We start from the raw sequence: 57,671 nt of genomic DNA on the forward strand, positions 1-57,671 counted from the left end.
TTATTTGGTATAAATCACGAACCACAACTTCCTGACCTGATTCTTCGAGACTTTCCAGAACGGTTTGTTTGAAAAAATGATTTAAACTGGCTGAATTGGGATGCGCATAAATAATTAAATTTTTCATGTTTTTAGTTTTAATGATTAAACATGACAAAAGTATCGCACGCATTTGAGGAGCAATTGTAAGAAAACGAAAAGCTTCTAAAACAAAAAAATCCCGTTATTAAAGTATAACGGGATTCTGGTAGTTTGTTGAGCGATTAAAAAGCCGTAGCAACCGTTACGGATTTCCATTTTTCCAAATCTGCTTTTACGAGTTCCATTTTGGCGTTGGCCATATCATAAGCATCCTGACCCAAAAACAAATGCAAAGGCGCGTTTTTGTCCTCACTGATTTTTATCAAAGCATCAATTGCTTTTTCAGGATCTCCGGGTTGATTTCCGTTAATTTCATTTTGATGTGCCAATACAGATTCACGTGCTTCTTTATAGGCTTCAATAGGATTTTTAGGCAATCCCATGGAGCTTTCAGATAAAAAACTGGTTCTGAAATAACCCGGATATACCAGAGTCACATTCACCCCAAAAGACTTTGCTTCAGCCTGCAATCCTTCTGTTAAACCCGCAACTGCAAATTTCGTTGAACAGTAAATACCCTAGCCCGGAAAACCTCCATGATATCCTCCGATAGAAGAAATATTAAAAAAATGACCCGATTTAGCTTCGCGAAAATGCGGCATTGTCTGACGGATTACATTTAGTAAACCAAATACATTTACATCAAAATTACGTCTTGATTCTTCGTCCGAAAGTTCTTCTAATGTTCCAATCTGTCCGTAACCTGCATTGTTTACCACAACGTCAATGGTTTTAAAATGTTCCATTGTCTGCTGTACTGCTTTCTGAACACTGCTTTCAGTTACAATATCCATTTCAATTGGTAAAAATTGATCCGAAGTAACGCCAACTTCACTAATCAAAGCGTTTATATCTCTTGAAGTAGCTGCTACTTTATAACCATTGGTTACTAATTTTTTTACTAAAGTTAACCCCAAACCTTTTGAAGCACCTGTTACAAACCATACTTTTTTAGTTTCCATATTTATATTGTTTTAATTACAGTACAAAATTAGGTTACAAGTAAAGGGTTACGCTAACGCAATTCAAACGATAAATTACAAAAATCAAACAGCTCTAAATTGCGTGGGTGTTATCTGAATATTCTTTTTAAAGAAATTATTAAAGTGTGTAGGCTCTTCAAATCCTAAACTATAAGCAATTTCAGAAACATTCCAGTCTGTGTGTTTCAGAAGGATTTTCGCTTCCTGCAAAAGACGTTCTGCAATAATTTCTGAAGTTGTTTTTTGAGTCGTTTCTTTTAAAGCTCTGTTGAGATGATTGACATGAACAGTTAACTGATTGGCAAAATCAGCAGCAGATCTAAGGGTAAACCGCTGTCTGGAATTTTCTATAGGAAATTGTCTTTCTAACAATTCCAGGAATAAAGATGAGATTCTGCCGGAAGCATTAGAATGCTGATTTACAGAAAGATTTGCAGGCTGCATTTTCATCGCGCTATGAATCAATTCGAAAACCAGAGTGCGCAATACATCATATTTATAAGCGTAATCCGAATTAATTTCTTCGATCATCTGCTTGTAAATCAGTTTGATCTTCTCTGTTTGTTCGTTGTCTATTGAAAAAACAAAAGTGCCGTTGGGTTTAAAAACAGGATAGTCTTTTAAATTTCCAAACTGATGGAAAAATGCTTCTGTAAAGACACAGAAAAAACCCGTTTGCTGTTCTTCTAACTGTTCCCAATTATAGGGAATCTGCGGATTGGCAAAAAATAGAACCTGCTTTTCAATTTCGACAACTTTATCTGCATAATGTACTCTGTTCTTGCCAATGATTAGGCTGATTTTAAAAAAATCTCTTCGGCTGTACGGAATAGGTTTTGCGCTGCAACCCATAAAATCATCTAAAACAAATACATTAAAATGCCCAATTTCTTTTTTGAGATTATCCGGCATGAAATTGAGTTTGTTCCGATAAAAATCTTCTATAGTTTCTGTCTTTTCCATTTCGCAAAATTACGAAATTCAAACAATCTATTTCATTTTCGGATTACAAATATCATCCTGAAACTTTAAAAATTTCGTAGGCGAAATATTCATATAATATTTAAAGTCGTGAATAAGCTGGCTTTGGTCGTAATACCCGCATTGCTCCACAATAGTAAGCCAGTCTGTTTTGGATTCGACTGTTACATTCTTTTGAATTTGTTCAACAGCTTTCAAAAAGCGTTCGTATCGATTCACTTCTTTTACGGTATAACCAAAAAACTTTTTTTGATGCAGCTGAACGTTTCTTTCAGTTTGATTGGTCTGGGCCGCAATAGCCTTTATCGGATTTAAAGTTTCCTTTTTGAATTGAGCCAAAAGTGTGCTAATCGTGTTTTGCTCCTGAAGGTAAGGTTCGCAAAACTTTAATATAAAATCGACACGTTCTTTTGCACCTGTTAGCTGTTTAAGTTCTTCCCATAAATTCGTGAAGCAATTTTCAGGAATTAAAGTATCGGGATCAATTGGCAGTGAATGCGTCAGAAGTGCATTGCCAAAAAATCTATAAAAAGCATCGTCTTTAAAATTAGCCACCAAAATTTCAGAATTGGGTGCCAATGTGTATTCAAAAGCTTGTTTTACAGGACCTAAAACAATACATTTTTCTACCTCCAGAGCCGAATCCTGCTTCGAATTCATTGCTGCTTTTGCTCCAAAAACAAATACGAGCATCGTCTGGAAACTCGGTAATAATGTTTTGGTTATAGGTAAAGCGGTTTTGTTTTCAGCAAAATAAAAATGCGTAAAAACAGTTTCAAAAGCTGAAGGAACAGCAATCTTATAATTGTTATTATCCTCAGCTTTTTTCATCCTTACACAAATTCAGCTTCAAACAAATTTGCTAAATGTTTTATTATTTTGGCTTTTACTTCGGCTTCATCAACCTTTTCGACGCCTAATTCTACCTGCAATGAAGTAACGGCTTTTCCGCGAATTCCACACGGAATAATATTATCAAAATAGCCTAAATCGACATTTACGTTCAGGGCAAATCCGTGCATGGTAACCCAGCGGGAAGCGCGTACACCTAACGCACATATTTTTCTGGCAAATGGCGTTCCTACACCTAACCAAACACCTGTTTCGCCATCGCTGCGTCCGCATTCTAAACCATATTCTGCCAAAGTCAAAATGATAGCCTCTTCCAGAAAACGCAAATATTTATGAATGTCGCTAAAGAAATTTTCTAAATCCAGAATAGGATACCCCACAATTTGTCCGGGTCCGTGATAGGTAATATCGCCACCACGATTGATTTTATAAAAAGTAGCACCTTTGGCTTCGAGCTGTTTTTCGTTTAGTAACAGATTTTCGAAATCGCCGCTTTTACCTAATGTATAAACATGAGGATGTTCTACAAAAAGCAAATAATTAGGGGTTTCCAACTCTAACTCTTCTCTTCTGTTTTTAACTTTTAGATCGACAATATCCTTAAAAAGTTCTTCCTGATATTCCCAGGTTTCTTTATAGTTTTTTCGGCCTAAATCCTGAAGTTGAATTTTTTTATTCATTTTTATTATTTTTCAAACTCGACTTCGAAGTTGAGTTTGTCTGGATTCTCCATATAATCCGTGAAAGGGTATTGAATGGTAATGGTCTTTCTGTCCTCGCTAAACATTGCATTTGGATTAGAAACCTTTTTGATTTTTTTGGGGAAATGATATTTTAAGACATAGGTAGAAGATGCGAAAATCATTTTAGACATATCGGCTGCAGAATCCGGCACTTTTTCGGTCAGTTTTTGAGTGTCGATGATGGCTTTTCGGGTGAATTTCTTTCCGTCGTAAGTATAATTCAGTTTGCTGTTATTGTTTCCTAAACCACCACTAAGTGGCATCGTTGCAGCGGCTGAACCTTTTTCTAATTTTTGCATAGCGCTCATGGTTTGCAGAATATCCTGCAATTCATTTACATTTTTAAAATCGGTAGAAAGCGTCATTAAAAACTGTTTTTGCTCGGCATTCATTTTAGTATTTACCACAAAATTCTCTAACTTTTTAAGTTCCGCCTGAGCTTCGGGAGATAATTTTGCAATACTGTCTTTTTTCTCTTCGAATAATTGTTTGAAAGTAAAAGTGGTGTCGATATTCTTTTTTGCATCGGCTCCCATTTGGTCTCCCAACTGATTTCCGGCCATAGCCATTAGGGAAGAACCATCCATATCGACAGAGAATTTTCCGGTCCCGTTATCATTTATATGAATATTTTCGGTAAAGGTGCAGCTTGTAAGTGTTGCTGTTAAAAATAAAAAAGTAAGTATTTTATAGAATTTCATCGCTGTAAATTTTTACACAAATATACGAAGACTATTTCTAATTGCTTAATCGTTGATTTGTTTAATCGGGTTAATTTTATTTTTAAAAACTATTCTAAAACCACTTCTAAGCTACTGCTTTCAGGATCCTGCATAACATCTGAAAGCAGAAATTCTAGGTTTATTGATTTTTTATCCGAACTGATGTGCGCTTTTTCGTTTGAAACGGATTTTATTTTTCGAGGAAAATGATATTGCAGCACATAGGTTTGCGTGAGTTTTAAAGAGGCATATTTTGAATTTAATTCTTGGAATTTGTCTTTGGTTTGCTGTAGTATTTCAGGATTTGAAATCAAAACATTCCTTTTAAAAATTGTGCCGTCAAAAGCATATTCTATTTTGTAATAATGCTCTTCTGCCGTTAAGGCGTAGTTGTATTTAATATCATCAGCGTAATTCTCGGTTTTATACAAATCCGGAATCTCGGAAACTGTATTGAATTTTAAAGTGAATGTGCTTCTAAATTCTTTTTCGAAGGAGCTTTTTTTAAGATGTACTTTTACATTGGCATATTTTTGAAATAACTCCTTTTCTGCCGGAAGGTATTTGACGAAATTTTCGTTGTATTGGGTGATATAATCGTTAAAAACATAAGTTGTATCCTGAAAACTTTCTTCTTTCGAATAGCTTTCTCCTGCCAATTGCATATAACTGTTTTCGTCCCGAAGTTCTACAACTTCGATAGTTCCGGATCCGTCTGGGTTGATGTGAATGGTTTCTGTGATTTGGCAGCTTGTAATTAAAATCAGGAGTAAAAAGGCTTTTAGGTGATTCATTTTTTTTTGAGAGGTTCTGAGTGGCTAAGATACTGAGGTTTTTATTTAATATGACTATCGTTTCTTATACCACTCATGGATAATGGCCCACAGATAAAACTGATTTTAACGGATTAACGCTGATTGTGATCTACAAAGAGCTATGAAGAATCCGTTATTATCTGTTCAATCCGTTTTATTTGTGGGCTATTTTTTTAATATCCTTTTTTATCATCGCGTAAGGAGGCTCGAACGATTGTTACGAACGTCCCAACTAAAAGTTCTTATGAAAATAAAAACCTCTAAAATAGCCCCGATAGAAATGAAAATCCTTTTGTCTCGCTTCTTTAGAGAGGCAAAAGATTGTAATGAATAGCGGGACAAAACGTGCTTGAAAACCCGAAAATTGCTGCTACAAAAAATCTAAAAACTGGATTCTGAAATCTTGTATTCTTTTCTTATCTTTGCACACTTAAAAAAGAGCACAAAATGGCATTATCAGAACAAGAAATCATTAGAAGAGAGAAACTTCAAAACTTACGCAACTTAGGAATCAATCCTTATCCGGCTAATCTTTTTCCTGTAAATCATACTTCGAAACAGGTGAAGGAATCTTTTGAAGAGGGTAAGAAGGTGATTGTTGCCGGACGTTTGATGAGTGTTCGTGACCAGGGAAAAGCTTGTTTTGCTGAGCTGCAGGATAGCGAAGGGCGTTTGCAATTGTACGTGAACCGCGATGTTTTATGCGAAGGTGATGATAAAACTTTGTACAATACGGTTTTTAAAAAACTGACTGATTTAGGTGATTTTATTGGTATTGAAGGGGAATTGTTTACTACGAAAGTGGGTGCGCAATGTATTCGTGTTGACGGATTTACTTTTTTGAGTAAAACGTTGCGTCCGTTGCCTTTACCAAAGATTGATGAGGACGGAAAGGTACATGATGCTTTTAATGATCCTGAATTGCGTTACAGAATGCGTTATGTAGATTTAACTGTAAATCAACACGTTAAAGACACTTTTATCAAACGTACTAAGTTGTTTAGCGCGATGCGTGGTTATTTTAACGATGCTGGTTACCTTGAGGTTGAAACTCCTGTTTTACAGCCAATTCCGGGTGGTGCTGCGGCGCGTCCGTTTACAACACATCATAATTCGCTTGATATTCCGCTTTACATGCGTATTGCAAACGAATTGTACTTAAAAAGATTAATTGTTGGTGGATTTGAAGGTGTTTATGAGTTCTCGAAAAACTTCCGTAACGAAGGAATGGACAGAACGCATAATCCTGAATTTACTGCGATGGAAATATATGTAGCCTACAAAGACTACAACTGGATGATGGAATTTGCCGAAGGTTTGCTGGAGCATTGTGCGATTGCCGTAAACGGAACTAGCGAAGTGACTTTTGGTGAGCACCAAATTAACTTTAAAGCGCCTTACGCTCGTGTTACAATGACCGATTCTATCAAACATTTTACTGGTTTTGATATTTCCGGAAAAAGCGAAGACGAATTGTTTGAAGCTGCCAGAGGAATGGGAATCGACGTTGATAAAACAATGGGGAAAGGAAAATTGATTGATGAGATTTTTGGTGCGAAATGCGAAGGAAATTATATTCAGCCAACTTTCATCACGGATTACCCTAAAGAAATGTCGCCTCTTTGTAAAGAACACCGCGATAATCCTGAGCTTACTGAGCGTTTTGAATTGATGGTTTGTGGTAAAGAAATTGCAAATGCTTATTCTGAATTAAATGATCCAATTGATCAGCGTGAGCGTTTTGAAGACCAAATGCGTCTGTCTGAAAAAGGTGATGATGAAGCAAATGGAATCATCGATGAGGATTTCTTAAGAGCTTTAGAGTACGGAATGCCGCCAACGTCCGGAATGGGAATTGGTATGGATCGTTTGATTATGTATTTGACTAACAATGCTTCTATTCAGGAAGTTTTATTGTTTCCGCAAATGCGTCCAGAGAAGAAACAAGCGCAGATAGAACTTTCTGATGAAGAGAAATTTATCGTGGATTTACTGAAAGGGAATGAAAATAAAATGGATCTTCAGCAATTGAAAATTACTGCGAATTTAAGCGGTAAAAAATGGGATGCGTCTATGAAAAATTTATCTAAACACGGCTTGACTAAGGTTGTGGTTGAGGGTGAGTTTAAGATGGTGGAAATGGTGGAATAGATTCCTTTAAAAACATATTAAAATTTAAAAAGGAGCTTTTATTAAAGCTCCTTTTTCTTATATAAAAATTTTCCTTAATTTTGAAAACATGGAAAGAGCAAAACTTATTGTTAAAAATTTCGGACCTCTAAAAGATATTGAAATCGAAGTTAGAGAAATGGTTACTTTTATTGGTGCTCAGGCTTCTGGAAAGAGTACTTTAGCTAAGTTAATTTCGATATTAGAAGATGAAGAATTTAGAAAAGATGATTCTATTTCTTTTGAAGAAGAATTAAAAAAATATAATATTTATTCTTTTTTAAATCATAACAGTTATATAAATTATTGCAGAGAAGCAAAGGGAATATTTTATGAGTTTAAACTTCAAAATAATATCTCAAAAAAGGTAGATTATAGAGAAAACTTAATTAAAAACCTTTCAGGCATTGTTACTAAAGAAAAAGGAGAAATATTAGACTCACTTCTCGAAACAGATCTTGACAACATAAGATTTAAAAATGTAAAAGAAAGCAAGTTATTTGTAAAAGAATTAAAACAAGTTATCGATAGCGCTTTTTCAGAAAAAGATAAAACTAAGATTTATGACTTTTTTATTAAAAAGTATGATCAAGTAATTTCAAAATATGGATCGTATCTAAAATTTGACTCTATTTATATACCGACAGAAAGAAATATTCTGCATATAATTTCTACGAACACTTTGGGTCTTATTAATAATAATATTCAAATTCCAAAACATCTCTTAAATAGTGGGCAAGATTATGAGAAGGCAATTAATACAATAAAAGAATTACCATTAAGCATAATTGATAAAAAAATAAAATATAAAAGAGAGGGAAAAACATCTTACATATATCATAATAAAACTGATAAAGTTGATTTATTAGAATCAGCTTCAGGTTTACAGTCAGTTATTCCAATCTTACTTTTAGTAGAATATTCAAAATCATTAAAAGAAAAATACAATTTCAATTTTGTAGTTGAAGAACCTGAGTTAAATTTATATCCTAAAGCACAACATGAATTAATAAAATATTTGGTTAAAAATTGTTTATTTGATCGAAAAAATCTAATTCTCACAACGCATAGTCCTTTTGTTTTAGCATCTATCAATAACTTATTACTAGCTTATGATAAAGGGCAAAAACTTCCTAAAGAAGTAAATAAAATTATAAAGAAAGAATCCTGGTTAAACCCGAAGAACTTTATTGCTTATGAGTTGAAAAATGGTAAAGCAAAAAAGATCATGAATGATAAGTTAGGGCAGATTTCAGAAAACATGATTGATTCCGTTTCTGATAGCTTCGCAGATGAATTTAATAAATTATTAGATTTATGATAAATCAACTTCGAGAAGCATTTCCTCAAATCGAAGAAAATTGTCTAACTATCATTGTTGATAAACATGTATTTGTGTTTGAAGATCCAAAATTAAAAAAAGGAGTTTTTGTAGATGCTACTGAAAAATATCATTTTCATATTCAAAACAATACAAAATCACCATACCACTTCATTCAAAATGATGATTGTGTTATGAAAAGTATAAAAGGCGGACAATGTGATTACGTTATTTTTAATGATAAGTGTGTATATTTTACTGAAATAAAAGCTACAAATGAAAACTTATCAGTTAGAAGAACAAAAGGTATAAAACAGTTAGAAAATACTATCAAATTCTATTTAAAGAAAATTGATTCAATTAATCTTGAAAATAAAAATGCTATAATTTGTTTTGACAATCATAAGAGAATTGCACCGCAAGCAAGTGTTTCATCAAAGAGAAAAGAGTTTAAAATGAAATATCAAATAGATCTTCACGAAGGAAATTATATCTCATTTGATTAATAACAAAAATTAAATATGAGCACTCTCGAAATTTATCAATTAGATGAACTCGAAATAGATATCATCAAAAAAAGTGAAGAAGATATAAAATACGGAAGAGTTATTTCTCAAGAAGACTTAGACAAAGAAGACTTAGAATGGCTCTCTCAAATATAATTTCAAACCCGACAGGTTTTAAAAACCTGTCGGGTTTTCTATTTTGTATAAATTCTAAAAAGAATACTTCTCCAATTTCTTAGCATAAATATCTAAAATAACTGGTGACTCTTTAGGAATTTCTCCTTTCCATTTTTCCTGAACAGATGGATTTGATGGATATTTTCCGTTTTTCATTTTTAAAGAATGTAAGGCATTGCCACTTTTAAAAATTAAATCTTTAAAGTTTTCAGACGATTTTGTTCCAATAAAAATTGGAAAATCAGTTACCGTAAAAGAATTCATTACACTTCCATCGTTGTTCAGAATGTAACCGGAACAGCCTCCGCTTCCGCAGAAATAAGAATTAGAGAACCCTACAAAATATTCGTTTTTCTTATCATCATTCAAATCATAAGCTTCGTAATAAAAGTATCGATCGTCTTTTGTCATGGCAGGAAGATCTTTCTTCAGTAAAACATTTAATTGTTTCTGGATGAGTTCGATTACTTTATCGTCTTTTGGAGGAGCATCGCTTACATCTGCTGTTCCGGCAACCGTTTTCGATAAGGTATCTTCGGCAATTGTTTTGATGATATTTGACTTTGTTTTTTCTTTATTTTGGCAGGAACTTATTGCTATAAGTACTATTGCTATTAAAATTTTATTTTTCATAATGTCTCTTTTAAAATTATTTAAACCAGTAAAGCTGCTTTATTCTCAATATCATTTTTATCCAATAAATCTTTGATATTATGGAATGTTACCAAAGCAATCTGCGTCAGTGCTTCATTGGTAAAAAACGCCTGATGCGCCGTTACCAAAACATTTGGAAAACTCATTAATCTTTGAATCGCGTCGTCCTGAATAATATCTGCTGATAAATCCCTGAAGAATAATTTTTCTTCCTGCTCGTAAACGTCGATTCCGAGATAACCTATTTTTCCTTCTTTCAATCCTTCGATAACACAGGCTGTTTCTATCAACCCTCCTCTACTCGTATTAATGATCATAACGTGATCTTTCATCAAATCAATTGATTTTTCGTTGATAATGTGCTTGGTTTGCTCGTTTAAAGGACAATGAAGCGAAATAATATCACTTGTTTTAAAAATTTCTTCTATAGACACAAAATGCACTCCATCTTTCTCCATTTCAGGATTTACGACAATATCATAAGCCAAAACTTTGCATCCAAAACCTAAAGCAATTTTAGCAAAAGCTTTCCCTATATTTCCTGTTCCGATGATGCCAATTGTTTTACCGAACAAGTCAAAACCTAATAAGCCGTTTAGGGCAAAATTTTGTTCACGAACTCTGTTGTAGGCTTTATGGGTTTTTCTGTTTAAAGTTAAAATCATCGCCATTGCATGTTCTGCAACAGCCTGAGGAGAATAAGCAGGGACACGACAAACTTTCAAATTGTATTTTTTAGCCGCTTCTAAATCGACATTATTGAAACCTGCGCAACGTAAAGCGATTATTTTTACTCCTTTTTCGGCTAATTGTTTAATGACTGATTCGTTGACAATATCATTGACAAAAACACAAACTATTTCTGCTTTTTCGATCAGGATAACGGTTTGTGGATTGAGCTGTGTTTCGAAAAAATCCAATTCAAAACCAAATTCATCATTGTATTTATTAAAAAAGGCTTTATCGTAAGGCTGCGTCGAGAAAAAAGCAATTTTGTTTTCGTTTGGTTTCATAATGAATGATTTTGCGTTTTAATTTCTTTATTCTTTAAAATTAAGAAATTAAAACTGAAGAAGCTTATAAAAACACTAGCAGATTCTTATTCAGTCTGTTAAATAAATTATAATTATAAGAAGCTGGTTAAACCAAATGAATCTAATCAGGTCTAATCGATATAAACAATTAAAAAACGTACCTCATGAAAAAATTATTTATTGCGGCTTTACTATTCGTTGGAATAGCAAGTTTCGCACAAGACGGTGATATGGATCAAAAACCTGCTCGTGAACAAAGAGAAAGACTGACTCCGGAACAACGAAATGAAAAACAACTGAAAAAGCTAACTTCTGAGTTGACTTTAGATGCCAAACAACAAGAACAAGTAAAACAACTGCTTGTTGAAAGAAGCGCTAAAGCCGAAAAATTAAGAGACGCCAGAAAAGAGCAAAAAGAAAAAGGAACGAAACTTACAGCGGAGCAAAAAGAAGCTTTTAAAACCCAAATGCTGGCTGAAAAAGAGGCAAATGATGCTAAAATGAAAACTATCTTAACTGCTGACCAATACACCAAATGGAAAGCAATTCAGGAAGAAAATAAAGATAAAGCAAGAGAAAGAATGAAAGATCGCCGTCAGGATAAAATCTAACGGAAATCAACTAAAAAGAGGCCAATTGGCCTCTTTTTTATATTAAAATGTTTTGGAAACTTTATCAATTGCATTGATGGTAAAGTCTAAATCATCGTAAGTCAAAGCATCCGTGATAAACCAGGTTTCGTATGCCGATGGCGCAATATAAATTCCCTCCTGCAACAATCCGTGGAAGAATTTCTTGAAAGTCTCGTTATCTCCTTTTGCAGCCGTTTGAAAATCAACAACCGGATTTTCATCAAAATGCACCGAAATCATCGATCCCACTCTATTGATCGTAAATACTACATTATTGGCTTTTAAAACCCTGTCTATTCCTGCTTCCAGATAAGCTGTTTTTTCTTCTAAGCGAGTAAAAATTTCCGGCTCATTATTCAAAGATTGCAACATTGCCAATCCAGCTGCCATTGCCAACGGATTTCCAGACAACGTTCCTGCCTGATAAACAGGACCAAGTGGTGCCAGATAATTCATAATTTCTTCACGCGCTGCAAATGCTCCAACTGGCAAACCTCCACCAATTACTTTTCCGAAAGTTACGATATCAGCATTTACCTTAAATAATTCCTGAACGCCACCACGAGCCAAACGGAAACCGGTCATTACCTCATCAAAAATCAATAAAATTCCGTTCGCGGTACACAAATCTCTCAAGCCTTGCAAAAATCCGTCTTTCGGAGGAATACATCCCATATTTCCTGCAACTGGCTCGATAATAATAGCTGCGATTTCGTTTTTGTTGGCTTCAATTAAAGCCGCAACATTATCCAGATCATTGTATTTTGCCAGTAAAGTATCTTTTGCAGTTCCTTCAGTAACTCCTGGGCTATTTGGCGAACCAAAAGTCACGGCTCCACTTCCGGCCTGAATCAAAAACGAATCGGAATGTCCGTGGTAACAACCTGCAAATTTGATTATTTTATCTCTTTTGGTAAAGCCACGAGCAAGGCGAATCGCGCTCATACAAGCTTCTGTTCCTGAATTTACAAAACGTATTTTATCAATATTCGGAACCATAGAAACCGCCAAAGCAGCAATTTCAGTTTCCAATTCTGTTGGCATTCCGAACGAAGTTCCCAGTTTTGCTTTTTCAATCACAGCATCAACTACTGGCTGATAGGCGTGACCTAAAACCATTGGTCCCCAAGAATTGATATAATCGATTAATTTATTTCCGTCTTCATCCAATAAATAAGCACCTTTGGCACTTTTTACAAAAATTGGAGTTCCACCTACCGCTTTAAAGGCTCTTACTGGCGAATTTACGCCTCCTGGAATTACTTTTTCTGCTTCAGCAAAAAGCTGACTACTTCTTTTATATAACATTTTTTATTCTAGATTTTAGAGTTCAGATTTTAGATTTATCGACTTAAACCTTGATCCAATACAAACTCATTAAAGTATTTTTGTTCGTTTTGTTTTTCTTCTGAAAGTTCTTCAAATTTTAGATCAGACATTCCTTGTGGAGAATAAAATTTCCATTTTAAAGTTGGGCGATGTTTTATAAACAAATGACTTTCTGCAAATTCATCATGATCATAAACTCCAAAAAACAGTCTAATTGTCAAAATTGCTGTAAAAGTAAATATTAGAATTGAGATATTCTTTTTCATAATTTATTTTCAAACTCAAAACTCACAACCCACAACTCAAAACCTACTTCACAATCAATCGCTGTCCTACCGAAAGCGTATTATCCGAAAGATTATTCTTTTGTTTTAAATCATCTACCAATAAATTAAACTTTTTAGAAATTGAATACAAAGTATCTCCTTTTTGCACTTCATACAAATTTGGGTCATTGCTGTTTGCATTCGTTTTTGGATTTGTGCTTTTTGAAGCTGAAACTGATTTTTCGAAAGGTTTGTAGTCTCTTCCTGTAACCTGACAATCGTATTGATGTAAATTGTAGCGCTCGATATAACTGATTAATTTATCCGGATATTTTGGATCTGTAGCATAACCAGCTGCCCGCAAACCTTTTGCCCAGGCCTTGTAATCATCTTTTTCGTAAGTAAATAAAGTCGCATAACGGTTTTTTCCAACCAAAAACAAAGCATGATCGCGATATGATTCTGCTGCTTCCGGATATTTTCTAAAACATTCCTGAGCCGCATCATCATCATGACGAACACTTTCTCCCAACCAGTCTTTATGACATTTTATTCCGAAGTGATTATTGGCGGAAACTGCCAAATCTCCTTTTCCTGCACCCGATTCTAAGATACCCTGTGCCAAAATAATACTGGCAGGAATACCATATTTTTTCATATTCCCCATTGCAATATCCTTATATTCTGCAACGTAATCATTGATTAAATCGTAAGTGACTACCGTTTTTGAAGTCGATTCTATCACTTCGGTCGTATTGTTTGTAGATGGATATTTTTTGCCAATTGGCTTAGAATACGTTCCTTTTTTAGTCGTGGCAACTCTTGGTTTCTGAACTGCCGCTGCCTTTTTGGTCGTGGCAATTACGGGTTTGCCCGACGAACAACTTACCAAGGTTACGATGATTAAGAGTGCTATTATTTTTTTAAACATTAGTCTTTACTATTGGTAAATTTTTATTTTTCAATTTTATATTCATTCCTTCAATTCCCTGCAATCCGCCAGTGTGAATGAGTAAAATTTTTGAATCTGCAGGAAAATAGCCTTTGTGTATCAAATCTATAACGCCAAAAACCATCTTTCCAGTATAAATGGGGTCTAATGGCACGTTGTTTTCTTCAAAAAACGCATTGATAAATTCAATTAATTCTAAATTTACCTTGCCATAACCGCCAAAATGATACTCTAAAATCAAAGTCCAGCGTTCATTTTGGGCAAAAATACGAATTTCATCTTGTAAAAAGTCACCTTTGAGTGCCGGAAATCCTAAAATTTTCTGATGTGGCAACGCACTATTTATTAATCCAGAAATCGTTCCTCCAGTTCCAACGGCGCAACAAACGTAATCAAAAACCGAATCTTCATCGGTCAAAATTTCTTCGCAGCCTTTTACCGCAAGTTCATTTGTACCACCTTCCGGAATCAAATAGAAGTCACCAAATTTTTGTTTTAAATTTTCTAAAAATGAAATCTCCGTTTTTAAACGATAGTCTTCTCTCGAAACAAATTCCAATTCCATTCCGTTTTCCTGAGCGAATTTCAGGGTTGGATTTTCTTCGATTTTACTTGCAATTTCTTCGCCACGAATAATCCCGATCGTTTTAAAACCCTGTTCTTTTCCTGCAAAAGCTACCGCTGCAATATGATTCGAAAAAGCACCTCCAAAAGTCAATAAAGTCTTTTTATTTTCGGCTTTCGCCTGAAGTAAGTTGTACTTTAGCTTCCTAAATTTATTTCCTGAAACAAACGGATGAATCAAGTCTTCCCGTTTTATCGTCAGCGAAATAGTATTTGGAAAAGGAATATGAAGTTCTTGATTCAAAATTTATTTTTGTTGCAAAGTTACGTATTTCAAAAACTGAAAAAAAGAACGATTTTCCAGATAAGAAAGATTGCTTTCATTGGCATAAGCTTCTCTTTCGAAACTTATATTCCGATACGCCAAATCTGTTTTTTTATATTGAATGAGACGAATTAAATATTCAAAAAAATACCAGACAAAAAAAGGGAGAATCAGCATTTCGAGTTGTTGTCGTAAATGAATTTTTTCGTGGTTCAAAAGTGTTTCATTGACTTTATCAAAACCATATTTTACCAGCACAAAAGGAAAAATTGTCAATCCCCGATATCCTTCCGGAATTAAATATTTAGCAACAATCAGAAACATTAGCTGTAAAATTTATAAATTTGTAAAGACAAAATTGTTCAATTTCATTAAAATAACAATATACTTGTTAATTTGATTTTAAAAAACAAAACAAAAAATGTCTCAAATCCAGGATTATGAATGAGCAAAGTAATGAAAATAAATTAATCGAAGGAGAAGATTTTTACTATACGCCCGAAGGTTATAAATGCTTTACCGAAAAACACCATTTAAAACGTGGCTATTGCTGCAAAAGTGGCTGCCGTCATTGTCCGTATGGATTTGATAAAAACACTGGTAGAATTAGGAAAACTAATTAGATAATTGAATTAAATTCCAAATTTTAAAAATTCCAAAATCCAATCTAAAATCTAAAATCTAAAATCTAAAATTATAAATGGATATCCAATCAAGAAAATTTAGGATTAAAATCCACAAATCTTATCACAGATCGGATATTCGTTATCCTTAGTTCATTTTTTAACAGAATATAATCAGTTGCAGATTTTCATTTCAAACATGAAACCTTAGCAACTCAGAATCTTAGCAACTTAGCACCTTAAAAAAATGACTTTCAAAGAACAAATACAACAAGGAATTCCATCGGTTTTACCTTCAAAAAAACAATACGATTTAGCGATTAATCACGCTCCAAAACGAAAAGAAATTCTTTCGGCAGAAGAGAAAAAACTGGCTCTAAAAAATGCTTTACGCTATTTTGACGCCCAACATCACGCCGAATTACTTCCGGAATTTTCAGAAGAATTAGAAACATACGGTCGTATTTACATGTATCGTCTGCGTCCTGATTACAAAATGTACGCTCGGCCTATCGACGAATATCCTGGAAAATCTGTACAGGCAAAAGCAATTATGCACATGATTCAGAACAATCTGGATTATGCTGTGGCACAACATCCGCATGAATTGATTACGTATGGCGGTAACGGAGCTGTTTTCCAGAACTGGGCACAATATTTATTAACGATGCAATATTTGTCTGAAATGACAGACGAGCAGACGTTAACCATGTATTCTGGTCATCCAATGGGATTATTTCCTTCGCATAAAGAAGCGCCAAGAGTGGTGGTTACGAACGGAATGGTGATTCCGAATTACTCCAAACCGGACGATTGGGAAAAAATGAATGCTTTAGGCGTTTCGCAATACGGGCAAATGACGGCTGGAAGTTATATGTACATTGGACCACAAGGAATTGTACACGGAACTACAATTACGGTTCTGAATGGTTTTAGAAAAATAAAGAAAAATCCTGAAGGCAATTTATTTGTTACTTCCGGACTTGGCGGAATGTCTGGAGCACAGCCAAAAGCTGGAAATATTGCGGGTTGTATCACCGTTTGTGCCGAAGTAAATCCTAAAATCACTAAAATTCGCCACGAACAAGGATGGATTAACGAGATCGTAACTTCGACTGAAGAATTGGTCGAGAGAGTCAATTCGGCGAAAGCTAACAAAGAAATTGTTTCGATTGCCTATTTAGGAAATGTAGTTGATGTTTGGGAAACTTTTGATAAAGAAAATATCCAGATTGACTTAGGTTCAGACCAGACTTCGCTTCATAATCCCTGGGCTGGAGGTTATTATCCTGTTGGAATTTCGTTTGAAGAAGCCAATGAAATGATGGCAAACAATCCGGATTTATTCAAAGAAAAAGTACAGGAAACATTACGCAGACATGCAGCTGCCATCAACAAACACACGGCAAAAGGAACTTACTTTTTCGACTACGGAAATGCTTTTTTACTTGAAGCTTCTCGCGCTGGTGCTGATGTAATGGCCGAAAATAATATCGATTTTAAATATCCGAGTTACGTTCAGGATATTATGGGACCAATGTGTTTTGATTACGGTTTTGGGCCTTTTAGATGGGTTTGCACTTCTGGAAAACCAGAGGATTTACAAAAAACAGATGCTATTGCCAGTCAGGTTTTGGAAGAAATGGCGAAAACCGCTCCTGATGAAATTCAGCAACAAATGCAGGATAATATCAAATGGATAAAAGGCGCTCAGGAAAATAAACTCGTGGTAGGTTCACAGGCCAGAATTTTGTACGCAGATGCTGAAGGCCGAATCAAAATTGCTGAAGCTTTTAACCAGGCAATTGCCAAAGGCGAAATTGGGACAGTAGTTTTAGGACGCGATCATCACGATGTTTCCGGAACTGATTCTCCGTACAGAGAAACTTCAAATATCTACGACGGATCCCGATTTACAGCCGATATGGCCATACAAAACGTGATCGGAGATAGCTTTAGAGGAGCAACCTGGGTTTCTATACATAACGGCGGCGGCGTTGGCTGGGGAGAGGTTATTAATGGTGGCTTTGGTATGGTTCTTGATGGTTCTAAAGAAGCGTCAAAACGTTTAGCATCAATGCTTTTCTGGGATGTTAACAACGGAATTTCAAGACGAAGCTGGGCCCGAAATGAGGAAGCTATTTTCGCTATAAAAAGAGCGATGGAAGTGGAACCTTTGCTTAAAGTGACGTTACCAAATATCGTAGATGAAAATTTATTTTAGTTTAAAGTTACTTTCTTTATAATAAAAACATTAAATCTTTAAAATATGAGAACCTTAAAATTAGTACCGATTTTTTTGCTTTTGATACTTTCTTCCTGTAGCAGTGTTACTGTGTATTCTGATTATGACAAAAATGTAGATTTTGCACCTTATAAAACCTACGCTTTCTTTAAGCCCGGAATTGACAAGGTCGAAATTTCTGACTTGGATAAAAGACGAATTCTACACGCAATTGATGCACAAATGCAAGCCAAAGGTTTTACCAAAAGCGAAAATCCTGATTTATTAGTCAACATTTTTACCAAATCCAGAGAGCAGGTTGATGTCAATCAGTTTAATGCAGGCTGGGGCTACGGCTGGGGCTGGGGTTGGAATCCTTATATGATGTACGGCGGACAAACTACCGTTTCGACTTCGACTCAGGGAACGTTATTCATTGATTTTATCGATGCTAAAAAGAAAGAAATGATCTGGCAAGGTGAAGGAATTGGAACTTTGACTAAAAACGTTGATAAAAAAGACGAAAAAATAGCCGAATTTGTAAGCAAAATTTTAGCACAATATCCTCCGGTTAAGAAATAGTCCTTAGTAATTAGTCCTTAGTGATTAGTCTTAGGCTTTTCCAAAAAAACTTTAAAACTAAGGACTAAGGACTATTTACTAAATATTTCCAAAATAATTAATATATTTGTTTTCAATAAACAGAAAATGACAAATTTAAATAACATAATTATCGCTATTAACATTATTGCAATTAAGCAATAATGGCGAGGTGTTATATAAATTAAATACAACAATATAATTTATGAAACCTCCCAAATCGGGAGGTTTTTTTTGTAAATAAATAAAAATTAAAAAAACAGCGACGAATTCACGAATTAAATTATCATGCCTAAAATTTAAACAACCGCTAATTATGCAAATTCACACAAATTAAAATTCAATATGGAATCTCTTTTAGAAAAACAATTTGCGAAAATTTGTGTAATTTGTGGTTAAAATATAAAACAAAAAAACAGCCACGAATTCACGAATTAAATTATCATGCCTAAATTTAAACAACTGCTAAATACGCAAATTCACACAAATTAAAATTCAATATGGAATCTCTTTTAGAAAAAACAATTTGCGAAAATTTGTGTAATTTGTGGTTAAAATATAAAACAAAAAAATAGCCACGAATTCACGAATTAAATTATCATACTTAAAATTTAAACGACCTCAAATTACGCAAATTCACACAAATTAAAATTTCATATCTAAGTTCTTCAGAAAAGTAATTTGTGAAAATTTGTGTAATTTGTGGTTAAAATAAATACTAAAAAAAATTCGTGCCCCGAGCGATAGCGAACAGGCGAAGCAAATTCGTGGCAAAAAAAAAACAATACTAATGAATCTATTTAACGAAGTACTTGCAGCAAAAAAGCAACTCGAAAACGTAGTAGCCGCTACGCCACTAACCCAAAATTTGAATCTTTCAGACGAATTCAAAGCTACTATTTTATTAAAAAGAGAAGATTTGCAAATCGTTCGTTCGTATAAAATAAGAGGTGCTTACAACAAAATTTCTTCGTTAAACGATTCAGAAAAAGCAACCGGAATTGTTTGTGCAAGTGCCGGAAATCACGCGCAGGGTGTGGCATATTCCTGTCATCTTCTACAAATAAAAGGCAAAATCTATATGCCGAAAACTACTCCGAAGCAAAAAGTAAAACAAGTACAATTATTCGGGAAATCCTTTGTAGAAATTGTGCTTACCGGAGACACTTTTGATGATGCGTATGCCTCAGCGACCGCAGATGCAGTCAAAAATCACAAAATATTCATTCATCCTTTTGATGATCTAAAAGTTATCGCAGGTCAGGGAACTGTAGGTTTAGAGATTCTGGAAAGCTTCAAAGAACCCATCGATTATGTCTTTGTTCCGATTGGCGGTGGCGGATTGGCTTCTGGCTTATCGACCGTTTTTAAGCAATTAAGTCCGAATACCAAAATCATTGGTGTGGAACCAAAAGGTGCTCCATCCATGAAAAATTCGATCCAGGAAAATAAAAATACCGCTCTAACTTCGATTGATAAATTTGTTGATGGCGCCGCTGTCAAACAAGTTGGCGATATTACTTTTGAAATCTGCCGCGAAAATCTAGAGGATATTATATTGGTTCCTGAAGGAAAAGTTTGCACGACCATTTTACGTTTATACAACGAAGAAGCCATGGTAGTCGAACCTGCGGGAGCTCTAACCATTGCTGCTTTGGATTTTTATAAAGATAAAATAATAGGCAAAACCGTCGTTTGCGTAGTCAGCGGAAGTAATAATGACATCGAAAGAACCGCCGAAATAAAAGAGCGTTCGCTACTTTACGAAGGCTTGATGCATTATTTTATGATTCAGTTTCCACAACGCCCCGGAGCACTTAAAGAATTTGTAAACAACATTTTAGGACCTGATGACGATATCACCTATTTTCAGTTTGCAAAGAAAACCAGTCGTGAGATGGGCTCAGTTGTCGTAGGTTTAGAATTAAAAAACAAAAAAGATATTTTATCAATAAAACTAAATATGACCAAAAATGGTTTCGAATTTCAATATTTGAATGATAATCCAAATTTGTTCACACAGTTAATTGGGTAAACTTTGCAGGAATTTTAAGAATCTCTGCTTGTTCTTTGTGTAACTTTGCGGCATAGCTTTTTCAAAGAGATTCACAAAGTTTCTCGCTAAGATTCGCTAAGAATTTATTTATTTAAAAACATGGTAACTCAAGATATTGCAAACCTCGACGACATTAAACTTTTGGTAAATACATTTTACGAAAAAGTGCAGAAAGATGATTTAATTGGTCCGATTTTCAATCAGAAAATGATGGGAAGATGGCCTGAACATCTGGAAAAAATGTATCGTTTTTGGCAAACCATTCTACTGGAAGAACATACCTATTCCGGAACTCCGTTTCCGCCGCACAAACAATTACCTGTCAATCAAACGCATTTTGATCGCTGGATGGAACTTTTTACTTCGACTGTAGATTCTTTATTTGTTGGCAAACTAGCCGAAGAAGCCAAAGTTCGTGCCGCCAATATGGCCTACATGTTCAATTATAAAATTGAATATTTTAGGAATTTGGAGAATCAATAATCTTTCCTCATAAACAAAAAGACTTTTCAAGTAGATTATCAGGAGCTATTTCCTGCTATCCGTTTCAATCTTTTGTGGCGAACCCCGCCACAAAAGGATTTCCACTTCTATCAGGGCTAGGGCAATCTTTTTCATAAGAACCTTTTTCCTAAACAGATTGACATTTTTTCAAGAAAATAATACTTACGAAAAATACAAAAAAACCAAAATTTTGAATAATTTTTTGTCACTATTAACAAAAAATAGCGTCTTAAATCCGTAATTTTACATTCTAATCTACAACGATTTCGAAATGAATGCAAGAATAGAAACAAATCCATTATTAGAGCGATTGCCAAAACATTTAAAGCAATTTATTAAACCTCAGGATTATAGCGATTATACGCCAATTAATCAGGCAGTTTGGCGTTATGTAATGCGCAAAAACGTGGATTATTTGTCAAAAGTAGCGCATCATTCTTATCTCGATGGTTTAAAAAAAACCGGAATTGAGATTGATTCGATTCCGAGTATGTACGGCATGAATCGTATTCTAACCGAAATTGGCTGGGCTGCCGTTGCCGTTGACGGATTTATTCCGCCAAATGCTTTTATGGAATTTCAGGCTTATAATGTTTTGGTGATTGCTTCAGACATTCGACAATTAGAACACATTGAATATACACCTGCGCCAGATATTATTCACGAAGGTGCCGGTCACGCTCCTATTATTGCCAATCCTGAATATGCGGAATATTTGCGTCGTTTTGGAGAAATTGGCTGCAAAGCGATTTCGTCGCACAAAGATTACCAAATGTACGAGGCGATTCGATTGCTTTCGATCTTGAAAGAAGCCGAAGATACGCCACAGGAAAAAATAGACGAAGCCGAAAAAGCAGTTGCCGATTTGCAAAACAATATGGGCGAATTGTCTGAAATGGCTCAGATTCGAAATCTACATTGGTGGACAGTAGAATACGGTTTGATTGGAACGGTTGAAGACCCAAAAATTTACGGTGCCGGATTGCTTTCCTCAATTGGTGAAAGTGCCTGGTGCATGACAGATAACGTAAAGAAAATTCCTTATGATATCTCGGCTGCGAATCAAAATTTTGATATTACACAACTGCAACCGCAACTTTATGTTACACCAACTTTCTCGCATTTGAGTTTGATTCTGGAAGAATTTGCTAATAAAATGGCGCTTAGAACCGGAGGACTTTCCGGAATTAAAAAACTGATTCAATCGAATGCTTTAGGAACAATTGAATTGAGTACTGGTTTGCAAATTTCGGGGGTTTTTACCAATGTTATCGAAGAAGAAGGAAAACCAGTTTACATTCAGACTACCGGAAAAACAGCTTTATCGTACCGCGAAAAAGAATTGGTTGGCCACGGAACTTTGACGCATCCGCATGGTTTTGGTAGCCCGATTGGGAAACTGAAAGGTTTTAATTTAGCAATTGAAGACATGAGCCCAAAGGATTTACAAGCCTATAGCATTGTCGAAAACGAGTCGGTAAAACTGGAATTTGAAGGAAATATTATTGTCAAAGGCGAAATCATTACAGGTTCCAGAAACCTACATGGCGAAATTATTTTAATCAGTTTTAGAAATTGTACCGTAACCCATGGCGAAACCATTTTGTTTCAGCCTGAATGGGGAAATTACGATATGGCAATTGGTAAAAAAGTGGTTTCTGCCTTTTCCGGACCAGCAGATGTAAATAGCTTTGACTTAATCAATAATGTTCCAAAAACTACTACTATAAAAGCCAAACATTCGGCAGAACGCGATGATTTGGAGGTTTTATACCAAACCGTTCGCCTGATTAGAGAAAGTAAAGATTCTAAATTGGAACTAAAAAATGTCTTTGAAAAACTGCAAAACAATCATCCTAACGATTGGCTGCTTGCTATAGAAATTGCAGAACTTTTAAAAGATACTGATGAAAAACAGCTTTTGCAGGAAGTCTTGGTTTACCTGGATAAACTGAAAGAAAAACGTCCTGAAGTGGCACATTTAATTGCTGGTGGATTGGATTTGATTTTTGATAGTTCTTTGCCGCAAAGGCACTAAGGCTCGAAGATTTTCTTGAATAGCCTCCAGCTTTAGCTGGAGGAAAAATAAAGTCAATTAAAGAGGCTTTAGCCAAAAAATAGTTTGGCTAAAGCCTTTTAAATTGTATGATAAATACCTCCAGCTAAAGCTGGAGGCTATTCAATAAATCGTTTAATCTGTGGCAAAAAAACCTTGTTCCTTTGTTTCTCTGTACCTTTGAACCTTTCTTTACAATTTCAAATCCTGATTAAAATCCTTCTCGTTTTCAATCGTTTTTCCGTTGTATTGCAATTTCCAGCCCATGGTGTTGGTTAGAATTAAAATCTTAGACAATTCGGTAATTAATCTGTTTTGAGCATTTGATTTTAGGGATGATTTTTCGATTTTCTTAGCCAGGTTTGCTTTTACTGATTTGTTGATTTTGTTATAATCATCTCCCGTAAAAGGATTCAGTTTGCTTTGCTCCACATCATAAAACTGAATATCAGGATTGATCGTAATTTCTTCTTTCGGAATATTGAGAATTGTAATCGTTTTATTTTTTTCGTCGATGTCGTATTTCATTTTATGCAAATCGTAGGCAACCGTAACATTGGCATTGACTACAACCAAAGCTTTTTTATCAAAAGAAACCATATCCATCAAATACTTCTGTTGGTTTTTATAGGTCAAGACTTCAGAGAAATGGCCTTCGGTAACGACTAATTTCCCAACATTGAGAATTTGCTGCTGAATTAAATTGGTATTATAATCAATCGTAGAATCGTCTTCTTTTTTGAACTCACAATATTTGAAAGCCAATACTATCAGAAGTACCGCAGCGCCTAAAACTAATATTCTTTTTATTAAATTTTGCATTCCATTAATTTATTAGACCAATTTACTAAAAAGTTTGCCACGAATTTCACGAATTTTCACTAATAAAACTTTGATAAAATAATTAAAATTTCACGAAATCAAAATTCGCTAAATCCCGTTGCAAGTCAACAAAAATTCGTGAATTCGTGGCGAAAAAAACTTAAAAAGGATACCCAATAGCGATATTCAGAATCAGATTTTCTTTTCTCCACGGACCACTTCCAAAATTTATGTCATCTACCACCCATCTTTCTCCTTCGGGTAAATAAGGCTTTCTAAGCGGAAATGCCAAATCGGTTCTTAAGACCAAAAATGATAAATCAAAACGCAAACCAGCTCCTGCACCTACTGCAATATCATTCATAAAATCTTTAGAAATCTCACCTCCTGGTTTGTTGGGATCGGCATTTAAAAGCCAGATATTTCCAGCATCCACAAACAAAGCACCTCTCACAATGCTAAACAGCTTTGCTCTGTATTCGGTATTGAATTCCAATTTTAAATCTCCGGATTGGTCAGGTAAATAAGAATTACTAGTCTCCGTATTTAGATAACTTCCTGGCCCAAGTGTTCTGGCTCTAAAAGCACGAATACTATTGGTTCCTCCTACCACAAATTGCTTTGAGGTTGGCAAAGCAGTTGAGTTTCCGTAAGCAAATCCGGCACCAACAATGATTCTGCTGGCCAGTTCACTATCTTTGGAGAGTTTTAAATAATGTCTTAAATCCGCTTTTATTTTCACAAATTGACTAAACGGAACATCAAAAATTTTGATAGTATCACCTTTCTTAGCATTTGCTCCCGAAACTAAACCCGTAATATTTCCAGCCAAATCCAGTTCACCATTAAAATAAAACGTATTTTTTTTACGCTTTTGCATCGTATTGGTGTACGTGAACGAGTATGTAGGCCCGAAAATTAATTGTTTTTCAATCACTTTTCCTAAAGATTCATCTTCATCAATATCTTGCTGATACTCCGCTGTAACATGATTTGGACTTACGTATGTAACATCTATAACATTCAGCTGATGTTCTTTTCGGATGTTCTCTTTCCACAAATATCCAAAAGACGTTTTAAACGAATTCAAAGCATAAAGCTGGGTTCTGTTTTGATATTCATAACGCAATGTCGCCCGAGTTCTGGGCACAAATTCGCTGGAACCTTCCCAATTAAATGGTGACACAAATCTTGGCCAGGTCAGGCTTGTTTCTGCTCCTAGTTTGTAAATATTTTTTCCGTTATTCTGTCCGGAAAGCTGAAAATCGGCTCCGCCAAATAAAGAAACAGTAAGCAATTCAGCACCACGAAAAAGGTTTCTATTGTTCCAGTTAACACTAACTTCTGTACCTGTGTAACTCGCAGAATTGGTTTTTCCTAAAACCTCAACGCGAATAAATTTCTTTGGTAAAAGCGTTAAATAATAATACGAATCCAAAGTGTTTTTTAAACTATCCGAAGTTCTGAATTCATTTTTCACAAAGCTAAAAGTTCCCAGATTCACAAATCGATTCAGGGTAAGATTATGATCTTTTCGATTATAGAAATCTCCTTTTTTAAAATAAATAGCTCTGTCAAAAACTCTTGGCTTAAAAGTGTCTGCCGTATCGATTATGGTAAAATCCTTGTACTGTACAACATCTTCCTGTTTGAATTTTAAACTGTCTTTTGAAAGTATAAAATTCGGATACACTACAATTTTATCGATTTTATAAGCAATAGTTGCTTTCTCGGGTGTTTCTTCTTTTATTTTTAATTTAATATTGACTTCGTAATCCCCTTTTGTACTATCTACCTGCGCCAAAATATAATCCGGATTAAAATAATAAAATCCTTTTTCTTTCAGTCTTGCATCTATGCGTTCGCGTTCGGCTTTAATCACATCCAAATCGTATGGTCTTCCCACTTTAAGCAAACTTCTACGGCTGGTTCTGTCAATTGCTTTTCCTAAGTCTGTAGAATCTTCCGGAAATTTTACACTTTTTATCTTGTATTGCCTTTTGGGCCAAACGGTATATTCAGCAGTAACTCTTTTGTTTTTTGCAGTCGAATCAGCACTTACCCTGGTTTTAAAATAACCTCTGTTCTCCGTAAAATTTCTCAAAATGGAAGCATTGTAATCTAAATCAACTTTACTAAAAAGCACCGGTTCTTCGCCTACTTTAGTTCGCAGCCAATGTCTGAATCCTTTTTCTTTTTTAGGTTCACCGGCTAAGTTATAGATCCATAATTTAGGACGTAATCCTAAAATTTGTTTCGTTGGTAAAGGGCGTAATAAGCCTTCTAACTCTTTTTCGAGTGCTTTTCTTTCTTTCTTTTTAATGATAGAATCCTCAACGGTAACTGAAGCTCCTGTGTAGAGCAAATCGCCTTCAGGTAAATATTTCGTATTACTGCATCCGAAAATAAAAAATAAGGATAGCAGTATAAAATATGGATTATATCTCGCTTTCATATTGCTATGTCTTTTGCTCATTTCCTTCAATTTTATTTTCTTCTTTCTCTTCTTTTTCTTCCTTCGCTTTTTGCTCTTTCTCTTTTTGTTTTTTCTTTTCCTTCTGCAATTTTTCTTCTCTAATAATTTCTTTTTCTGCTTCACTTCGGTGAAAAAGTTCTCTGAATTTATTGTAACTCATCGTGATAATAAAAGCAACTCCGGTTTCGATCACCTGCCCTTCAACTGCCACCTGATATTCATTTTTTCGATACGCACGAACCATATAACGTCCATCTTTTGTCAATTGATAATCTAGTGCTACGTCTCCTGCAATATTGGTACTTTCTTCATTGGCACGCTCCTGACCTTCTACTCCAAAACTACTTCCAACCGTAACTTTTAACCGATCATTCAGCAGTTTTTTAGAAACGCCAACATTCAAATCCGTTCTGTTTTCTCTGGTTCCTGTTGTATAATCATCAGTAGATTCTAAGTCAAATTCAAGTTCAACTCCTTTGATCAATTCACCCGCTAAATCATTTAATTGCTGCGAAAGAATCTTGCTCACACTTTGTCTGGCCAAAGATTCGGCACTGGTTCCGCCGCTTTCACTCGCAAACGGATTTTCGCCAATAAAACGATTCAATAATAAAAGGGCAAAAACCTGTTTATTCAGCTCTGCCGGCTCCTGACGCAACTGCGACAATTTAGTTTGCGTAAGATTGACAACATCTGTAGAAACACCATAATTTCCGTCAGGAAGCACAATGTCAAATGTAATTTCTGGTTTCAGTAATTCGCCATTCATTTTCAAATGGGTCTCAAACGGAATCTTCTGTTTATAGGTATTTCGAATGGTCGGATTATCTGTTGGCAACTGATTTCCTAGTAGGTCAATCGGAGCCGTTTCTACTTCATAAATGGCCGTAATATTCAAACTTGCCATGGTAGGCTCGCCATTCCAGATAATATAACTTCCTTTTTGAATCGTAAACTTTCGGCGAATCATGTTAAAATTCATCTCATAAGCACCATCCGTAAACTCGTATTTGCCCGTCAGCGTAGTTTTCCCGGAAGGGTCAATTCCGCCAGTAAGTTCCGCTTCTCCTTTTAAATTTAAGTAATCGCCGTTTCCTTTATCAATGACTAATGTCAGCTCAGCCTCTTTATCAATCGAAATCGCCACACTCACGTCCATGCCTTTCAACTCCGACTGATTGAGTTTTTGCTGCATATCAACCGTATGTTTCAAATAGACATTATCCTCATCAACAAACTCTACAATTCCCTCTCTATCGGCAATTGACGGATCAGATTGTGGCAGAACAACCGTAAATTTAGTTTCCTTATTGATTTTGATATTTCCGTTTACAACAGGACTTTCCAGCGTTCCCTGAATGTTGAGTTTTGTATCCAAAAATAAATCGCCGTAGAACAAATCATTATCCGCTGCTTTTGAATGTATCGCTCTAAAATCATCTGCCTGAACGGTTAATCCAAAATTATAGGTTCTAAAATCAGCCGAACGAATAGTTCCATTTACAAATAATTCGTTGTCATTTTCGTCATAAAGGGTAAATTTATCAAAAGTGATTACCTCATTCTGAAAAGTGATTTTTTCTTTGTTTGTTTTAAAATAAGAATTCAGTTGTGTGATTCTGAAACCAGCATCATTAAAATTCAATTCTCCTGCAATTTTTGGTGATGCCGTATTGCCTGTAAGTTTGAAATTCCCTGATAAAAATCCGGTTCCGTCAGTCACATTTCCCATAGTAAAACCCTGGATGCTTTTGATGTTTAAATGCTTGATATCGACATCAAAATCAAAATTACCTGCATCAATTTTATAATCTCCTGCAAGATTTACATCATTTCCTTCTCCGCTCAAATTGACATTGGCGGCTAGCGTATTTGCGGTTTTGTTATCTACTTTAATCGCAATATCACCAACAGCTTCGCCTCTGAAAGCAAATTCATCGATTTTTAAGTCTGAAGTAAAAGTGGGTTTGGTCATCACATTTTCTACCAAAGCTGAACCATTTATTAAGCCCTGCATCAACAGTTTGTCTTTTTTGACCATGTTCAAAATCGTTTCGATTTTAAAATTGACAAAATCAACTTTTAAGGGTGCATTATCCTGATTTCCCTGCGATTGTATTTTTAATTCGTTTCCTGCATTGTCCAGGAAAAATTTATTTACATATAATCTTTTATCTCCAAATTCAATCGAATTTTCAGCATTCAAATTCCATTTGTCATAATTAAGGACGAAATTTTCAGCATTCAATTTTATGGTATTTTTTGAATTTTCACGAAGTAATTCGCCCGCAATAAAATATTGCTGTTTTTCTTTAGCATCTTTTACCTCTAAAGCATAACTCAGGATATTATTTTCGACTTTACCTACTAAACTGGTAAACGGAATTTTCAGCGAACCGCTTTCTATTGTACCAACTGAAACGTTATAATTCAACGCATTGTCTTTGGTTTCCACATTGATTTTTCCGTCAGAAATGATATTATTCGCGTATACAATTCTCGGGAAAGTTCCTTTTATTTCTAAAGAATCGGCTACATTATTATATTTTCCTGTAATTTTAATCGGTTCCAGACTTGTTAATGAAGGAACCAATCGGAATAAAATAGGGTCGTTTTCAACACTTATATTCAACGTAATATTTTGGTCGTCTGAAGTCGTTTTTACTTTTGAATTTGAAGCCGGCAAATCAATATATTTTGAAAGCGACTTTTTCAAACTATTCGAAAGTGTCGATAATTTGTATTTCCCATCCATTTCAGCTTTCAAAAACTGAGAAGATATTTTGATATTATTATGGTTATTATCTGCGACTGCAATAATTTTCATCGAATCTAAAACAATTGGTTCAGCACTTTGCAAAATCTGAATATTCGATAAAAACACTTTTCCGTTAAGGAAATCCGGGTTACTATTGGCAATATCTGCATCAATATTCCCGCGAAGTTTCATTGGTCCGGCATGCAGATTTAGCTTTTCCAAATCTGCAATATCCAGGTTTAATTTTATTTTTCCTGATGGATATTTATCATTGGCATTTCCGTTGGCCACCAAATCAAAATACAAATTCGGATCGTTCATACCTGATTTTACAGCGAAATTTCCGTTGGCAATATTTCCTTTCAACGTTAAATTTCGATATACATATTTATTAAAAACCGCTTTCTGAACAAGACCGTCCAATTCTGCTCTAGCTGTTTTTGGGTCTAAACCTTTGCCTTTTACTTTCGCTTTAAGGGTAATTTTTCCAAGCGAATCGTTTTTGATTAATCTTCCTAAATCAAAATCCAGCAAATAAACGGTCGCATCATATTTCTCTGCTTTTTTAATACTCTGATCGAATAAAGCATCTACTTTTGCATTACCAAAGCTACTGTTTAAAGCCAAATTTGTTTTGAAATTCTGAACAGATCCTTTAAATTTTCCTTTTACATTAAATTGTGAAGGCAGCTGAATATTCGTCGGAATCGTGCCTTTTGGCACGAAAGAAGTCACATCTTTCGACGAACTCTGCAGTTTTTTTATGTCCAGATCAAAATAAGCTTTTTCTGCATTTGGCATTCCTTTTATCTTCCCCGAAAGAGAAACATTCGTACTCCCAATGCCGCTCATTTCGAATTGCTGAATATTCAGATCTTTCACTTTTCCGTTCAGACGCGTATTCAAAAGCAAAACTGCATTCGGATTTCTTCTGAAAATATCCTGCTTTTCTAAAGTTGGAACTATAAGCAAAACATCTTTAAAAGCTACTTTTGAATCCTTTAGATTTGCTTCTAAACTAAGATTTCCAAGATTCTTAGAAATGTCAGCAATCGAGATATACGCAACTTTAATTTTATCCTTCAAAAGTGTTTGTGGCGTTCTTAAATACAAATTATTCAACGAAGCATTTTTAGGTCCGTAAAAGAAATCCGTTTTGAAAGACTGAATTTGCAAACCCTTTTTTTCGTTCACAGTAAAGGTTTTTATGTTTCCCGAAATTGTATCGTTTCCGTAATATAATTTCTCCGCTTTCAAATTGAATTTATTCAGATCAAGGTGACTGTAATCAATTCCTTTTAGCGTAGGTTTCGATTGCATATCATCAAATTTGAAGGCAATATTTTGTAAATCAACCGTATTCAGTTTCACTTTCCAGCCCGATTGTTTGATAGCGGTAGAATCTAAATTAGGAGTTTTAAGTTGTTTGTCTTTGGCCCCCAAAAGCAGATTTCCTTTTAGATTTTTTAGTCCGAAAGAATCAAAATCCAGCATTTGCCTGTTCAAATCGATTGCATTTACTTTCAAATCTAAATTGCCAAGAGCAATTCCGGAACCCAATTTTGTGTCTTTATTATCGTATAAAATATCAATTTTAGACAAACTGATTTTATCTAATTTTAATTTGAAATCTTTTCTTTTCGAAATAGTATCTACCGTATTTACAGAAACCTCAGCGATTTTTTCGACAACATCCTGGTCTAAAACCACCTTCAATCCATGTAAATCAATATTTGGAATATCGAAATCCATTTTATCCAAATCGAATTTATTGAAATAAGTATCAAAATGTGTCAACTTTACACGAACATCATTTTTTGCAAAATCATCCTTAAAATTAAACTTCACATTGTCCAGATTTACTTTTACAACCGAAATTTTAAAAGGTTTACTATCGGGGTCTTCTACTTTCGGTTCTTTCGATTCGAATGCTTTTATGATATAATCAAAATTGAAAACGCCGTCTTTGTTTCGGGAAATATTCGCAGTAGTATTTTCTAATGAAACCGAGTTAATTTCGAGTTCGCTGTTGATTAATTTAAACAAATCAACATCCAACTCTAATTTCTTTCCGCTAAGCAAAGTATCTTTTTTTTGATCTTCAAAATAAAAACCTTCCAGCACTACTTCTTTAGGGAAATTGATATCGATTCTGTCTAATGAAACTTTGGTTTTGATTTTCTTTTGTAAATACGTAATCGCTTTATCTTTGGCGTAATTCTGAACCGAAGGAATCTGAATTAAGAGGATCAGAAGCAATAAAAGTGCAATTATAGAACCCACGCACCAAAGCAGTACACGAAGTGTTTTTTTTAGAAAATGAATGGATTTCTTATTCATACGTCAACAAAACACAATTAGGTTAGATTTGCATCGCAAAAGCGCAGATTATACAGCTTACAAAATTGTAAAAAATATAAGCTAAAGATTTACATAATTATATGGATTTGTTCCAAAATTATACGTAAATATAAGGATTATTTTACTTTTTTTAGATTTCTAAAATAGGTAATTTAAAATTTTATGTGAGGATGTTTTTGCTGTAAAGCGTCAATTTTTAAATACAATTTAGATAAAAAAGCAAGATGCTGCTCAGAATCCGGATTGAAACTTCGGTGTGTAAGTCCTTTTTGTATTTCTGAAACCAATTTCATTGTCGGAATACTATTTTCTTCGATATAATTTTCGCTGAAACGCTGCCAGATATAATCAATCGCAACCTGATTAGGATGCAGCATATCTTCGGTATAAAAACGATAATCGCGAAGCTCGTCCATCATGATTTCGTAGCTTGGGAAGTAGATGTGAGTTGTGGGTTGTGAGTTGTGAGTTGTGACAATATGATGTAAACCTGTGAATAAATGTGCTTTACTTAATTGATTTTCTACAAAACCATCTTTGATATGGCGAACTGGAGAAACGGTAAAAATGAATTTTACATTTGGATTTAAACTCTGAATTAAATCAATAGTATTTTGAATACTTTTTTGAATTACATCTACTGATAATAATTCTTTTGTAAATTGCTTTTGAGGTACTTTATGACAATTGGCAACAATGTTGTTGCTTTCTAAATTTCGATACACCCACGAAGTACCAAAAGTAATGAGACAATGAGATACTTTGGTAATTTGATAATTGAAATCTTTAATTAATGTATTTAATTTATCCAGAAAAACATCTTTATCCGGATTCGATAATTCCGAATGTACTTCGTAACAATGCCATAAATCATTGTGGAAAAATATATCTTTTACGGTAAACAATTCCTTTGTCACGGCTCTTTGAATAATACGCTCTATAGAAACCGGGTTGAAAATAATTCCAAAAGGATTGGTCGTATTCTGAAATTTGAAATAATCAAATTTCTCGGCCATATTAACCGCAAAACAGGAACCTAAAGAAAGTATCTTCGAATGATAATCGATTGGATGATTACTTTTTGAAATGGGTATTTGGGTTCTGAATTGCATCTGCGTTTTATTAGAACACGAATTTCACGAATTTTCACCAATAAAAAAACCAAATACAAAAGTATTTGGTTTTTGATAAATTTACTTTGTGTATTCTAGTATGTATATTCTATTTCATACTCAATTGAAACTCCATCTCCTGCAAAAGAGGTTTGTTTAACCGGATAGTTATTATCATTATAAATGTAAGCATAAATATAATTTACGGGATCAGGAAATTCAGTTTCTGTCCTATTAATTTTCGAAATATTGTTAATAGAAAAAGGTGTTTCATTTAATAACAAATCAAATCCTATGATATTTTTAAGAGGATTGTTTTTACTATCATATTCATAAACGCGAGTTGAAACTGATGAACCTATAATTTCTTGCTCTTTAACCATATTACCATCCTTATAAGTCACATTTCCTTCACTGCTCTTGGTTTCTACTTTTGTAGTTGCATTTACTGTATAATATATATAAGAAACAACATCATCCGAAGTATGTGTATAAACGCTTTTATATATGTATCGCCCATCAGGGTATTCTGTTGTAAACCCCTCTCTAAATAGTCTCGTTTTTAATTTTCCATTTTCATAGGTATATGCAATATCCTTTTTTTTGGTTATCTTTTCACTATCCAATAAATCAAAAACTTCTTGTTTTATAATACGATTTCCATCATAAGTATAAACTGTTTTTGAACCTAATTTTTCTATACTTACAATTTTATTACCATCATAAGTAATTGTTGATTTGCTATTCTCCTGAGGAAAATCCGGATAATTATAAGTAATTGTTTTTGGCAATGTTGGATCAATGTCCGTATTATTTTCATCATCACCTGAACAAGAAGTCAGCAATAAGGCAATAGTGCTAAAAAGCAATAAAAACTTTTTCATATTTATGAATTAAAATTAGTTTTCAAATATATTAAAAAAAACAAAAAATACTTACAAAAATATTTTTAAACAAAAAAAGCCCAACACTTTTAAATACTGGGCTTAACTTATTTTGGAAATGAATTTAATTAATAGAAAAATTCAACCGTAGCTGTTTCTCCATCTTCATTTTCAATGCTGTTTGTTGGGTAGTTATCAGAATTATATGTAAAACTGTAGCTGCTTTCTAATTCATCATAATCCAAATCTGTTTCAGTAAGTATGTTATGCAATACACCTGATGCTTCACTGTCTTCAAAGGCAATTTTATCATATCCTAAAACATTTTTCATCGGATTGTTTTTATCATCATAAGTATAGCTTCTGCTTGTTCCGTTACTAATTAAAATTTTTGATACTTCTCCATTAGAAAAATATATTGTCCCTTCTCCATTTAGACCTGTTTGGGATTCGTGATCTCCGCTATAGTGCTTTACCGAAACTGTACCATCAGCATTGTACGTATAAACTTCTTTACTGCCCAGCTCATCTAAAGGTTCAGATCTGATAAAGGTTACCAATCTATCCTTTGAGTCGTATTCATAAGTATTGACCTGTTCGAGTGTTCCATCAGGGAATTTAAACTCTATTTTCGTAATCAAATTTCCTGTATAGGTATAATAAAGACCTTCTTCTCCAGAATCATTGGTCATACTTACGATTTTATTACCATCGTATTTGTACGTTCTGGTTAATTTCTCCCCTTCAGAATCAGTTGTGATAGACTTTTTTAGTAATACAGTTCCGTTATCATCAGACGAATCATCACTTGAACAAGAAGTTAAGATTAAAGCTAATGCGCCAAAAAGGCATAGAATTTTCTTCATTTTTAGTAGGTTTTTTAAAATTAATAGTTCTTACAAATGACGTAAAATCAATTCGAAAAAACTAGTTTTTTTAACAATAAAATCTCTAATAAAATAAATATAAATTTATTTTACCAACCTTTTTTAATCCATTAAAAATCAACATTATAAATAACACCTCATCACTATCGTTTTTAGAATAAACATAACAAACAGACATAAATTGACTCGTAATGCTGCTATTTGGCTGAAGTTGCAATTCTTTGAAACCCAAAAAATCCAACGCAATAAATTGTTCCTCTGATTTTACAAAAATTAGGTTTTTAATAACAGTAAGGCGGTACACAAAACCATGCTATTCATTACTTTTGCATTTCTTTAAATCCAAATTATAAATATGAAATTATTATACTCGTATATAATCAAACATAAAATGTTATTGTTTTTTGCTTTGATTATGGCCGCTATCAACATTTGTTTCAGTTTATCAGACTCCATTATTACAGGTAAATTAATGCAGGATTGTGGTGTTGGTTTACACAAATACAAAGGAAACGAAATTGGATTTATCAAATCGCTTTCTTTCTGGCTGGGTCTTTCACTAGGTGCTGCCATGATTTCCAGAATTACCAAAAACTTTCAGGATTATTTTACCAATGTTGTGATTCAGCGTACAGGAGCTCAAATGTACACGGACGGAATAAAAAAATCGCTTGATTTGCCTTTCGCCGAATTCGAAGATCAACGCAGTGGTGAAACGTTAAGCAAACTTACCAAAGTACGTTCTGATTCTGAGAAATTGATTACCCTTTCGATTTCGCTTATTTTTCAAACGGTTATCGGGTTTGTATTTGTGATTGTTTACGTTGCTCAAATAGATTATCGAATTTCGATTATCTTCTTGATTACTGCTCCGATCATTGCAATGGTAAGTTCTTATTTAGGAAAGAAAATTAAAATCGTTTCCAGAAAAATTGTCAATCAAACCAATGCTTTGGCAGGTTCTACTACCGAAAGTTTACGTAATATCGAATTGGTAAAAAGTCTTGGACTAACCTATCAGGAAGAAAAACGTCTGAATCTGAATACGTTTAAAATCCTTCAACTGGAATTACAAAAAATACGTTTTATAAGAAGTCTGAGTTTTATTCAGGGAACTACCGTTCACTTTTTAAGAACTTGTGTCGTTTTTACTTTGTATTATTTCTTATTCGGAGATAAAATTATTGTGGGCGATTTATTGACGATGGTGTTTTTTACGTTCTTCATCTTTGGACCTTTGCAGGAATTAGGGAATTTCATTATTGCTTTGAATGAAACCAAAGTTTCGATGGAAAATTTCAAAACATTATTGAGCGCTCCAAAAGAATTTCGACCTAAAAACCCAAAACATATTGGTGCCATTCAAACATTGCTTTTTTCGAATGTGAGTTTCCAACACAAAACTGCCAAGTTTAAAGCGGTAGAAGATATAAATTTTGACATCAAACAGGGCGAAACTGTAGCTTTTGTTGGGCCCTCTGGATCTGGAAAAACAACTTTGGTAAAATTATTGGTCGGATTATACACGCCCGCCGAAGGAAAAGTATTGTATAACGGAACCGATTCTGCCGAAATTGATTTGTTAGACCTAAGAAAACAATTAGGATTCGTAACGCAGGATGCGCAGTTATTCTCCGGAACAATTCGCGAAAATTTATTGTTTGTAAAACCCAATGCAACCGATGAAGAGCTTTATGATGCTTTAAAAAAGGCTAGCTGTGACAAACTTTTAAAACGTGCCGAAGACGGTCTGAACACCACAATTGGCGAAGGCGGAATTAAAGTTTCGGGTGGTGAAAAACAGCGTTTATCTATCGCAAGAGCCATTTTGAGAAATCCGAATTTATTGATTTTTGATGAGGCAACTTCGGCTCTAGATTCGATTACCGAAGAAGAAATCAATTCGACTATTCGAAAGGTTTCCGATAAAAATAGAATCACGGTTTTGATCGCACATCGATTATCGACAGTTATTCACGCTGATAAAATATTTGTTCTGGAACAAGGAAAAATCATCGAACAAGGAAAACACGAAGATTTATTAAACGAGAAAGGTTTGTATTACGCTATGTGGCGTCAGCAAATTGGGGAACGTAAATAAGCTACTAAGATTCTAAGATACTAAGTTGCAAGGTTTTTTTTAGCCACAGATTATAACTCAAAGTTTGTCATTCCGGAGGAATCCCAGCACCGTAAGCACAAAGCTTAGAGATTCCTACGGAATGACAAACTTGACGATTCTTTCTCTCATTTTTGTCATCCTGAGGAACGAAGGATCTCCACAAGTAACTCCACAACGAAAATCAAATCTTTGTCGAGCTTCTCACTAAGATTTATCCTTTGTCGAAATTGACATAAAATGAGAAATAAACAAACACAAAACCCTTTCAGAATTTAGAACTCTGAAAGGGTTTGTCATTTTATAAAAACTTAGAGCCTTAGCAACTCAGTACCTCAGAAACTTTATTTCACAAACTCAACCGCCTTAGCCAAAGCCTCCACAATTCCAGAAGCATTTTTCCCTTTTCCAGAAGCGAAGAAAGGCTGTCCTCCTCCGTTTCCTTCAATATATTTTCCTAATTCTTTGATTACTGCATTTGCGTTTAGGCTTTTAGCTGACACCAATTCTTTAGAGATATAACAATGAATATTGGGTTGACCGTCTTCGATTGAAGCTAAGAAAACAAATGAATCTGCTTTAGAACTTCCTAATGCAGAAGCCAAATCTTTAGTCGAAGCCATGCTTAAATCTACTTGTTTTGCAAGGAAATTTACGCCGTTTACTTCCTGGAAATCTTTTTCCAATTCAGATTTTAAAGCGCCTACTTTTTCTTTTAATAATTGCTCAATTTGTTTTTTCAACTTCGCATTATCATCTTGTAATGAAGTCACTGATTTTAAAATATCCTGCGGATTTTTTAATGTTTCTTTTATTTCAGCTAAAGTGTTCTCCTGATTTTGATAGAAATCTTTCACCGCATCACCCGTAATCGCTTCAATACGACGAATTCCGGCTGCAACTGCTCCTTCAGAAATGATTTTGAAATGCCAGATTTCTGCTGTATTTTTTACGTGAATTCCACCACAAAGTTCCTTACTGTCGCCAAATTCAATCATACGGACATTATCTCCATATTTCTCACCAAACAAAGCCATTGCACCTTTGTCTAATGCTTCTTTGATCGGAATATTTCTGTGTTCTGTCAATTGCAATTGCGCTTCGATTTGCGCATTTACACTTGCTTCAACCTGACGCAATTCTTCATCAGAAACTTTAGAAAAATGCGAAAAGTCAAAACGAAGATAATTTGGATTTACCAATGAACCTTTTTGCTCAACATGCGTTCCAAGAAGGTTTCTCAAAGCCAAATGCATTAAATGTGTAGCTGAGTGATTTTTAGAAGTTGACGTTCTTAAATCAGTATTTACTTTGGCTACAAAACCAGCTTCGATATTTTCAGGCAATTGTTTTGCTAAATGCAAAATCAAATTGTTCTCTTTCTTTGTATCGATAATTTCGATGGTTTCGTTAGCCGAAACCAATGTTCCTTTATCACCAACCTGACCTCCACCTTCTGGATAAAAAGGCGTGCTGTCTAAAACAATTTGGTATAAAATTCCATCTTTTTTAGAATCTACTTTACGGATTCTGGTAATTTTTACGTCATTCTCTACTTGATCGTAACCAACGAAAGTTTCTACGTTTCCTGGAATCAAAACAGACCAGTCTTCAGTCGAAACTTCAGATGCAGCACGAGAACGTGTTTTTTGTTTTTGTAATTCAACTTCAAATTCTTCTTCATTATAGGAGAAGCCTTTTTCTTTTAGAATTAAAGCTGTTAAGTCTTTTGGAAAACCGAATGTATCATACAATTCAAAAACCTTAGCACCAGAAACTTCAGAGCCGGAAGTTTGTGCAATTACATTATCCAACAATTGTAATCCCTGATCCAAAGTTCTTAAAAAAGAAGCTTCTTCTTCGCGAATTACATTCGTAACCAATTGTTGCTGCGATTTAATTTCAGGGAAAAATTCTCCCATTTGGTTTGCTAAAACTTCTACCAATTTATTGATAAAAGGCTCTTTGGTATCCAGGAAAGTAAATCCGTAACGAATCGCACGACGTAAAATTCTACGAATTACATAACCCGCTCCTGTGTTTGAAGGCAATTGCCCATCGGCAATAGCAAAGGCAACCGCACGAACATGATCTACAATGACACGAATCGCGATATTGGTTTTATTTTGTTCTTCAGATATGTTTTTTACTTCATCAGAGGTATATTTTAAACCTGTAATTTGTTCTACTTTTTCGATAAGCGGCGTAAAAACATCTGTATCATAGTTGGATGTTTTTCCTTGCAAAGCCATACACAAACGTTCAAATCCCATTCCGGTATCAACGTGCTGCGCAGGAAGTTTTTCCAGAGAACCATCGGCTTTACGGTTGAATTCCATGAATACGTTATTCCAGATTTCAACTACTTGCGGGTGATCGTTGTTTACCAGGCTTTTTCCTGAAACTTGTGCTTTTTCTTCTTCAGAACGTAAATCAACGTGAATTTCAGAACAAGGTCCACATGGTCCCTGATCGCCCATTTCCCAGAAATTATCTTTTTTGTTCCCAAGAATAATTCGGTCTTCGTCGATTAGAGTTTTCCAGATATCCCAAGCTTCCTGATCGAATGGCACGTTGTCTTCTTTGCTTCCTTCAAAAACAGAAACATACAGATTCTCTTTCGGAATTTTATACACTTCTGTCAACAATTGCCAAGCCCAATTGATCGCTTCTTTTTTAAAATAATCTCCAAAAGACCAATTCCCCAACATTTCGAACATGGTGTGGTGATAGGTATCAAAACCCACGTCTTCAAGGTCATTATGTTTTCCTGAAACACGAAGACATTTTTGCGTATCGGCTATTCTTGGACTTTTTGGGGTTCCGTTTCCTAAAAAATATTCTTTGAACTGGGCCATTCCCGAGTTATTGAACATAAGGGTTGGATCGTCTTTAAGGACGATTGGAGCAGAAGGAACAATTAAATGTCCATTGCTCTTGAAAAAGTCTAAAAATTGTTTACGTACGTCTTGTGATTTCATATTTTATTAAATGTGCCAATTTGATAATGTGCCAATTAGATAATTAAAAAAAATACTTAATTTTTAATACAATAAATTATCTAATTGTCACATTATCTAATTATCTAATTGTTTTTTATTCTTGAAAAAAAGCGTTGAACAACTGAAACATTTATTAAATTTGTTCGACTAACTATTTTACAAGCTGCAAAAATAGGGTATTTTAAAATATGGCGAAAGTAAAATATTATTACGACTCAGAAAATCTGGCTTATACGAAAATAAAAACCAGAAAGCGGGCAAAAATTGGCTATGCCTTCTTGTTTTTGTTGTCCTCGGCATTGTTTGGCTTTTTAGTTTTTGTACTTTTACTCAATACACCTTATTTTGAAACGCCAAAAGATCGGATGAAAACCCGGGAACTTGAGAATTTGAAGTTGAAATATGCCATTTTGAACAAAAAAATGGATGAAATTGACGATGTGACAGAAGCATTGGAAAATCGTGACAATAATATATATCGGGTATATTTTAATAAAAAAGAAATTCCAGATTCGATTAGGCAGTCCGGTTATAAGGATTTGAAACGTTATAAAATTCTGGAAGGTTATAACAACTCGCAATTGGTTATAAATACCACAAAACGAATTGATAAGATTTCGAAACAGCTGGCTATTCAGTCGAAATCTTTGGATGAAATTTTAAAACTGGCAGGCACAAAATCACATTTATTGCTTGCAATTCCGGCGATTCAGCCTGTACAGAATGAAAATTTAAAACGAATAGCATCTGGTTTTGGATACCGAACGGATCCGTTTACCAAAATAAGGAAAATGCACAACGGTATGGATTTTGCAGCTAATACCGGCGCACCAATTTACGCCACAGGCGATGGTGTTGTGGTAAGAGCTGACAATTCGGCATCAGGATACGGGAATCATATTGTCATACGACATGGTTTTGGATACGAAAGTTTGTATGCGCATTTAAGCCGATACAATTGCAGAGCAGGAAAACGTGTGAAACGTGGTGACATTATAGGTTATGTAGGCAGTACAGGAAGATCTGAAGGGCCGCATTGTCATTACGAAGTACACAAGGACGGTAAAGTCGTAAATCCGCTTAATTTTTATTACGGAAATATATCGGCAGTAGAATATGTGGCCATTTCGCAGCTGGCCAATCAGGAAAATCAATCATTGGATTAAATTTTATCTTTAGTCCTTAGTGAACTTAGTCCTTAGTCCTTAGTGTCTAGTCTATAGTAATGAGTAGTAAGTGATTAGTCCTTAGTGATTAGATGAAAAAATGACTAAATTAAGATTATACAAAATATTAAAAAAACTAAGTACTAGGTACTAAAAAACTAAGAACTAAAATGCACATAGAATTACAAGAAGGCAAAAGATATTACAGCATTGGCGAAGTAGCCAAAGCTTTTGATGTGAATGCTTCTCTGATACGTTTTTGGGATAGTGAATTTGATATTTTGAAGCCTAAAAAGAACGCAAAAGGCAATCGAATGTTTACGCCTGAGGATATTAAAAACCTGCAATTGATTTATCATTTGGTTAAAGAACGTGGTTTTACACTCGAAGGAGCCAAGATACATTTGAAGGAAGGGCAAAAGAAAACATTAGATAAATTCGAAATAATACGTAAATTAGAGACCATAAAAACACAATTAACCGAAATTAAAAACGAATTATAATTGAAAATAATTTTATAAATAAACTTAAATTAAAATAAACATGAAAAGATTTTTGCCTTGGATTATTGGAGCAATTGTTATTATTGGAATATACAGCTGGGCTTCCGGAATTTACAATAAAGCTGTTACACTTGATCAGGACGTAAAAGAAAGCTGGGGAAATGTTAACACTGCTTATCAAAGAAGAAATGATCTTATCCCGAATATCGTTAGTACCGTAAAAGGATATGCTGAACATGAAAAAAGCACTTTAACAGCTGTAATCGAAGCGCGTGCTAAAGCTACTGGAATTACCATTGACCCAAGTAATGTTACTCCGGAACAATTGGCAGCATTCAACTCTGCACAATCAGGAGTTTCTTCTTCTTTATCCAAATTATTGGTAAGTGTTGAGCAATATCCAAACCTGAAAGCTGATGCTAGTTTTATGAAATTACAGGATGAATTGGCGAGTACAGAAAATCAAATCTTAACGGCCAGAACCCGTTTTAACGAATCTGTAAAACCTTACAACAATAACATCAACACTTTCCCAAGAAATTTATTGGCTGGAATGTATGGTCTTAAAGAAAAACCATATTTTGAAGCCTCTACGGGAGCTGACAAACCAGTTGAAGTAAAATTCTAAAGTTAGATTATCAGAATTATTAGACTTCTTAGAATCTAAGATTTAGTCTAAAAATCTAATATCTAAAATCAACAATCTAAAAAACTCCCAATGTCAAAAGTAGAAGATTTTTTAACCAAAGAAGAAGAACAAGAAATTGTTGAAGCTATTCGTGTGGCTGAAAATAATACTTCTGGCGAAATTAGAGTCCATATTGAACAAACAACTTCTAAAGTCCCTTTTGACAGGGCTTTAGAAGTTTTTCATGAATTAAAGATGGATGAAACCCAATTACAGAATGGTGTTTTATTCTACTTTGCTGTTGCCGATAAAAACTTTATTATTTGCGGAGACAAAGGAATCAATGATGTTGTGGCAAACGATTTTTGGGATTGTACCAAAGATAAAATGGCGGAACAATTTAAGGCTGGAAAATTCAAGCAAGGTATTGTGGATGGTATTTTGAATGCCGGTGAACAATTAAAAAAGCATTTTCCGTGGTCAGCCGGAGACACCAACGAATTATCAAACGAAATCTCAAAAGGATAAAATGATGAAAATTTCCAAAAATCAAATTTCAAATTCCAAAGGAATTTTTCACTTTACCTTTTTGTTACTGGCCCTTTTCACCTTTAGTGGTGTTTTTGCTCAATTTACAATTCCGGAAAAACCAAGTTTTCAAACCTCAGTTTATGATTATGGGAATGTTTTAAGTGCTTCTGAAAAGTCGCAATTAGAAGAAAAACTAATTCGTTATTCTGATTCAACTTCAACCCAAATAGTAGTAATAACTATAGAAAGCCTAAAAGGCGAAGATGTAAGTCAGCTCGCTACAAAATGGGGACATACATGGGGATTTGGACAAGCTAAAGAAGACAACGGTGTCATTATTTTATTGGCTAAAGCCGAAAGAAAAATCGCAATCAATCCTGGTTATGGTTTAGAAGACAGATTAACTGCTGGAATAGGCGGCGAAATTATCCGAAATATTATCATTCCGGAATTTAAAGCCGGAAGTTATTACAAAGGACTTGATAAAGGAGCCGATGCGCTTTTTGATGTTTTTAAAGGGAAATACAAAGGCGAACGCAAACAAAGCAAAGGAAAAAGTTTCCCGATACTTCCATTTATTATTATTGTCGTTATTGTATTAATTTTGCTTTCTCGAAACAAAAGAGGTGGCGGAGGAAATTCCGGCAACAATAGCGGTGGCGGTCCTAGCCTGCTCGACGTTATTATTCTGAGTAATCTTGGAAGAAGCAGCGGAGGTGGTTTTGGCGGTTTTGGCGGAGGTTCATCTGGTGGTGGATTTGGCGGAGGCTTCGGTGGAGGTTTTGGCGGAGGCGGATTCTCTGGCGGAGGTTCTAGCGGAAGCTGGTAGTTTTTTTGTTTCAGGTTTCAAGTTTTATGCTGAAATCAGTTTTAAATTTATAATTCATAATTCAATTTAGATGTTATCACATAAAGCAAAATACGCTCTTAAAGCCTTACTTTATTTAGCAGAACAAGACGAAAATCATATTTCTAGAACAATAGAAATTGCTGATGGTGCCAATATTCCTAAAAAGTTTTTAGAGCAAATTTTGTTAGACTTAAAACGTGGACGTTTTGTGAGCAGTAAACAAGGGAAATTTGGCGGATATTATCTGATAAAATCAAAAAACGACATTACTTTGGCCGAAATTCATCGTTTATTTGATGGTGCCATTGCACTTTTACCCTGTGCTTCTTTAAATTTTTATGAGCCTTGCACCGATTGCAAAACCGAGTCAGAATGCAGCCTACGTCACGGTTTGCTTCTTATCCGGGACAAAACTTTGAAAGCTATGGAAGGGATTACAATCGCTTCATTGGTCAAGAAATAAAAAAATATTTTTTTAAATTCTACTAACTTAATAGAATTTGTATATATTTGCAAAAATAATTAACATATCATATACAAATTTTAAACCTATGAAAGTACATTTCAGTAAACCAGGTGTCTTAAAAAATCTTTTACAAATCAATTCTACTAGTAATTTCACAACTGTGAAAAACAATTCATTCATGATGTGCATGTGTTGGTAAAAAAATTTAATTTAAATTCTACTAATTACATATACATACTATAAAATGAAAACATCTATAAAAAACATATTTACAATTATCTTATTCTTAACATTTTCAATTTCGTTCGCACAAAACGTTGAAGGTATTGTAACCAATAGTGAAAATCAGCCTTTAGCAGCTGCAAACGTGGTGATAAAAGGGACTACAAACAATACTATAACTGATGAAAACGGAAAATTCAGTATTGATACAAAAGGAAAACTTCCTTTAACTCTATTAGTACAATATGTCGGTTACAAAACATCTGAAATATTTGTCTCAGAAATTACAAGTACTGCCGTTAATGTGATTCTGGCAGAAGAAAATCAACTTGTAGAAGTTGTGGTTTCGTCTAGAAGACGCATCGAAAAAGTTCAGGATGTCCCGATTGCTGTATCTGTTATAACGGGAAAACAAGCAGAACAAGCCGGAGCATTTAACGTGAATCGTATTAAAGAATTAGTTCCATCCGTACAATTATACTCCTCAAACCCTAGAAATACCGGAATCAACATTCGCAGTTTAGGTTCGCCATTTGGACTTACCAATGACGGTATCGATCCCGGTGTTGGTTTTTATGTAGATGGTGTTTATTATGCGCGTCCAGCTGCTACAACATTAGATTTTATAGATGTAGAGCAAATAGAAGTTTTACGTGGACCACAAGGTTCTTTATTTGGCAAAAATACTACTTCCGGTGCTTTTAATATCACTACCCGCAAACCAAGTTTTACTTCCGGAGCCGACTTTGAAGTAAGCTACGGAAACTATGCTTTTCTGCAAGCCAAAGCTTCTATAACAGGGGCTTTAAGTCAAAAAATAGCTGGCCGTATCTCTTTTTCAGGCACCCAACGTGATGGTTTAGTTGATAATATTGTAACCGGAAGAGCAACCAATACCCTAAATAATCAGGGAATTAGAGGGCAACTACTTTATACTCCAACAGAAAACACAAATATTATATTTGCTGCCGATATCACAACGCAGCGTCCTGACGGATATGCACAAGTAGTCGCTGGTGTTGCTCCTACTCAAAGAGCGGCTTACCGTCAGTTTGATGCTATTATTGCTGATTTGAATTATCAACTTCCTAGCAGAAATGCCTTTGATCGTAAAATTGATCAGGATACTCCATGGCGTTCAGGACAAGATATGGGAGGTGTTTCCCTTAATATTGACACAAAAATTGGAACTGGAACTCTAACCTCAACAACAGCCTGGCGTTTCTGGAACTGGGATCCATCCAATGACAGAGATTTTACCGGATTGCAAGTATTAGCAAAATCGCAAAACCCAACCAGACAAACGCAAATCACGCAAGAGGTTCGTTATGCAGGTCAACTTAGCTCAAAATTAAGTGGTGTTGTAGGTGTGTTTTTTATTGACCAAACTTCGCAAACTGATGGAACTGAAGAATCAGGTAGCGCACAATGGCGTTTTTCTCAAAGTACCACAAGCGATTTATGGAAAACACCAGGCCTTTTTGAAGGATACGGAATAAAAACCGATGCCAGAATAAGAGCTTCGAGTGCGGCAGTATTTGGACAATTAGACTGGGCGATTACAGAAAGTTTGCATGTATTACCGGGCCTTAGATATAATTATGATAAAAAGGATGCGGATTATTCACGTACAACATACGGAGGTTTACAGACAACGGATCCGGCATTAATTGCTTTGAAAAAATTAGTTTATACCGATCAGGCTTTTTCATCAAATACAGATGATACCGACTTTTCTGGAAACTTAACCGTATCCTACAAAGCAACCGACAAGATCAATGCCTATGCAACTTTTGCAAAAAGTTACAAACCTGTTGGTGTAAACGTTGCAGGACTGCCTACTCTTGCGGGTCAGCCTATTCTTGAACTTGCGGTAATCAAACCTGAAGAGGTAAATCATTACGAAATTGGAGTAAAAACTTCTCCTTTTAAAAATTCGATTTTGAACTTAACTGCTTTTAATACAGATATCAGAGATTTTCAAACTAACGTTCAGGCAGCTGAATTAGGGGTAAACAGAGGATATCTTGCTAATGCCGACAAAGTACGAGTAAGAGGTTTTGAACTAGACGCCAGTTTTGTAGTCAATCCGCATTTGACGATTAATGGAGCGGCTACTTATACAGATGCTAAATATGTAAAATTTACTAATGCGCCCCTACCGTTAGAAGAAACTGGGGCTGCGGTATCTTTCAAAGATGTTTCAGGAACAGATTTACCAGGCGCATCAAAATGGGCAGGCTCGTTAGGCGGTGAACTTTCAGACAAAGCTAAATTCTTTGGAAATGCAGGAAAAATTTTCCTTGGAATTGATTCTTATGCTCGTTCCGAATTTTCATCAAGCCCATCGGCTTCAAAATATTTAGTTGTTGATGGTTATGCCATTTTTAATGCCCGTTTAGGTTTCCGTGCAACCGATGGTTTATCTGTTCAATTCTGGGGGCGTAACCTTTTTAACAAAGATTATTACGAACAATTATTGCCTGCAGGAGGAAATTCAGGACAATATGCGGGAGTATTAGGTGATCAAAGAACGTATGGTATTACATTGAAATACGCTTTATAAAAAAACAAAAAATTGGTTAGGTTAGTGATTAAACGAGATGTGCTTTGGAGCATATCTCGTTTTTTTGTTTTATTTTTTTAATGTCAAGAAATCAATGACAGCTATTTTGGATATGTAAACAAAAACTGCACATCCAGTTAGCGTATCCATTGACCATTTACAATGGTTAAGAAAAAAAGCCAACAAGATGTGAAATAATATTTTTCTTATTTGATCCATCCTATATTTTTTTTAAAATCATCTTTTAAAAACATTTCTATCTGTTTAAAAGAAAAAAAAAGATTGTCTTCAATATCAAAATCACCCTTATTAAAACCATAGTTGTATATAAACTCAATTCCATCTTCTCTGATAATAAATGAAGTAAGATTATCCTTTTTGAATATATTTTTTGACTTAATTAGCGATTTATATATATCTGAATCTTTTAAATTTTTCTTCTCTTCATTGAAGAGATCTTTTAATCTGCCATTTAAAATTTTATCACTAATTTTAATTAAAGCATTTACTTTTTCCTCCTTTAGAACATCTTTGTATTGTAGCATTCGTGAATTTTTAACATCGAAATTATAGTAATATGTTTCGATAGTTGAACTTCCTGCAAGTGATTCATAATTCATAATCACGCTGAGTAAATTGAAATTATTGAAAGAAATTGTACAATTTGTATTTAATAAACCGCTAAAATTATTATTATCACAGTTTTTTTTCTTTATTCTAATTGATTCTCTTACAAATTCTATAGGCTTTAATATAGGTTTTTCACTATCCAAATAATTCATATAATCTTTAGCAATAACAGTATTGAAAAAGTTGTTTTCATTTTTACCTAATATGTCTGGAAATTCATAAAAAAATATTTCTTTATTGCACTTAATAGAATCTTTAATAATTAAAACTTCAGCATGAAACTTATTTTTAATCTGACTTTGACAAGAGCAAATATTTAAGCAAAATAATATTAGTAGTTTATTAATATTTATTTTCATGATTACACTTATTTTTTACCAACCTCTATCTTAGATTCTAATTCATCTAATAAAATCTGTGCATTTTCATCTTTAAGATTAACTGTTTTTTTGGTAGCTGAATCCTTTTGAGTTCTTTCTTCTAATAAAAATTTTAATCTTGCAATAATTTTTTTCTTTTCATCATCTGTGCCATTTTCATATTCAAGTTTATAATGTTTGAAAACTTTAAAACCTTCTTCTTCTCTCGCCAATTTAGTATATTTATTCCTAACTTCCAATCCATTATATCCTCCATTAACGGCTTTAGTCGCTTTTTTAACATCATCTAAATCTCCATTTTTATATACACTACCATTTCCTTCTACCCAATACCAATTTGCTGATTGCACACCATAAATTGTATTCTCTGCAACTTTGTCAAAATTCCCTTCAAGTTTAACACTATCTGTTGTCTTAGTAAAATCAATTTCTCCGGTTTTATCATCAGGAAAAGGATATTTTTTTCTAAACTTTGTGAAATTTTCATAATTATCCTTAAATGTAATTTGTTTAATCCCCTTACCTCTAAATTTCCAACCATCTCTACTCATTTCGTCTCCATTTCCAAATCTATTAGCATATGCTCTAGATAAAATTTGAATACCAAAAGAGGAATGAATTTTTAAGTAGATCTGATAATCAATAGTTTTGTCAGAATTTAAAATCTCTTTAATCAATTTGTCAACTCTTTTCTTGCTATTTTTAGGATCTTTTTCTCCTTTATATTTTCCATATATCTCTTTTTCATCCACAATAACTTTTTGTGCTTTTAGAATATTTTTTAATTCTGCATTAGTTTTTGTTATTATTTTACCATCTTTATCAACAATTTTAAAAATAGTTGATAAATTATCATTTAATGAATCTAGAACAATATCATCAATTTCTTGATTATCTTTAAATCGTGACACACCTTGATTAAAAATACTTAAGCTAGATGATGAATAAACACTTCCTTCATAAGTGCTTTTAAACTTAGATTCAGCACCCACTTGAGATATAAAATGAGCTTTTCTTAAGCACGTATCAAGTTTGAAATCGAATCTGTATTTATTTATTAGCCCAATTATTTCTTTTACTTTTGATTCATCTTCTAGTTTACCATCAAGTTTTCCTGTTAGTATATATTTAATTTGATTTAAAGTAATCTCTTCCTCACAATGGGTGCATTTGTATGGTTCTGTTATTTCTCCCTCAATCTGGGGTGGATCCAAAGGTTCTGTTGTATAAATATGTTCTCCGTCAGCACTAAGATATATTCTACCCCCTGCATTAAACACAATATCTCCCTCAGAGTAGATATGATGTTCACCTCCTGTGGTCTTTGTTATTGTTCCCTCTACAATTCGTATTCTACTCATAATAATTTAATTTTGACTGGTTCCTTCTCCGCTATTGTATTTGATATTATTTTTAGAATGTTTAGTCAGGTCCTTTTCGCTATCATTCGTAAAACTGCCTTTTCCACTCTCATGTCTATCTTTTTCCGTATGCGATTCAAAATCACCTTTTATATGCTCAAAATATTTACCTTTTACGATCAGGCTTTTATTCCCTGCCGTTGTACTCAAAAGACCTCCAACATCAATGGTCTTGCTTAGTGTTATGGTTTCAATTGAAGTTTGCCCAAGTGTAGTAGTCATATTATCTCCTACATTTATAATAAGGTCTTTGCAATTAAGTGTCAAAGTTCCTGGAGTGGCTACCGTTATATTTCCGCCTTCCTCATCAAAATGAAGTTCGTTGCCGCTCGGGTCTGAGAGTTTGATGTACATTTTTTCTACAAATTTTAGCATTTGTCCAAATCTCAGGAAAATACCTTTTATCATATTCTTCGGGTCAAAATTCTCTGGTTTCGCTTGTCCATTATAAAGCGAATGCGAAACAAATGGCCTGTCAATATTGTCTCCTTCAAAACCTATCATGACTTCGTCTCCAATTTCGGGAATATGGTAAGAACCTCTTCCTTGCCCTGCGTAATTAGTGCCAACACGCATCCAGTCGCTTTCGTTTTTATCATCGCCAGACCAGTTAAAACGAACTTTTACGCGTCCTAATTTTTCAGGATCGTTATTGTCGGTTACTTTTGCGGGTTGCGTTCTGGCTAACGAAAAAATTTCAACATCGGTATATGGAGGAGCGTAAACATCGGAAGGAATTGCTACAAATTCGCAACAATAATTACCTCTTCCAGTTGACAAATGGGTCACTTCGATTACGACTAAATCTCTTGGAACCTCTTGCTCTTTGATGTTAAAAACCTGTCCCAAACCTAATGGCAAATGCGACATTCCGGTATAAAAAACGCTGCCGGCATCTTTAGCAGCGGCTTGCATTTTGACCATTTCTTCTATTTCTGTGCTATTATGGGCTTGGGAGGTATAACTTCCGTAAATTCGCAGATAATCATGCGAATAAACTATCTGAGCCTGATCACGAGTGATGACCCTGGACAACGAATCCTGACTACCTGTTGGGGTTTTGGGTACATGACTTTTTAGTGTATTGGCTGTATTAAAGTCATACCCCGACAACGAAGTTTTGTGTGATTCCAGAACGGTTTCGATGCCAAAATTATGCAGCGAAGAACCGTTTATGAGCTTTATTTTACTTTGTTTGAGTTGCCCAAACTGCATGCGCATGCCATCAAAATAAAACCATTGTCCGTAGCGGATTGCCATCCTTCTGAGAAATTCAAAATTGGTTTCGTTGTTTTGCGTAATGGCATCAAAACGTTTGGTATAAGTGGGTTTTATGGCTTCCTGCTGATAAAATTCGCCCGGGCCTTCCTTTGAAAAAATATCCAAAGCAATTTCTTCCAGGGTCTGATTCTTAAAAATTCGGGTTTTTCTTAAATCATTTAACACAGCGGTATGACTAACACCTGTTACATGAAGTCCAACAGGGCTTCCGTTTCGATATTGTGTCATGGTTTTGGTGATGATGCCTTTGGACATCAATTTGGTTCCGCCTTCGGTTTTAAAAATAAAAATAACTTCACCACCATTAAACATCTGAATTTGCTTAAACTGTTCTTCTGGTTTGATGACTATCGAACCGGTGTAATGCCACATAAACGAAAAATAATGGTGTTCATTCATTTTTTGTTCTAATCGCAATTCAGAATGGATTACTTGTTTTTGAAATCCTGTAACGGAAATGTGAACTTGGTCCGCAAATTTTCCCATGGCTTGTATGTTTTATTATTTATAAGAATTAGTTGATATAAAAATAATAAAATTTAAATATAAAATAAGAAAAGTACTATTTTTAATCTTAAATCACAAAATTATGCTAAAATCAAATTTTAAACATTTTCAATTCTCTAAAATATATTCTGAATTATATATATTCGCAGCTTGAATGAATATATAGTTTGAATGAAATTTCTTAAAATAATTGTTTTAACAGTTTTAACCCATGCTTTTCTTTCGGCTCAAGCCCAAAAAAAAACAGATCAGCAAACGCTGACCTGGATTCGGTATTACAATATTTTTCCTTTAACTGAAAAGTGGTCACTTAATTCTGAAATCGATAATCGTAGTTTTGTAAAGCCTGTTCGTGAGAATTTATGGGTATTACGAATTCAGGGCAGATATAGAGCCACACAAAATATTGATTTGGGCGCGGGAATTGTTTATTTTAACGTCAATACGCAGGATCCGCATACAGATGTAGATTTTTCGATACCTGAATATCGTGTACAGCAAGATATTACATTGATAAACGAAATTGCAAAAATTACTTTTCACAATCGCTTTCAGCTTGAAGAACGTTTTATACAAAAGGCTAATAAAACGGAGCTGCTTGATGAATATTCCTTTTCTTTTCGGTTTAGATATCGCCTGCAATCGACTTTTACTTTATGGGAAAAAGAAAAAAGAAATTTAAAAGGGACCATCTCTGACGAGATTTTATTCAATTTTGGAAAAGACAACAAGAAAAATACTTTCGACCAAAACCGTATTTATACAGCTTTACGGTATCATTTCAACCCAAATATCGGACTGGAATTAGGATACTTAAAAAGTTTTCAGAGACGTGCAAGCGGGGTTGATTTTTATGATCGTGATATTATTCGTTTTACAGTTTATCATCGAATGAATAGAAAAACAAAAGCCTAAGAGTTGAAATTCCAAATTCCAAAATTTAAATTCCAAATTCCAAAACTTAAATTCTAAAATTCAATCTGGAAATTCCAAACTATGGAATCAAGAGAACTTTGAACTTAAAGCTAGAACCTTAGAATCTTAGTGACTCAGAACCTTTGTAGCTCCTAAAAAAAACTACACTTACCTACCTCTTCTGCCTCCTTTTTTTTCATTAGAAACAAAATTTCCAATTTTATACGCTACCGAAAACATTACATAACGTTTCAAAACCGTATTTTCTTCGTCGCGAATCGATGTTGCCGAAATTGTTCTGGTAGCACTTAAATTCTGATTTAAAACATCATATACTTTTACTTTCAAATACATTTTTTTATCAAAAAAACCATAAGATAAACTCGTATTCCAGAGGTAAAAATCTTTTTTGAAGTTGTCTGATATATTTGAATTATAGGTATATCCAAAATCATTTCCGAAAATTAGCCTGTCTGGCCAATAGCTGGTGGTCTGCAAATTGATTCGGTGTACTACATTTGAAGTCGCATCTCGGGTATAGTTCTCGTATTTTGTTTCGTTATAAGACAAACTATAGGATGGCGCAATGGTGAGCAACTCGCCATATTCGTACGCTAGATACAATCTGGGTGTAATTCCGGATGCCTTTGCAGTGTACAAAACGGCATTCGTAAACCCTTTATCAAAAGAGTAGCTACCGTTGATTCCGAGTCCATATCGCAAAACATGAGCATCACTTTTTACAGACTGACTCCAATTTCCGCCAAGAGACAAGGTATAAGTTCCAGATATATTGACATAGCTCGTGGTTCTTTTTCCACTTTCATCATAAAAAGAGGTCGCATAAATGTCATTGCTGTAATAATCGCCTTTTGCATTCAGACTATACCCAGAACGCGTGCGAAAATCAAAGTTTCTAAAACTAAAATTTACCGTACTTTTCTCTATCGGATCAAGGTTTGGATTTCCAATAATAGTATTTAGCGGGTTGCTTAAATTCTCGACTGGAAGCAATAAATTGGATGCCGGAAGTGCATTCGAATAATCGTATTTGAAAGTCATATTTTTAGAACGGCTAAACTTATATCTAAATTGAGCTGTTCCAAAAGGAAGTGCATATTTTCTATTCAAATCGGTTGCCTGACCTAAATACAGCGAATGATTATCATAATCTACAATAGATGTTTTTGCATTTATATTTAAAGTGTATTTGCTTTTTTGTAATGTTATCCCCACCTTCGGACTAACAGCATTTTGTCTGGAAGTCGTGTAATTAGTCAAAGACGCATTCAAATCAGAAAATGTTCCGTCGTTAACATTAAAATCAAATGTTTTTTGATCTTTTATTTCGTTTTTCCAATCAAAATCTGAACCCAATCGAATGCGTAAAGAATCGGTTATGGGCTCGGTATATTCAATATCTAAGGAATAGGAATCGTTTATATTGTTGTTCTTACTGCTTTGATTTCGAGTATCATTTGGCTTATCATCCTGATAAAAAATAGTTTCGGAGATGTTTAAGGTATTGGTATCTGTATTGGTATTATTATTATCAAAAACAAAACTCAGATTACGGTTTTTTTTCTCAAAAACTTTATTAAAATTAATCGTATTGGCAAAGTTAGTAATCGAATTTTCTCTGTGAGATTCTGCCGTACTTTCGTTTAGCGATTGCCCTTCTTCATCTTCAGAAAAACTGGACGAAAAAGAATCGCTGGTTACTTTGGTCTGATTTACTTTTGGCGTAAAAACGATTCGGGTAGTTGGGTTTAGTTTGTATTCTAATTCCAGATTTACCTTATTTCCCGTATTTTCATTTCTGTTTTTTGCATCAGAAGACGTAATAATATTTCCGGTTGGCAAAAAACTAATTTCATCGGCTTTGCTATCATTATTGGTAATGGTATTGGAGAAATTATAGCTTCCCATGACCGCCAAATCTTTAAACCAATCATCAGAATAATTGATTCCGGCTAAGTTCGATTGCGTAATTCCTTTCCCGCTAACCGTATTTCCGTTGTTGTTTCTTCCTCCAGCCATATTATCAAAAACATCATCCATAGAAAAACCTGTAGAATTAATATTGTTTGACGAAGCCAAAACACTTATTTTTTGATTATTGTTGAAGAAATTCATAATCAGACTACTTTCATAACGATCATCAGAACCATAACCCCCAAGCATTTTTCCGAAGAAACCTTTGTTTTTCTTTTCGTCGATCGTTAGGTTTATGGTCGAATTGTCTGAGGATGATTCTTGTTTGGCGAGCTCTTCTTTTTTAGTTTTAAAATCGGATACCTGAATTTTTTTGATGATATCTGCCGGTAAATTTTTCAAAAGTAAGGCTCCGTCTTTATCAAAAAAAGTTTTACCGTTTACTAAAAACTGTGTTACTTCCCTTCCGTTTACGGTCACTTTTCCATTGTTATCCACATCAACTCCCGGTAATTGTTTTAATAAAGCTTCGACATTGGCATCCGGGCGGACTTTATACGAAGCTGCATTAAATTCTAACGTATCTTTTTTTACTGTAATCGGTGGTGCTTCAGTAGTAATGACAACATTATCAAGTGCGTTTACACTTTCTAATAAATATAATTTACCAAAATCCTTACTCGCTAAAATTTCCTTTTGTTCTTCAACTAAGGTCTGATAACCCATGTAGTTTATTTTCAGAAAAACAGGTTTATCAATCTTTTTTGTATTAAATCTAAATACCCCGTTTTTATCCGTATTCGCATATTCAATTACTGTAGAATCTTTTACTGTTGTAAAGTAAACCGTAGCCATTTCTAAGGGTAATTGCGTATTCATATCAATCACGGTTCCTTTGATAATAATATCGTTTTGAGCTTTTGCTGTGTAACAAAGTAAAAGCAATAATAGCGAAGAGAGAAATTTGGTCATAAAAGATTGGTTAGAAACATAAGACCTGAAAAAACAGTAAAGGTTTAACAGCTGTAATCATTTATTTTGAAACTTTCATTTTTAAAACAAAAAACAGCAGCACAAAAAAACTCTTTGAAACTCCCAAAACACACCTTTATAAAACACTTTTATCAAAATTAAATATTTAAAAATCAACATATTACACCCAAAACAAAAGGGTAAAATAGCCCTATTAAAAACAGTATTTAACCTGACTTCTATCCCATTCAAATATAAAACCTTTGTAATCAGAATTTTAAAAAACAAGGAGTCATCAGAAAATCCTAAAAAAGAGTATGACAGAAAAGTCGAAAACTGATTAGAGTAGGCAAATAAAAAACCAATTATTATGAAAAATATTTTTAAAGGTTCCTTAAGAGGATATGTGTGTGAAGACTGTCTGGAAGAGATATCAGATGTTGACGTTTTATTATACCATCCGTACCGAAATGAAACCCGCAAAGCTGAAGCAGTTCCTGATGTAAAAGGCGATTTTCGTCTTGTTACAAAAGAAGAAGCCAAACAAAGAGAGAAATTACTGATTGCCAAAGCAAAGACTGATGCAAAAGGGAATTTTGAATTTGTAATTGATGAAAGAAATCTGAATGTTGATTTCGATATTGATTTTGTGTGTGGTTCAGTTCCCCGAAAAATTCCAAAACCAAAAAAAGACGAATTAATACAATTTCATCTCACCACTTTATCTATGGGTATCGAGCTTGAAAAACAAGCAAAAAACCAGAATTACAGATGGCAATATGATATCATTCATAAATGGTGGTGCTACATTCGGGGACACTTTTTTGATGCCTGGGTGATATGCGGACATTTGATGAACTGCCAGACCAATAAACCAATTGCCAATGCAAAGGTAACCGCAATCGATGCCGATTTTCTGACTGATGACACTTTAGGCTACGCTATGACTGATGCCGATGGGCATTTCAGAATTGATTATTCTTCTGTTGATTTCAAAAAAACGTTTTTATCGCCCTGGTTCAATGTCGAAACAGATCCAAACTTTCTTTCTTTCCAAAGTGGTCCTGATGTGTATTTTAAAGCCGAATTAGCCGGAACAACCTTAATTAACGAAACCAAAGCCAATGCCCGCAAAAATGTTCCTTACTGTTTGTGTGTGACTTTATGTTCAGAAATAGCGGTGACCGATCCTGATGAAAGTTTCCCAAGTGCGTGGACCGGAATTGGAGCTAAATTTAGCGCTTCTTACGGGACAAGTGCTCCCGATTTTGATGCTGAAGGTTACGCCAGCTCTGATAAGAATGTTTTATTTTCAACCATAAAACTTACTGGGCAGGCGGCTTTAAAATCAGCTGCCGGACACCCAATCGAGTATCGCTTTTCGGTAAGTGATGCAACGCTACCCAATGATACTTTAACCAATCCTCCTTTGGGAAGCTTTACTAAAATAGTTGGATTACATCCTAATTTATTTGTTCCTGGACTAGTTTCAAAATTAGAACGAAAAGTTTTTTCACTTATACATAATCAGATTCCTATATATAGTGCCCAAAGTGATTTTGATGCTGAAGGCTGGTTTAGTGTCAATCATGCAATCGAAAGAACATTGATCAGTTATGGATTAACGCTCGCCGATTTAGCTTTATATAATGTTATTGACGAAGATCCATTGATTGCAATGAATACAGCCGCGTTAACCACTGCTCCAAATATTCTTCCGGACAGCTTTAGCGCCGGACAGCCAATTCCCGCCACAAATGATATTCCTGTGGAAAAATTTGCAATACGCTTCGAAATTAGATCCGTAATTGATAAACCAGCCAATCAATTTGGCATCGTAAATGGCGGAAAAATACTGAATTCGGTTATTATGAATAACAATCCAATATACCGAAAACTGGCTGTTAAAGAACTGGAAGAAAGCACTCTTTGCAGTCCAATTAACGGTACCATACACGCCAAATACACATTGTATCATCCGTATTTAGCTTCGGGTAAATTACACTTAAACAGCAACAGTCTTACCATAGACAGAGACGTTTTAGATGGTGTAATAAACTCGGCATCTGTAAAAAGAATAAACGCCAATTCACCACTCAACGCTCCGCCGCTAGATAATCTGGTGCGTTGTACGTACAGTTTAAAATTGTATGCTTCTACCAGAAAACATAATGGTGATTTTGGTGATTCTGATGGCGGTACACCACTGGAACAGGTTTTCTTTTATGATGAGAATCAGGTTTAATGATGAATTTAATTAAATAAAAAAAGCAACATTTTCAAAATTAGAAAATGTTGCTTTTTATTATTTTAAGAAAATATTATTTTTCTCTGATATAAATATCGATTGGCACTCCTGCGAAATCCCAATTTTCACGTATTTTATTTTCAAGATATCTTTTATACGGTTCTTTAACGTATTGCGGCATGTTGGCAAAAAACACAAACTGCGGTGTAAGTGTTGGCAACTGCATACAATATTTAATTTTTACATACTTCCCTTTTGTTGCTGGCGGCGGATACGCTTCGATTACTTTCAACATAAACTCATTGAATTTAGAAGTTGGGATTCTTTGTTTTCTGTTTTCGAAAACCTGAACCGTAGCTTCCAATGCTTTCAGTAAACGTTGTTTTGTTAATGCCGAAACGAACAAAATGGGCACATCGGTAAAAGGCATTAATTCTTTTTTGATTTTCTCTTCGTAATCACGGGTTGACATGGTGTCTTTCTCCACCAAATCCCATTTGTTTACCAGGATTACAACACCTTTACGGTTTTTCTCAGCCAGCCAGAAAATACTCTGGTCCTGTCCTTCAAATCCGCGGGTTGCATCGATAACCAATATACAGATATCTGCATGCTCAATCGCACGTACCGAACGCATTACCGAGTAAAACTCTAAATCTTCTTTTACTTTAGCTTTACGACGAATTCCCGCAGTATCTACCAAGTTAAATTCGAAACCAAAACGGTCAAATTTGGTATCAATTGCATCACGGGTTGTGCCTGCAATATCGGTTACCATAAAACGTTCTTTACCAATTAAG

General features: G+C 34.5%; 46 protein-coding genes and 1 pseudogene (2 of these 47 cut by a window edge). 21 read left to right on the top strand and 26 right to left on the bottom strand.

The genetic code is table 11. The annotated features are described in order from the left end of the window. The 7 genes and pseudogenes from GON26_RS11990 to GON26_RS12020 form a co-directional block, all read right to left on the bottom strand. Positions 1-127, bottom strand: the 5' portion of a protein-coding gene (locus GON26_RS11990; RefSeq protein WP_160375010.1) for an NAD(P)H-dependent oxidoreductase. The gene continues 455 nt to the left of window position 1, outside the view; only the first 127 of its 582 coding nucleotides appear in the window; its start codon is at positions 125-127; the stop codon falls past the left edge of the window. A gap of 136 nt (positions 128-263) precedes the next feature. Next, positions 264-1,103: pseudogene (locus tag GON26_RS11995) on the bottom strand (SDR family NAD(P)-dependent oxidoreductase). 84 nt (positions 1,104-1,187) lie between these two features. Next, entirely contained in the window at positions 1,188-2,087 is a 900-nt protein-coding gene (locus GON26_RS12000) for a helix-turn-helix domain-containing protein (RefSeq protein WP_160375011.1), read from the bottom strand. A gap of 27 nt (positions 2,088-2,114) precedes the next feature. After that, a complete protein-coding gene (locus GON26_RS12005) occupies positions 2,115-2,936 on the bottom strand; it encodes a helix-turn-helix domain-containing protein (protein ID WP_160375012.1) in 822 nt (273 codons plus the stop codon). Between the two features lie 2 nt (positions 2,937-2,938). Then, a complete protein-coding gene (lipB, locus tag GON26_RS12010; protein WP_160375013.1) occupies positions 2,939-3,637 on the bottom strand; it encodes a lipoyl(octanoyl) transferase LipB in 699 nt (232 codons plus the stop codon). A 5-nt stretch (positions 3,638-3,642) separates the two neighbouring features. After that, positions 3,643-4,401 (bottom strand): hypothetical protein, encoded by a 759-nt coding sequence (locus tag GON26_RS12015; protein ID WP_160375014.1) that lies wholly within the window; start codon positions 4,399-4,401, stop codon positions 3,643-3,645. 89 nt (positions 4,402-4,490) lie between these two features. Beyond that, on the bottom strand, positions 4,491-5,216 hold the full coding sequence (locus tag GON26_RS12020; RefSeq protein ID WP_160375015.1) for a hypothetical protein: 726 nt from the start codon (positions 5,214-5,216) through the stop codon (positions 4,491-4,493). Between the two features lie 468 nt (positions 5,217-5,684). Between GON26_RS12020 and lysS the strand changes: the two genes are divergently transcribed. The 4 genes from lysS to GON26_RS12040 all read left to right on the top strand — a co-directional run bounded on the left by lysS (position 5,685) and on the right by GON26_RS12040 (position 9,389). Beyond that, positions 5,685-7,388, top strand: a complete 1,704-nt coding sequence (gene lysS, locus GON26_RS12025; RefSeq protein WP_160375016.1) for a lysine--tRNA ligase — start codon at positions 5,685-5,687, stop codon at positions 7,386-7,388. Positions 7,389-7,476: 88 nt separating this feature from the next. Further along, entirely contained in the window at positions 7,477-8,727 is a 1,251-nt protein-coding gene (locus tag GON26_RS12030; protein WP_160375017.1) for an AAA family ATPase, read from the top strand. Continuing rightward, the gene (locus GON26_RS12035) at positions 8,724-9,233 is read left to right on the top strand and encodes a hypothetical protein (protein ID WP_160375018.1); all 510 of its coding nucleotides are present in this window, start codon (positions 8,724-8,726) and stop codon (positions 9,231-9,233) included. Before GON26_RS12030 ends, GON26_RS12035 begins: the two co-directional genes overlap by 4 nt. A gap of 15 nt (positions 9,234-9,248) precedes the next feature. Beyond that, complete coding sequence (locus GON26_RS12040) at positions 9,249-9,389, top strand: hypothetical protein (RefSeq protein ID WP_160375019.1); 141 nt, start codon at positions 9,249-9,251, stop codon at positions 9,387-9,389. 54 nt (positions 9,390-9,443) lie between these two features. Here GON26_RS12040 and GON26_RS12045 read toward each other — a convergent pair whose 3' ends face one another. Continuing rightward, positions 9,444-10,043 (bottom strand): hypothetical protein, encoded by a 600-nt coding sequence (locus tag GON26_RS12045; protein ID WP_160375020.1) that lies wholly within the window; start codon positions 10,041-10,043, stop codon positions 9,444-9,446. 20 nt (positions 10,044-10,063) lie between these two features. After that, positions 10,064-11,077 (bottom strand): 2-hydroxyacid dehydrogenase, encoded by a 1,014-nt coding sequence (locus GON26_RS12050; protein WP_160375021.1) that lies wholly within the window; start codon positions 11,075-11,077, stop codon positions 10,064-10,066. Positions 11,078-11,262: 185 nt separating this feature from the next. On the opposite strand from GON26_RS12050, the gene GON26_RS12055 reads away from it, so the two are divergent. Next, a complete protein-coding gene (locus GON26_RS12055) occupies positions 11,263-11,709 on the top strand; it encodes a hypothetical protein (protein ID WP_160375022.1) in 447 nt (148 codons plus the stop codon). 42 nt (positions 11,710-11,751) lie between these two features. On the opposite strand, the gene hemL is transcribed toward GON26_RS12055, so the two are convergent. The 5 genes from hemL to GON26_RS12080 are packed head-to-tail and all read right to left on the bottom strand — an operon-like array spanning position 11,752 to position 15,490. Beyond that, complete coding sequence (gene hemL / locus GON26_RS12060) at positions 11,752-13,038, bottom strand: glutamate-1-semialdehyde 2,1-aminomutase (RefSeq protein WP_160375023.1); 1,287 nt, start codon at positions 13,036-13,038, stop codon at positions 11,752-11,754. 35 nt (positions 13,039-13,073) lie between these two features. Further along, positions 13,074-13,325, bottom strand: a complete 252-nt coding sequence (locus tag GON26_RS12065) for a hypothetical protein (protein WP_160375024.1) — start codon at positions 13,323-13,325, stop codon at positions 13,074-13,076. Between the two features lie 43 nt (positions 13,326-13,368). Continuing rightward, positions 13,369-14,256, bottom strand: coding sequence for a glucosaminidase domain-containing protein (locus GON26_RS12070; RefSeq protein WP_160375025.1), 888 nt, complete (start codon positions 14,254-14,256; stop codon positions 13,369-13,371). Further along, entirely contained in the window at positions 14,249-15,145 is an 897-nt protein-coding gene (locus GON26_RS12075) for a 1-aminocyclopropane-1-carboxylate deaminase/D-cysteine desulfhydrase (protein WP_160375026.1), read from the bottom strand. Before GON26_RS12075 ends, GON26_RS12070 begins: the two co-directional genes overlap by 8 nt. A gap of 3 nt (positions 15,146-15,148) precedes the next feature. Next, positions 15,149-15,490, bottom strand: coding sequence for a hypothetical protein (locus GON26_RS12080; protein WP_160375027.1), 342 nt, complete (start codon positions 15,488-15,490; stop codon positions 15,149-15,151). 116 nt (positions 15,491-15,606) lie between these two features. Between GON26_RS12080 and GON26_RS12085 the strand changes: the two genes are divergently transcribed. The 6 genes from GON26_RS12085 (at position 15,607) to GON26_RS12110 (ending at position 23,211) form a co-directional block, all read left to right on the top strand. Next, entirely contained in the window at positions 15,607-15,789 is a 183-nt protein-coding gene (locus GON26_RS12085) for a DUF5522 domain-containing protein (RefSeq protein ID WP_160375028.1), read from the top strand. 247 nt (positions 15,790-16,036) lie between these two features. Next, on the top strand, positions 16,037-18,013 hold the full coding sequence (locus GON26_RS12090; RefSeq protein WP_160375029.1) for a urocanate hydratase: 1,977 nt from the start codon (positions 16,037-16,039) through the stop codon (positions 18,011-18,013). Positions 18,014-18,058: 45 nt separating this feature from the next. Next, positions 18,059-18,595, top strand: coding sequence for a DUF4136 domain-containing protein (locus GON26_RS12095; protein WP_160375030.1), 537 nt, complete (start codon positions 18,059-18,061; stop codon positions 18,593-18,595). 808 nt (positions 18,596-19,403) lie between these two features. Beyond that, positions 19,404-20,648 carry a threonine ammonia-lyase IlvA gene (ilvA, locus tag GON26_RS12100; RefSeq protein WP_160375031.1) on the top strand — a complete coding sequence of 415 codons (1,245 nt, stop codon included), beginning with the start codon at positions 19,404-19,406 and terminating at the stop codon, positions 20,646-20,648. A gap of 120 nt (positions 20,649-20,768) precedes the next feature. Beyond that, positions 20,769-21,152: a group III truncated hemoglobin gene (locus GON26_RS12105; RefSeq protein WP_160375032.1), complete on the top strand. Its 384-nt coding sequence runs from the start codon at positions 20,769-20,771 to the stop codon at positions 21,150-21,152. Between the two features lie 292 nt (positions 21,153-21,444). Beyond that, positions 21,445-23,211: an aromatic amino acid hydroxylase gene (locus tag GON26_RS12110; protein ID WP_160375033.1), complete on the top strand. Its 1,767-nt coding sequence runs from the start codon at positions 21,445-21,447 to the stop codon at positions 23,209-23,211. Positions 23,212-23,421: 210 nt separating this feature from the next. Here the strand turns inward: GON26_RS12110 and GON26_RS12115 are convergent, their stop codons facing one another. The 6 genes from GON26_RS12115 to GON26_RS12140 all read right to left on the bottom strand — a co-directional run bounded on the left by GON26_RS12115 (position 23,422) and on the right by GON26_RS12140 (position 34,508). Beyond that, positions 23,422-24,051 carry a DUF4230 domain-containing protein gene (locus tag GON26_RS12115; RefSeq protein WP_160375034.1) on the bottom strand — a complete coding sequence of 210 codons (630 nt, stop codon included), beginning with the start codon at positions 24,049-24,051 and terminating at the stop codon, positions 23,422-23,424. Positions 24,052-24,211: 160 nt separating this feature from the next. Beyond that, positions 24,212-26,527, bottom strand: a complete 2,316-nt coding sequence (tamL, locus tag GON26_RS12120; RefSeq protein ID WP_160375035.1) for a translocation and assembly module lipoprotein TamL — start codon at positions 26,525-26,527, stop codon at positions 24,212-24,214. Further along, on the bottom strand, positions 26,511-31,625 hold the full coding sequence (locus GON26_RS12125) for a translocation/assembly module TamB domain-containing protein (RefSeq protein ID WP_160375036.1): 5,115 nt from the start codon (positions 31,623-31,625) through the stop codon (positions 26,511-26,513). Before GON26_RS12125 ends, tamL begins: the two co-directional genes overlap by 17 nt. 173 nt (positions 31,626-31,798) lie before the next feature. Then, the gene (locus GON26_RS12130; RefSeq protein WP_160375037.1) at positions 31,799-32,758 is read right to left on the bottom strand and encodes a GSCFA domain-containing protein; all 960 of its coding nucleotides are present in this window, start codon (positions 32,756-32,758) and stop codon (positions 31,799-31,801) included. 95 nt (positions 32,759-32,853) lie between these two features. Next, positions 32,854-33,627, bottom strand: coding sequence for a hypothetical protein (locus tag GON26_RS12135; RefSeq protein ID WP_160375038.1), 774 nt, complete (start codon positions 33,625-33,627; stop codon positions 32,854-32,856). A 143-nt stretch (positions 33,628-33,770) separates the two neighbouring features. Then, a complete protein-coding gene (locus GON26_RS12140; RefSeq protein WP_160375039.1) occupies positions 33,771-34,508 on the bottom strand; it encodes a hypothetical protein in 738 nt (245 codons plus the stop codon). A gap of 376 nt (positions 34,509-34,884) precedes the next feature. Between GON26_RS12140 and GON26_RS12145 the strand changes: the two genes are divergently transcribed. After that, positions 34,885-36,630, top strand: a complete 1,746-nt coding sequence (locus GON26_RS12145; protein ID WP_160375040.1) for an ABC transporter ATP-binding protein — start codon at positions 34,885-34,887, stop codon at positions 36,628-36,630. A gap of 362 nt (positions 36,631-36,992) precedes the next feature. Here the strand turns inward: GON26_RS12145 and alaS are convergent, their stop codons facing one another. Then, positions 36,993-39,629: an alanine--tRNA ligase gene (gene alaS / locus GON26_RS12150; protein WP_160375041.1), complete on the bottom strand. Its 2,637-nt coding sequence runs from the start codon at positions 39,627-39,629 to the stop codon at positions 36,993-36,995. Positions 39,630-39,838: 209 nt separating this feature from the next. Between alaS and GON26_RS12155 the strand changes: the two genes are divergently transcribed. The 7 genes from GON26_RS12155 to GON26_RS12185 all read left to right on the top strand — a co-directional run bounded on the left by GON26_RS12155 (position 39,839) and on the right by GON26_RS12185 (position 46,582). Continuing rightward, complete coding sequence (locus tag GON26_RS12155; RefSeq protein WP_160375042.1) at positions 39,839-40,816, top strand: M23 family metallopeptidase; 978 nt, start codon at positions 39,839-39,841, stop codon at positions 40,814-40,816. A gap of 170 nt (positions 40,817-40,986) precedes the next feature. After that, the gene (locus tag GON26_RS12160; RefSeq protein ID WP_160375043.1) at positions 40,987-41,319 is read left to right on the top strand and encodes a MerR family transcriptional regulator; all 333 of its coding nucleotides are present in this window, start codon (positions 40,987-40,989) and stop codon (positions 41,317-41,319) included. Positions 41,320-41,359: 40 nt separating this feature from the next. Further along, complete coding sequence (locus tag GON26_RS12165; protein WP_160375044.1) at positions 41,360-41,947, top strand: LemA family protein; 588 nt, start codon at positions 41,360-41,362, stop codon at positions 41,945-41,947. Positions 41,948-42,037: 90 nt separating this feature from the next. Continuing rightward, positions 42,038-42,475: a TPM domain-containing protein gene (locus GON26_RS12170; RefSeq protein WP_160375045.1), complete on the top strand. Its 438-nt coding sequence runs from the start codon at positions 42,038-42,040 to the stop codon at positions 42,473-42,475. 4 nt (positions 42,476-42,479) lie between these two features. Beyond that, positions 42,480-43,307 (top strand): TPM domain-containing protein, encoded by an 828-nt coding sequence (locus GON26_RS12175; protein WP_160375230.1) that lies wholly within the window; start codon positions 42,480-42,482, stop codon positions 43,305-43,307. A gap of 70 nt (positions 43,308-43,377) precedes the next feature. Then, positions 43,378-43,791, top strand: a complete 414-nt coding sequence (locus tag GON26_RS12180; RefSeq protein ID WP_160375046.1) for an RrF2 family transcriptional regulator — start codon at positions 43,378-43,380, stop codon at positions 43,789-43,791. A gap of 247 nt (positions 43,792-44,038) precedes the next feature. Continuing rightward, complete coding sequence (locus tag GON26_RS12185) at positions 44,039-46,582, top strand: TonB-dependent receptor (RefSeq protein WP_160375047.1); 2,544 nt, start codon at positions 44,039-44,041, stop codon at positions 46,580-46,582. A 206-nt stretch (positions 46,583-46,788) separates the two neighbouring features. Here the strand turns inward: GON26_RS12185 and GON26_RS12190 are convergent, their stop codons facing one another. From GON26_RS12190 to GON26_RS12200, 3 genes are read right to left on the bottom strand one after another with little or no spacing between them, the layout of a single operon-like run. After that, on the bottom strand, positions 46,789-47,571 hold the full coding sequence (locus GON26_RS12190) for a hypothetical protein (RefSeq protein WP_160375048.1): 783 nt from the start codon (positions 47,569-47,571) through the stop codon (positions 46,789-46,791). A gap of 8 nt (positions 47,572-47,579) precedes the next feature. Then, positions 47,580-48,953, bottom strand: a complete 1,374-nt coding sequence (locus GON26_RS12195; RefSeq protein ID WP_160375049.1) for a hypothetical protein — start codon at positions 48,951-48,953, stop codon at positions 47,580-47,582. 6 nt (positions 48,954-48,959) lie between these two features. Next, on the bottom strand, positions 48,960-50,780 hold the full coding sequence (locus tag GON26_RS12200; protein ID WP_160375050.1) for a type VI secretion system Vgr family protein: 1,821 nt from the start codon (positions 50,778-50,780) through the stop codon (positions 48,960-48,962). A gap of 192 nt (positions 50,781-50,972) precedes the next feature. On the opposite strand from GON26_RS12200, the gene GON26_RS12205 reads away from it, so the two are divergent. Further along, a complete protein-coding gene (locus GON26_RS12205) occupies positions 50,973-51,716 on the top strand; it encodes a DUF2490 domain-containing protein (protein WP_160375051.1) in 744 nt (247 codons plus the stop codon). A 168-nt stretch (positions 51,717-51,884) separates the two neighbouring features. On the opposite strand, the gene GON26_RS12210 is transcribed toward GON26_RS12205, so the two are convergent. Next, entirely contained in the window at positions 51,885-54,623 is a 2,739-nt protein-coding gene (locus GON26_RS12210) for an outer membrane beta-barrel protein (RefSeq protein ID WP_160375052.1), read from the bottom strand. Between the two features lie 370 nt (positions 54,624-54,993). Between GON26_RS12210 and GON26_RS12215 the strand changes: the two genes are divergently transcribed. Continuing rightward, the gene (locus GON26_RS12215; protein ID WP_160375053.1) at positions 54,994-56,868 is read left to right on the top strand and encodes a transthyretin-like family protein; all 1,875 of its coding nucleotides are present in this window, start codon (positions 54,994-54,996) and stop codon (positions 56,866-56,868) included. Between the two features lie 76 nt (positions 56,869-56,944). Here the strand turns inward: GON26_RS12215 and der are convergent, their stop codons facing one another. Beyond that, on the bottom strand, positions 56,945-57,671 hold the 3' portion of the coding sequence (gene der, locus GON26_RS12220) for a ribosome biogenesis GTPase Der (protein ID WP_160375054.1). It continues 584 nt past the right edge of the window; the window shows 727 of its 1,311 coding nt (coding positions 585-1,311); its start codon lies off the right edge, out of view; its stop codon occupies positions 56,945-56,947.

This window comes from Flavobacterium hydrocarbonoxydans, assembly GCF_009789235.1.
In the GTDB taxonomy this organism is placed as follows: domain Bacteria; phylum Bacteroidota; class Bacteroidia; order Flavobacteriales; family Flavobacteriaceae; genus Flavobacterium; species Flavobacterium hydrocarbonoxydans.

Coding starts and splice junctions, on each gene's coding strand:
- GON26_RS12210 (WP_160375052.1), bottom strand. CDS start 54,623: ATGACCAAATTTCTCTCTTCGCTATTATTGCTTTTACTTTGTTACACA.
- GON26_RS12045 (WP_160375020.1), bottom strand. CDS start 10,043: ATGAAAAATAAAATTTTAATAGCAATAGTACTTATAGCAATAAGTTCC.
- GON26_RS12200 (WP_160375050.1), bottom strand. CDS start 50,780: ATGGGAAAATTTGCGGACCAAGTTCACATTTCCGTTACAGGATTTCAA.
- GON26_RS12110 (WP_160375033.1), top strand. CDS start 21,445: ATGAATGCAAGAATAGAAACAAATCCATTATTAGAGCGATTGCCAAAA.
- GON26_RS12005 (WP_160375012.1), bottom strand. CDS start 2,936: ATGAAAAAAGCTGAGGATAATAACAATTATAAGATTGCTGTTCCTTCA.
- GON26_RS12015 (WP_160375014.1), bottom strand. CDS start 4,401: ATGAAATTCTATAAAATACTTACTTTTTTATTTTTAACAGCAACACTT.
- GON26_RS12000 (WP_160375011.1), bottom strand. CDS start 2,087: ATGGAAAAGACAGAAACTATAGAAGATTTTTATCGGAACAAACTCAAT.
- GON26_RS12155 (WP_160375042.1), top strand. CDS start 39,839: ATGGCGAAAGTAAAATATTATTACGACTCAGAAAATCTGGCTTATACG.
- GON26_RS12125 (WP_160375036.1), bottom strand. CDS start 31,625: ATGAATAAGAAATCCATTCATTTTCTAAAAAAAACACTTCGTGTACTG.
- lipB (WP_160375013.1), bottom strand. CDS start 3,637: ATGAATAAAAAAATTCAACTTCAGGATTTAGGCCGAAAAAACTATAAA.
- GON26_RS12195 (WP_160375049.1), bottom strand. CDS start 48,953: ATGAGTAGAATACGAATTGTAGAGGGAACAATAACAAAGACCACAGGA.
- GON26_RS12165 (WP_160375044.1), top strand. CDS start 41,360: ATGAAAAGATTTTTGCCTTGGATTATTGGAGCAATTGTTATTATTGGA.
- GON26_RS12115 (WP_160375034.1), bottom strand. CDS start 24,051: ATGCAAAATTTAATAAAAAGAATATTAGTTTTAGGCGCTGCGGTACTT.
- GON26_RS12085 (WP_160375028.1), top strand. CDS start 15,607: ATGAATGAGCAAAGTAATGAAAATAAATTAATCGAAGGAGAAGATTTT.
- GON26_RS12205 (WP_160375051.1), top strand. CDS start 50,973: ATGAAATTTCTTAAAATAATTGTTTTAACAGTTTTAACCCATGCTTTT.
- GON26_RS12130 (WP_160375037.1), bottom strand. CDS start 32,758: ATGCAATTCAGAACCCAAATACCCATTTCAAAAAGTAATCATCCAATC.
- hemL (WP_160375023.1), bottom strand. CDS start 13,038: ATGTTATATAAAAGAAGTAGTCAGCTTTTTGCTGAAGCAGAAAAAGTA.
- GON26_RS12145 (WP_160375040.1), top strand. CDS start 34,885: ATGAAATTATTATACTCGTATATAATCAAACATAAAATGTTATTGTTT.
- GON26_RS12095 (WP_160375030.1), top strand. CDS start 18,059: ATGAGAACCTTAAAATTAGTACCGATTTTTTTGCTTTTGATACTTTCT.
- GON26_RS12105 (WP_160375032.1), top strand. CDS start 20,769: ATGGTAACTCAAGATATTGCAAACCTCGACGACATTAAACTTTTGGTA.
- GON26_RS12030 (WP_160375017.1), top strand. CDS start 7,477: ATGGAAAGAGCAAAACTTATTGTTAAAAATTTCGGACCTCTAAAAGAT.
- GON26_RS12055 (WP_160375022.1), top strand. CDS start 11,263: ATGAAAAAATTATTTATTGCGGCTTTACTATTCGTTGGAATAGCAAGT.
- GON26_RS12065 (WP_160375024.1), bottom strand. CDS start 13,325: ATGAAAAAGAATATCTCAATTCTAATATTTACTTTTACAGCAATTTTG.
- GON26_RS12180 (WP_160375046.1), top strand. CDS start 43,378: ATGTTATCACATAAAGCAAAATACGCTCTTAAAGCCTTACTTTATTTA.
- GON26_RS12215 (WP_160375053.1), top strand. CDS start 54,994: ATGAAAAATATTTTTAAAGGTTCCTTAAGAGGATATGTGTGTGAAGAC.
- lysS (WP_160375016.1), top strand. CDS start 5,685: ATGGCATTATCAGAACAAGAAATCATTAGAAGAGAGAAACTTCAAAAC.
- GON26_RS12050 (WP_160375021.1), bottom strand. CDS start 11,077: ATGAAACCAAACGAAAACAAAATTGCTTTTTTCTCGACGCAGCCTTAC.
- GON26_RS12070 (WP_160375025.1), bottom strand. CDS start 14,256: ATGTTTAAAAAAATAATAGCACTCTTAATCATCGTAACCTTGGTAAGT.
- GON26_RS12160 (WP_160375043.1), top strand. CDS start 40,987: ATGCACATAGAATTACAAGAAGGCAAAAGATATTACAGCATTGGCGAA.
- GON26_RS12185 (WP_160375047.1), top strand. CDS start 44,039: ATGAAAACATCTATAAAAAACATATTTACAATTATCTTATTCTTAACA.
- GON26_RS12175 (WP_160375230.1), top strand. CDS start 42,480: ATGAAAATTTCCAAAAATCAAATTTCAAATTCCAAAGGAATTTTTCAC.
- ilvA (WP_160375031.1), top strand. CDS start 19,404: ATGAATCTATTTAACGAAGTACTTGCAGCAAAAAAGCAACTCGAAAAC.
- GON26_RS12040 (WP_160375019.1), top strand. CDS start 9,249: ATGAGCACTCTCGAAATTTATCAATTAGATGAACTCGAAATAGATATC.
- GON26_RS12140 (WP_160375039.1), bottom strand. CDS start 34,508: ATGAAGAAAATTCTATGCCTTTTTGGCGCATTAGCTTTAATCTTAACT.
- GON26_RS12170 (WP_160375045.1), top strand. CDS start 42,038: ATGTCAAAAGTAGAAGATTTTTTAACCAAAGAAGAAGAACAAGAAATT.
- GON26_RS12080 (WP_160375027.1), bottom strand. CDS start 15,490: ATGTTTCTGATTGTTGCTAAATATTTAATTCCGGAAGGATATCGGGGA.
- GON26_RS12020 (WP_160375015.1), bottom strand. CDS start 5,216: ATGAATCACCTAAAAGCCTTTTTACTCCTGATTTTAATTACAAGCTGC.
- alaS (WP_160375041.1), bottom strand. CDS start 39,629: ATGAAATCACAAGACGTACGTAAACAATTTTTAGACTTTTTCAAGAGC.
- GON26_RS12090 (WP_160375029.1), top strand. CDS start 16,037: ATGACTTTCAAAGAACAAATACAACAAGGAATTCCATCGGTTTTACCT.
- GON26_RS12035 (WP_160375018.1), top strand. CDS start 8,724: ATGATAAATCAACTTCGAGAAGCATTTCCTCAAATCGAAGAAAATTGT.
- tamL (WP_160375035.1), bottom strand. CDS start 26,527: ATGAGCAAAAGACATAGCAATATGAAAGCGAGATATAATCCATATTTT.
- GON26_RS12190 (WP_160375048.1), bottom strand. CDS start 47,571: ATGAAAATAAATATTAATAAACTACTAATATTATTTTGCTTAAATATT.